This is a genomic window from Capnocytophaga sp. oral taxon 380 str. F0488 (genome assembly GCF_000318255.2).
GTDB lineage: Bacteria > Bacteroidota > Bacteroidia > Flavobacteriales > Flavobacteriaceae > Capnocytophaga > Capnocytophaga ochracea.
In genome coordinates, this window is record NZ_KB291241.1 from 49,803 (window position 1) to 91,581 (window position 41,779).

Genomic DNA, 41,779 nt, shown 5'->3' on the forward strand with positions numbered 1-41,779 from the left:
ACAAGGCTAAAAATGGTAAAAAGAGGGTTTCGAGACGAAAGAAAAAGAATCCTCTCCCCAATAACATACTCTCCTATTCGGAGACTTCTCCCAAGGAGAGGGGGAGTAGGGACGAGGGGCGAGTGACGAAAAAGGGAAGTAATGACGAGGGACGAATGACGAATGAAGAGGGACGTGACAGACAAATGACAAAGGAACAATAGAAGGAAAATGAGGGTTTTATTTTCGTGAAAGGCAGGTCTACAAAAAATAAGAGTTTATAATAATATACAGTAGATTTGGTTTTAGAAAAGTAACATTCTGTATATTATTTTTATTATTTTTTATATCTTTGCATTTTAAAAGTGATTTTATACGATGAAAAAACGCTTCTTACTACTCCTTCTATTCGGTTTAATGCTCTGTTTTACAAAAGTATGGGGGCAGACACACGTGTCGGGTAAAGTGATTGATGAAAACGGCAACCCCGTGGCTTATGCCAATGTGATTTTTGCAAAAACTACCATTGGAGCTTATACCGACGACCAAGGGCGGTTTTCTCTGTATTCGGAGAAAAGACAAAAGGAATTAGAAGTCTCACTTATAGGATACAACGCTAGGAAAATACATTTAGACAAAGATAACACCAAGGATTTGGTAGTGGTATTGGTGGAAGGGGAATTGCTTGAAGAGGTAACAGTTGTAGCGAAACCTACTAAGGCACTTTCTAAAAAAGAGAACCCTGCCTATACCGTATTACAAGGTATTTGGAAGAATAAAAAGAAGCGTGGACTACAAAACGCCACGGCTTATCAGTTTAAAAAACACAGTACAACGGAATTGGGGGTGAACAACCTCGATACCATCTTCTTAAAAAAGGCTTTAGGAAAGGAATATGACACTATCAGGCGTATTCTTTCTGAGAAGAAATACAAAGAGACCTTCTCTCTGCCAATGTATCTCACTGAAAAGATAGAAACGGTTTACGGCGACAATCAGTTGGGGAAAAAGCGAGTGGACATAGAAGCTGAACGTGCTCAAGGGATTGTACAACAAGGATTTGGATTGGAACGTGTAAGTCAGTCGTTTGACGATTTTGATATTTACGACAATACTTATATGATACTGAACAAGCCCTTTGTGAGTCCGCTAGCGGAGTTTGGTTATGGCGTATATCTGTACGTGCTGAGCGATACAATTCAGAGAGACGACCGCTCGTTCTATCGTATCAACTTCTTTCCTCGTGATGACCAAGATTTAGCATTAGAGGGTAAGTTTGAAGTAGACACTAAGACTTATATAGTGAGTTCGATACAGATGCGCACTACGGCTAAAACGAATATCAACTTAGTACGTGGACTTTCTTTTGAAAAATACTTTACCATTGCTAACGACAGCATTTACCTTCCTGAACGCGAGATACAAGAAGGGGACTTTACGCTCCTGACGAAGAAAGACGAAGAAAAGGGATTGTATGTGAAGAACTACATCACTTTTTCGGATATTGTTCTCAACAAGCCTAAACCTGCTAATTTTTATGACGAACAGGTAGTAAAGGTTGCAAAAAATCAGTTTTACAAAGACGATAGTTATTGGGACGCAAATACCTTAGGAGGGGCAGACCTCACTAAAACGAAAGTTCTGATTCGGGAAGTGGGGAGCAATAAACGCATCAAGATGATAGGTGATGTAACCGATATTGTGACGTCGGGCTATATTCCTATTGGCAATTATATGCAGTTTGGCAGGTTTTGGCAAACTTTCTCGAGCAACAACGTAGAGGGTTTACGGCTAAGAGCTGGCTTTCGTTCGTTCTTCTCTACCGATGACCGCTTCCGCACCTATGTATACGGAGCTTATGGGGTGAGAGACAAAGAGTTTAAATACGGTATCAGTGGTAAATACCTTATCTCTCACAGTCCGCGTATTACCTTTGGAGCAGGCTATCAGAACGACAATTTGCAATTGGGTACCTTTGTGATGCACGACGATACCAAATTAGATTTTGAAAATACTACCAACTTTATCATTGCACGTGGTGAGAACTATTATCTTACCCGCAACAGAAAAGTACAAGGTGTTATTAACTATGATATTGTGCCTAACTTGCAGTTTTCGGTATTTGGTACTTACCAAAAACTCACTTCAGCAAGCGAAGAGAACTTCCTTATTGCCTACCGAAACCCCAAGACAGGCGAGGAAATTCACGAATACGACAACTTTTATACAGGGGCACAATTTACCTTTACCCCCAACAGAAAGGTATTTGGCTATGGGGTGGAACAGCGTTATGGCAAAAAGCTCTTCCCGATGTATACCCTTAAATACTCCAAAGGCGTAGACGGTGTATTAAACAGTAAGTTTGATTACAACAAAGTACAAACGATACTCTATAAACCAATTCCGCTTTTCGGGTACGGTATTTTCCACGCTACGGTGGAAGCAGGGAAGGTATTCGGTACAGCACCTCTGATAGCACTAACCCCTACTCCTGCAAACCAATCGTATTCATCAGCTCCTAACACTTTTGCGCTTTTAGATTACTACGATTTCATTACCGACACCTATATCAATGGATATTTTGAGCATCATTTTGATGGTTTCTTGTTCAACCGCATTCCTTTCTTGCAAAAAACGCGCTTTAAGAGTTTAATATTTGGGCGATTTGCTTACGGAACACTCTCTGACAAGAACAAACAAGCTAATATTACCAATATTATATTCAATTCACCTGAAAAACTGTATTGGGAATACGGATTTGGGATTGAGAACATAGGGTTAGGAAACTTTCGCTTTATACGAGTAGATTTCGTATGGCGCAACGATTTCAATGATGTGAATGGGGTGCGTAATCCCAAGTTTGGTGTACGGATTGGGATAGTACCATCGTTTTAGGTAAAAGGTAAAAGATAAAAGGTAAAAGATAAAGCCAGCGAGGGCTCACAGTTAGGTATGTGAGTAAAAGGTAAAGGGTAAAGGGTAAAAGATAAAAGGTAAAATAGATACTTTGTAATGAAGCAACAAAATATAAACAACTTAGTTCGGTTAGGGGAACTGCTTTCTAAAACCGAACAATTCAACGATATATTTGAGGAAGCGGAACAGCAGAACAGTTGGTTTACGCGTGCTAATGTAATATTTGCCTTTAAATCGTGGAGTGAAGCCCTCAGCGAAAACAATGTACAACAATGGCTGTCGCAATATCAATTACCACAAACTACTTCGCCTAAAAAAATATTGATTATAATGGCTGGTAATCTGCCTTTGGTAGGCTTCCACGATTTGTTGTGCGTATTGGTAGCAGGGCATAAGGCAATAGTGAAGCTCTCCAGTGACGATGGCATACTACTTCCCTACCTTATAAAACAGATAAGGGCTTTTGCTACTGAATGGGCAGAAGCGGTAGCTTTTACAGATGATAAAGTAACTGAATACGATGCCGTAATAGCTACGGGTAGCGATAATACCGCACGCTATTTTGAGTATTACTTTGGCAAGAAACCCCATATTATAAGGAAAAACCGCCATTCAGTAGCCGTACTTACAGGTGAAGAAACACCTGAGGAATTGCAGGATTTAGGTAAAGACATCTTTCTGTATTACGGCTTGGGTTGCCGAAGTGTTTCTAAACTATTCGTACCCCAGGGTTATGATTTCAACCTATTATTTCAGGCTATCTACCCCTATAAAGACATTATTGAAGAACAAAAATACGCCAATAACTACGACTACAACAAAGCCGTTTACCTAATGAGCTTGTATAAACTACTCGAGAACGGTTTCTTACTGCTGAAAGAAGACGAACATTACGGTTCACCTATTGCTACTCTTTTCTATGAATATTACACCAATAAAGAAGCCCTAAAAAAGAAATTAGCAACCGACAGAGAAAAGATACAATGTGTAGTAGGTCATAATTTTATAGATGGTGAAATACCCTTCGGGCAAACGCAGACTCCTAAACTATGGGATTACGCCGATGGTGTAAACACACTTACGTTTTTACTAAATTTGTAACAGCTAAATAAAAAGAATTGTTCACATAGAAAAAACACAGATTAACAACCTACTAACTATAAGACACTTAAGAAATAATTTTAGTGTTTTAGTAAAAAAAATGTTCAAAAATATTGCAGGTATAAAAAAAAGTAGTACTTTTGCCACCGCATTAGAGGAGAAGTAGTACTTTAATAGCAGAAAGGTCCGTTCGTCTAGGGGTTAGGACGCAAGGTTTTCATCCTTGTAACAGGGGTTCGATTCCCCTACGGACTACAAGCATATATTAAGTTTTTTGGATTAAACAATAATTTTCAAGGTCCGTTCGTCTAGGGGTTAGGACGCAAGGTTTTCATCCTTGTAACAGGGGTTCGATTCCCCTACGGACTACTAAATGCAACTATTAGAAGTATCTTCAAAAGAAAAGGTACGGCGATAAAAATAAAACTAATAAAGGAAAATGGCAAACCATAAATCAGCATTAAAAAGAATCAGAAGAAACGAAGCAGCTCGTTTACGCAATCGTTATCAACACAAGACGGCTCGTAACGCCGTAAGAAAACTACGCGCTTTGGAAAATGTAGAAGAAGCCAAAGCTCTTTTCCCTAAAGTAGTTTCGATGATTGATAAACTTGCTAAGAGAAATATTATTCACGCTAATAAAGCGGCGAATTTAAAGAGCAGTTTAGCTAAACATATTAACAAGTTAGCTAAATAGTCATTTAGGTTTTAGATTTATCACTAATAGCCAGATTTATGTAAGTAAGTCTGGCTTTGGTGTTTTCAGTAATACAAGAGGTTATGAAGTACAGATTTTATATATTATTCAGTCTATTAACGTGTTTCATTTCGTGTAATGACGACAAAGAGACTAACAAAACAAGGCAAGCGCACAAAGTTAAATCAATTGACTTTGAGGAGTTCAAATTGATAGACCTTACTCCTAAAGCTCAAGAGGATATGAAGCATTGGAAGAGTTTTCAATCGCTGATGCAGGTGATTGTTTCGATGGCTCCTGCCAAGATTAAAAACACAGATGATTTAATGCTCTCAAACCCCGATAGCCTCTTGGTGTATAGTAGACTGTACCCTATCAACTCTAAAACTGAAAACATCAATAGCTTAGTAGAACGTGATTGGCGAGCTCCCGCAGAGGCTTCGAAAGATACTGTTTTTAGGTTTGAAAAGAAAAAGAACAATGAGGTAGCCTCTTTACAATGGAGTAGATTTTTGGTAGCAAACATTCCTTATACTTTTTCTGTAGTTTTAAAAAAAGTAAACTATCCAAAAGTAAACCTAAATTTCTCAGAGTCCAACAGCGATGAACTATCGGCAACCTTTGCATTAGATACACTTAACTCCTCGACAAGCAACGTAAAAAAGACTGCTCTAGAAGACGATTGGAACAGATATCAGATTACTTTTTCACCTAAAAAATCAGCTCCTTACACTATAAAACTTTCCTTAGATGAGAATGCTAAAGAGAATGACAATGTAATTCTGTATCGTTCTGTTTTAGAACTTCCTGCTAAATACTTTCACAAAGTAGGACAGTATTCAGACAAGATTGTGGGGGAACATTCGGAAGTAGAGAGCTCTTATTATTCAGTATTCTTTTGGTTGGTGCAGATAGAAGATGCTTTACGAGAATTACTCAGCGATGACGCTACCTTCCCTGAAAAGATAAATGTTCCTACTGTAAAGGCACGTCTTAGACTTTTCCAAACACAGATAAAAGCTTTAGCTGACAATGTAAAGAACAATCCAGATTTTAAAGAAGAAGAGCTTAAAAGCAATATTTCGCTATTAGGACAAACGTTTAACAGTGTGATTGCGCGTATCAATAACATCTATGGAAACGACTTAGAAGAACGAATGAAGTTTATTGGTACACAAGACACCGATAGCATACTAAAGAAAGACGTGAAGAAATTTGAGTAATAGTTAAATATTAAAAATAGGAAAAATACTGTAATCCGAGATTTAGCGTTGCTGACCTTAGTAACAAAAATACTTATAAAATCTTGTAAAGATTATGTGAATTACGTATTTTTGTAAGTCGTGATAATTAGTATTCTAATAACTTAAATAATAGTTTATGATTGTTTTATTATTTTTAAATGCTTTTGCATCATTAATAAGCATAATCTCTTCTATATTAGTTCTTTTCTATCCTCAATGGATGAGTAAATCGCAAGAGGTTAGTATAGGGGAAAGATTTTTCACTCAGATGTATGCTGCGCGAGCTGTCCCTTTTGGTTTGATTGTTGCTATAGTACCATTCATAACTAATATTGATAATACAGTAGTTAAAATAATTTTATCAACTGCAATGACAATACAAATAATAGATGCTATCATAGGTTTTAAGAGAAAAGAATTACCAATGATTATAGGACCTTCAATTGCTGCAACAATACACGGATTAACTGCTTGGTACATTTAAACAATATAAAAAATGAAATTTATAATCACTATGAGTACACTGATATTATGTAGTGTAACTGCGCAAGCACAGACTTTAGCTGAGCGTATCAACGCTAGCAACGTAACCCTTGTGGATGTACGTACTCCAAAAGAATATGCCGCGGGGACTGCTGAAGGAGCCATTAATATTCCTTTGGAAGAGATGGGTGCCCGATGGCAAGAACTAAAAGGAAAAGAAAATATCGTTCTCTTTTGCCGTCGCGGTATACGCGCTGGCAAAGCACAGGACATTCTTAAAATGCACAACATTACAGCTGTGAATGGCAAAACAGTAGAACACGTAAAATCGTTACAGAAAGTAAACTTAGCCGATAAGCTCACTTTCCGGAATGATAAACAAACTACCTATTTTGTAAAAGACGGCAAGAATGTGAGACAAGTAGCCATAGCTTTAGGTGAAGGAGGAGTGCTGAAAAAACACACTACCAGTATCCCTGCAACCCTTATTATGGTGAAAGGAACTGTACGTTTTCTTATCAATGGAGAAGAAATTGTGCTCAAAGACCTCGATACCTATCAAATACCCGTAGATGTAGAGCACGAAGTGATAGGAGTAGAGAAAGAAAATGTATTTATAGTTACGAAGGGAAATTAATCAATTAGCTATTTACAAGATATATAACTTTGCCAAAGCTCGTAGCACCAAAGACAATTAGAGTTTTGGCAAAGTTTTTTATTACTTTTTACCTAAAAAGCAAGGTTATCAATCAATCTTACTCCCTCGGCGTGTACTACTATAAAAGCACGGTAGTCTTTACCTGCTTCTTTTTTGGTAATAGGTTGCAAAGTATGCGCATCGGTAATGGTAAAATATTCTAAGGTGAAGTCGGGCTGTTGAGCAAAGACTTCTTTTACCCACGCTTCTACTTCAGCAGGGCTATGAGTAGCAAAACGTTCTTTGGCAGCGAGTAGAGTGCTGTAAATAATGGTAGCACACTGTTTCATTGGCTCGCTGAGGAGAGCATTGCGGGAGCTGAGAGCCAAACCATCGGCATTGCGCACGATTGGGCAAGGAACAATGGTTACTGGCAAGCCCTTTTGTCGCACCATTTGCTGAATAATAAGCAGTTGTTGGTAATCTTTTTCACCAAAATAAGCTCTATCGGGCATTACAATCTCGAAAAGTTTTTTAACAATCGTGCCTACACCATCGAAATGACCAGGGCGAGAAGTGCCTTCCATCACTTTGTCTAATCCTGCAAAGTCAAAAGGTTCAGCGACTACTTCTTCACCATAAATATCGGCTACGGTAGGGGCATAAATGAGTATCTCTTTACTGAACTGAGCAATCTTTTGGGCATCGGCTTCTAAGGTGCGCGGGTATTTCTGCAAATCGGTAGGATTGTTGAACTGCGTAGGGTTCACAAAAATGCTCACTACCGCTATATCATTCTCTTGTTTAGCTTTTTTTACGAGCGATAAATGTCCGTCGTGTAAAGCACCCATAGTGGGTACTAAACCAATCGTTTTTCCTTGATTTTTAAGGGTTTCCAACAGGTTATGGAGTTCCTTTTGGTGTGTGTAAATCATCGGTATCAAATCTTTTTTGGGTGCAAACTTATATAAAATTATGGATATGTGCATAATTTTTTGTACTTTTGTGCCTTCTAAGAGCTAATTAAAATAACTAATTACTTTTTATGAAAGATAAAAAAGTACTCTACGTATCGTCGGAAGTGTTGCCTTATTCGCCTTATAGCGAGTTGGCAAAGATGTCATTTGAAGCCCCGAGAATGGTGAATAACAATGGAGGGCAGATACGTATTTTTATGCCCAAGTTTGGTAATATCAATGAGCGACGCCATCAGTTGCACGAGGTGATACGCCTTTCGGGGATGAATATTATTATCAATGATATTGATGTACCTCTGATTATTAAAGTAGCTTCTATTCCTAAGGAGCGCATACAGGTTTATTTTATTGACAACGATGAATATTTCAGGCGCACTGGCACACTCTTTGATGGGGAAAACAATATGTACCCAGACAACGATGAGCGTTGTATTTTCTTTGCTAAAGGTATTGTAGAAACTGTTAAAAAGCTCAATTGGTTACCCGATATTATTCATATACACGGTTGGGCATCGGCTTTGTTGCCTCTTTACTTGCGCACCTATTACAAAGATGAACCTATCTTTTCAGAAAGTAAGATTGTTACCTCAGTATTCGATAGTGATTATGAGGGGGCTTTGGACAGTACGCTTATCAATAAAGTGGCTTTTGATGGTATTAGCAAAAAGACAGTAGACCCGCTAAAAAATCCTACTTATTACAATTTGATGCGTGTCGCTATCAAGTATTCAGATGGAGTTGTAGTGGTGAGTGAAGATATGCCTGAGGATTTCCAAACCTACTTAAAAAATCTAAGAAAGCCTGTACTTTACAACAGCGATAAAGAAACTTTCCAAGATTCTTACCGCGAATTTTACACTAAAATATTAAAGAAATAACAAACGAATGAATAACATACAGAAGATTTTATTTTTTGCTACTATAGTAACACTTTTCAGTGCTTGCTCAAGTAATGATTTCAACGAGATAGATGGTGGACTGCTAAAAAATCCTAACTTTGACACTAATGTATTTACAGCTACTATTCAGGTAAGCCAAGTAAAAGAAAGTGCAGTACAAACTAACAGTTTAGGAGGATACCTATTAGGACAGTATAGCCAAGTTCCCTTTGGTACCAAATCGGCTACCATAGTGGCACAAGTAACATTACCAGCTGTTAATCCGACTTTTGGAACTAAAACACAAGCCTCTGAAAATAGTGAGAACAAATCGGAAAACGAAACCGTTACAGAAGCGTATCTATACATTCCTTTCTTCAATCCGAATAGTTCTAATAGCAACGCTTCTTACTCTCAAAATGTAGAATATACGTTAGATTCTATCTATGGGAATAGAGATGCGAGCTTTCAAGTAAATGTGAGAGAACTGAACTATTTTTTAAGTGATATTGATACGGATCTCAATGCTAAAATATATTATTCAAACGACACTAATATTACAAGTAATTTAGGTGCTTCTATTGTGTCTAACACTACTAGTACTTACACTATCAGTAATAAAGCTATTACTCGCTATCAGTTTGACAACCCACAAACAAGTGAAGATGAGAGTAAAAAAGTACAAGATGTATTAGCACCAGGGTTGCGTATTCCACTAAGCACAAATTTCTTCCAAACAAAAATTATCAACAAGGAAGGCAGTAGCGAACTTGCTAACGCTAATGAATTTAAAAAATATTTTAAGGGGATAAGCGTCAGTGCTTCTAACTTTTCAAAGGATTTAATGATGCTCCTAAATATGGCAAATGCAAAAATAGAGATTGTATATAGCTATGAAACTTCAGGAACTAATTCTACAACTACAGAAACACGTAAAAATCGTTATGAACTTTCACTGAACGGTATTACAGTAAATCTATTTAACAATTCAGGAGAGAGTTTAACTGATAGCAGTAAAATATATCTCAGTGGAGCTTTAGGACAAACAGCTTCTATTACTATCTCAAATACAGATATTGCCAATATTAAGTCGCAAAAACTAATGGTAACCGATGCGAGTTTATTGTTATATGTGGATAATTCAGTAAGCTATACAAAAGAGCCTGAACGCCTCTTTATCTATAACACCCAAACAGGAGCTGTACTTGTAGATTATCAGTACGACCCAACATCAAATGCTGATTCGTCTACTTATTCATATCTCTATCATCTAGGAAAATTGCAAAAAGAAAACGGAAAAGGAGCTTTTTACCAATTGAGGATTACCAATCATATTTTAAATCTGGTTAATGAAATAGGGACAAATGTGCCTTTAGGAATAGTAGTAGCTTCTAATGTAAAAAACACTAATTCAGGAGCATATTTGAGAGACACTAATACAAAAGGCAAAATACTATCTTCAGCAGTGGTTACTCCTTTGGGTACTGTTATAAAAGATGTAAAATTGCGTATCAGCTACACTCAACCTAAATAGTGATGGATTTAAGAGATCAGTTAAAATCACTTTTCCCTGACCATATAGAAGAGGAGATACCTCAAGAAGCTCCTTCTAATATTTGGTTGCAGGATGAACCTTTACTATGCAAATACGAAAAACGCAAAGGAAAACCCGTAACCGTAATAGAGGGCTATAATGGCGCAGAAGCCGATTTTAAGATTTTGGCTAAAGAACTCAAAACGTACCTTGGCGTAGGGGGAACTGTGAAAAACGATACTATCCTCATACAAGGTGATTACCGTGACACTATTATGCAACTTCTCAAAGAAAAAGGTTTTAAGGTGAAGCGCATAGGCGGTTGAAAACAATTGACAATTCATAATTAACAATTAGTAATATGAAATTATTAGAAGGGAAAACAGCTATTATCACTGGTGCTAGTAGAGGCATTGGGCGTGGTATAGCCAAAGTATTTGCATCCCACGGGGCAAACATTGCTTTTTCATACAGTTCGTCAGTGGATGCTGCAATGGCATTAGAGAAAGAATTAGCTACAAAAGGTGTGAAAGTAAAAGGCTACCAAAGCGATGCTTCTAACTTCGCACAGTCGCAAGAGTTTGTAGATGCCGTAGTAGCCGAATTTGGCACAGTTGATATTCTAGTAAACAACGCAGGTATCACCAAAGACAACCTACTGATGCGCATTAGTGAAGAAGATTTTGATAAGGTAATAGAAGTAAATCTCAAATCAGTGTTTAATATGACCAAAGCGGTACAGCGCATTATGCTTAAACAACGTAAAGGTTCTATTATCAATATGAGTAGTGTAGTGGGCTTGAAAGGCAATGCTGGACAGTCAAACTATGCAGCTTCTAAAGCGGGAATTATCGGCTTTACCAAATCGATTGCCTTAGAGTTAGGTTCTCGAAATATTCGTTGCAATGCTATCGCTCCAGGCTTTATAGAAACCGAAATGACGGCTGTACTTGACGAAAAAGTAGTACAAGGCTGGCGTGATGCTATCCCTCTAAAACGTGGCGGACAACCCGAAGACGTAGCGAACGCTTGTGTGTTTTTAGCCTCTGAAATGTCGGCTTACATCACAGGGCAAGTGCTCAATGTTGATGGAGGAATGCTCACATAATTTTGTTATATCAGAAAAACTTTTTACTTTTGCCGAATGTTAATAAAAAAATATATCATCATCGGTCTTCTGACTGTGCTCTTTACTTCGTGTGGAGAGTATCAAAAGGCCTTGAAATCAAAAGAAGGAAGCGTAAAATACACTGAGGCTGAGAAGCTTTATAAGGCTAAAAAATATAAAAAAGCGACACGCCTTTTTGAACAAATAGCTTCAGAATATGCGGGTAAGCCACAAGGAGAACGTATTTATTATATGTTTGGAGATTCTTACTATCAGCTAAAACAATACAGTTTGGCGTCTTATCAGTTTGAACGACTTCAGAAATTATATCCTCGTAGCGAAAAAGCTACAGAGTCGGCTTTCCTAGAAGCAAAATCGCTTTACTTGGAAACTCCTAAATATAGTGTAGACCAAACTTATACTTATCAGGCTCTTGAGAAATTACAGTACTTTTTGGATAGATACTCTGATAGTGAATATGCTAAAGAAGCTAACGAGTTAGCCTTAGACTTAGTAACTCGCTTAGAGAAAAAAGAGTTTGAAATAGCTAAACAATACGACCAAATACGCGACTATCAAGCAGCAATGAAGTCGTTAGACAACTTTTTGACCAATAACCCAGGTAGTGTCTTTAGAGAAGATGCGTTATACACGCGTTTGCATTCAGCTTACGAGTGGGCTATCAACAGTATAGAAACTAAGAAAGAAGAGCGCCTCAATACTGCTAAAGAAGCTTACGACAACTTATTGCGTGCCTACCCTGAAACTAAATACAAGAAGGAAGCAGAGAATATGCTTACAAAAATAAACACATCATTAAAAAGTTTTATATCACAAAAATAATATCATTACATTATGGATTTTAAGAAAATAGATGCTCCTACCACTACTGTTACTTATAACAAATCGGCTATAGAAGCACCTACGGGTAATATTTATGAAGCTATCTCTATTATTGCTAAAAGAGCTAACCAAATAAATGCCGAAATTAAAAAGGAATTAGTAGAAAAATTAGAGGCTTTCGCTACTAATAATGATAGCTTGGAGGAAATCTTTGAGAATAAAGAGCAAATAGAGGTATCTCGCTTTTATGAGCGCTTACCTAAACCACAAGCTATTGCTGTAAAAGAATGGCTTGAAGGTAAGATTTATTACCGTGAAGCCGAATAGAATTGGGTATTTATAGATTATTTGTTAGGCTTTAAGCAGTAAGCGTTTGCTTGCCGTTTAGAGCCTTTTTCTAATTATATTTCTGAATTATGAATATCGTACTTGGTATTACTGCGGGTATAGCGGCTTATAAGACACCTCAATTAGTACGCTTACTCACCAAAAAGGAGCACAATGTAAAGGTAATTCTCACTGAGAATGCAAAAGAGTTTGTAACACCTCTTACCCTCAGTACAGTATCTAAAAACCCTGTGCTAACAAATTTTTCCTCTCCTGAGGGCAATTGGCATAGCCACGTAGAGTTAGCTCTATGGGCAGATGCAATGCTCATCGCTCCTGCTACGGCTAATACCATTGCTAAAATGGCTCACGGTGTATGTGATAACTTACTGTTGGCTACCTATTTCTCTGCTAAAGCACCGGTATTCATCGCTCCTGCAATGGATTTGGATATGTATGCCCACCCTACGGTTACCGAGAATTTAATTAAATTAAAGTCTTTTGGTAATCATATCATTCCCGCAACTTATGGCGAACTCGCTAGCGGACTTGTAGGACAAGGACGTATGGCTGAACCCGAAGATATAGTGCTGTTTTTAGAGAATGCACTTACCGAAAATCTTCCTTTTAAAGGTAAAAAAATTCTCATTACTGCAGGTCCTACTTACGAGGCAATCGACCCCGTACGTTTTATAGGAAACTTTTCTTCTGGCAAAATGGGGATTGCCCTTGCTAATGAAGCCGTACGACAAGGAGCTGAGGTACATTTAATATTAGGTTCCTCTACTGAAAAGAATATTCACTCACAAATTCACTTGCATCGGGTGGTAAGCGCTCAGCAAATGTACGAAGCTGCTGTAACCGAATTCCCTACTTGTGATATCGCTATCCTTGCCGCTGCTGTGGCTGACTATACGCCTGAAACTGTAGCCTCCGAAAAAATTAAAAAGAAAGGCGGTAATCTCAGTCTAACCTTAGTGCCTACCGTCGATATATTGGCATCTTTAGGAAAAATCAAAACTACTCAGACGCTTATAGGTTTTGCCTTAGAGACTGAAAATGAAGTTGCCAATGCCCAAACCAAATTGGAGAAAAAGAATTTAGATGCTATTGTACTCAACTCCTTGCGCGATGCAGGCGCAGGCTTTGGTACTGATACCAATAAAGTTACTTTTATTACTAAAAAAACACAAATCAGTTTTCCTTTAAAAACTAAAGAAGAAGTCGCTAAAGATATTTTGACGCAAATATTTGGCATTCTTATAGAAAAGTAATATCTTTGTACTTTCAATCTTATAAAAATAAAAATAAATGAAAGCATACATCTTCCCAGGTCAAGGAGCCCAATTTGTAGGTATGGGGCTTGATTTATACGAAAAATCTGCTGAAGCCAAAGCTCTTTTTGAAGTAGCTAATGGCATTCTCGGCTTCTCCATTACTGATATAATGTTCAGCGGTACTGATGAAGACCTCAAACAAACCAAAGTTACCCAGCCTGCTATCTTCTTGCACTCAGTAATCCTTAGCAAAGTACTCGGTAAAAATTTTGCTCCTCAAATGGTTGCAGGACATTCATTAGGTGAATTTTCTGCTTTAGTAGCCAATGAAGCCCTCTCATTTGAAGATGGTTTGCAATTAGTAGCCAAACGTGCTACCGCTATGCAAAAGGCTTGCGAATTACAACCTGGTACAATGGCTGCCGTATTAGGCTTAGACGATAGTAAGGTTGAAGAACTTTGTGCAACAGTTGACGGAATTGTAACCCCTGCCAACTATAATTGCCCAGGTCAGTTGGTGATTTCAGGTGAACTCAAAGCTGTAGAAGCAGCTTGCGAAAAGATGAAAGAAGCAGGAGCTAAGCGTGCTCTTGTATTGCCTGTAGGCGGAGCTTTTCACTCAGTACTGATGAAACCTGCCGAAGAAGAATTGGCAGCAGCGATTGAGCAAACGACTTTCCATAAACCGCTTTGTCCAGTATACCAAAATGTAACTACTACGGCTGTAAGCAATGAAGCTAACATTAAAAAGAACCTCATCAAGCAACTTACTGCTCCTGTGAAATGGACACAAAGTGTACAACAGATGATTGCTGATGGTGCTACCGAATTTATTGAAGTAGGACCTGGCAAAGTGCTACAAGGCTTGGTGAAGAAAATAAACAAAGAGGCAGTGGTAGCTTCAGCAGAAATATGATACAAGTAGAAAATTTACATAAATCTTTTAACGGAACTGAAGTGCTCAAAGGTATTTCTACTACTTTTGAAAAAGGTAAAACGAATCTGATTATCGGGCAAAGTGGTTCAGGTAAAACTGTGTTTCTCAAATCACTTTTAGGTCTTTTTACCCCTGATTCAGGCGACATTATTTACGATGGAGTGAAGTATGCTGATATGAAACGCAAAGAACGAGTAGCCTTGCGTCAAAAAATGGGAATGGTATTCCAAGGGAGCGCTTTATTCGACTCTATGACAGTGCTCGAGAATGTGATGTTCCCTTTGAAGATGTTTTCTCAGAAAACACCTGAAGAAATACGTGAGCGTGCTAATATAGTATTGAGCCGTGTAAACTTAGTAAATGCTGATGATAAATTACCATCAGAAATTTCTGGAGGTATGCAGAAAAGGGTTGCTATTGCTCGTGCGATTGTAAACCAACCCAACTATCTGTTTTGTGATGAACCTAACTCAGGACTAGACCCTAAGACCTCTATCGTAATAGACAACCTTATTCAGGAAATTACTGAAGAGTTTAACATCACCACCGTAATCAATACTCACGATATGAACTCAGTAATGGAAATAGGGGCTAAGATTGTATTCCTAAAAAATGGTTATAAAGAATGGGAAGGCTCTAAAGAAACTATTTTCCGCACCGATAACGAAGCTGTTACTGACTTTGTGTATTCATCGGAGCTGTTTAAGAAGGTAAGAAAAGCTTATTTAGAAGAACACGAGGATTAGATTAATAATTAAAATTCTAAAAAGCTACCTATAAAGTTTATAAGTAGCTTTTTATTATTAGAGAATTAAGGGAAATTATATTCTATCTCACTTAAAAAGAAAAGCTCTCCTTGGAGAAAGGAAAGCTTTCATTGGTTTACTATAAACCCGTGTAAAAATATTTACACAAAACAACACAACTAAATCTTATGAAGCGGTCTGGACGGGACTCGAACCCGCGACCCCATGCGTGACAGGCATGTATTCTAACCAGCTGAACTACCAGACCTTCAGTAAATTTGTGCAATTCATTTCTTCATTGCGGTTGCAAAGGTACTACTTTTTTTATTACTTGCAAATTTTTAGAGCGTTTTTTTTAACTTTTTTTAATCTTTCTTTATAATATATCTGATAATAAACATATTAAAGTATTAGATATTAAAGGTTGTATTGGCTGTTTTTAGATGTAATTCCACTGCATTACTATCGGTAAGGCTTGTAATATAACAAGTAATGCCCATCACCTTGTCATATAACGAGCCATTTTTGCGATACTTTTCAGGTAACTTTTTAAGCAAAAGTTTATCAAATGATGTCTCACGTCCGTTTTCTTGATTGATAATAGCCGTAAAAAAGATATCTAATAAATGTTGTAAAACCACATAACCCGATACTTCTTTTTCTACTACCTCATCGGATTGATATATACGTTCCACACTACAATCTATTACATCAGTGATTTGGTGGCGATATTTACTATCATATAAAAGCGACTGGTGAAATTCTCCTGCCAAGATTGCATCTTCATTTTGCAAGAAGATGTCGGTAGCATCTTGTATCAAAGCGCCTATAGCAACTGCACGTAAATAAGCAATACGTTCTTCTTTAGTTTGTAGTTTGCTATATTTATGAGTATTTATCTTATCTGAGATGATACCACCTAAATACTCTAAGGCTACATCTTCGCTTATAAGCCCTAAGTTGATACCGTCTTCAAAGTCTATAATAGTATAACAGATATCGTCGGCTGCCTCTACCAAGAAAGCTAAGGGATGACGTGCATAACGCAATTCACCATTTACACTATTAGATTTTAGTCCTAAAGTTTCAGCCACCTCTTTGAAGAATTTTTTATCGCCTTGAAAAAAACCATATTTCTTATCAGCTATACGGTCAGTAGGACGTACAGGTAGTGATTCTTTAGGATACTTAGTAAAAGCTCCTAAGGTAGCATAAGTAAGCCGTAAGCCTCCCTCTGCCCCCAAACGTGTTTCATTAAGAATTCTAAAGCCATTAGCATTCCCTTCAAAACTACACAAATCAGCATACTCGGCTTCTGTGAGTAAATGTTTGATAGCAGTTCCTTTTTTGAATTGAAAAAACTCTCCTATAGCCTTTTCACCACTGTGTCCAAAAGGTGGATTACCAATATCGTGTGCTACCGCAGCTGCTGCAATAATGGCTCCAAAATCGTTTGTTTGGTAACCCAATTCGCACAAGTGAGGATATTTGGTGAGCACGTGTTTACCCACAGCACGCCCCAAACTACGCCCCACTACCGACACCTCAATACTATGTGTAAGACGTGTGTGTACAAAACTTGTTTTTGAAAGTGGAATTACTTGTGTTTTGTCTTGCAAGCTACGAAAAGCACTTGAAAAGACCACACGGTCATAATCCATATCAAAACTGAGCCGTGTTTCATCTTCATTTTTTCGCAAACGAAGACTGGTATCACCATATTTATTAAGAGAAAGTAAGTTTTCCCAAAGCATTTTTATTGTTTATTTAAGGTACGGGGTCATAGCCACTGCCTCCCCAAGGGTGGCAACTGCATATACGCTTAATAGCCAACCAGCCTCCTTTAAAAAAACCGTACTTTTGCAAGGCTTCTAAAGTGTATTGCGAGCAGGTAGGGGTATACCTGCACGTAGGAGGCTTGAGTGGCGAAATGGCTACTTGATAAAAGCGCACTAAATAAATGAAAAGATACTTCATTTCATTAGTTATTAGTCAGTAGTTATTAGCCGTTAGTTTTCTAACTACTAACAACCAAATTTCTAACTACTACTTAGTAAATCGCTCAATTACTTCGTTGCTTACACCAGTATTAGAGAAGCCTCCATCGTGGAAAAGGTTTTGCATCGTTACTTTGCGAGTAAGATCGGAGAAGAGAGATACCGTATAATTAGCACAATCTTGAGCGGTGGCATTGCCCAGTGGTGACATAGCATCGGCGTAGGCAATAAAACCGTCAAAACCTTTTACGCCTTGTCCTGCAGTAGTAGCGGTAGGTGATTGTGAAATGGTATTCACTCGCACTTTCTTGTCTTTACCAAAGAAATAGCCAAAACTACGCGCAATAGATTCTAAGTAGGCTTTATTATCAGCCATATCGTTATAATCAGGGAAGGTGCGTTGTGCTGCCATATAAGTAAGGGCAACAATACTACCCCACTCGTTCATTGCATCGTTCTTATAAAGCACTTGACATACTTTGTGAAAAGAAAGCGCTGAAACGTCCCAACCTTTTTCGGTGTTCACATAGTTAGACTCGGTATAAGGAATGTTTTTGCGCACATTTACCGACATACCGATAGAGTGCAACACAAAATCCAACTTACCTCCTAAAATCTCCATAGCTTTAGTTACCAAGTTTTGGAGATCGTCCATATTGGTAGCATCGGCAGGAATAATTTCAGAGCCTGTTTTTTCGGCTAAGTTTTTTATTTGTCCCATACGCATTGCTACGGGAGCATTGGTAAGTACAAACTTACCACCTTCTTCGTGTACACGTTCTGCTGTTTTCCAAGCGATAGAATTTTCGTCTAAGGCACCAAAGATGATACCTCTTTTTCCTTTTAATAAATTATACATAATTTTTTCTTTTATAAAATGAAATTTGTTCCTATGGGGCAAATGTACAAAATATTTCTGTATAAATAAAAAGCTACCTGATATTTTAGGTAGCTTTCTATCTGTATGCAATATAGCGTATTACTTTTCAAACGCTTTTAAAGCATTGATAATAATAGCAATACACTCTCTTAATTCCGTTTCATTCATTACCAATGGCGGAGCAAATCTAATGATATTGCCGTGAGTAGGTTTAGCGAGCAACCCATTATCGCGCATCTTTAGGCAGATATTCCAAGCAGTGTCACTCTCTTCTGTATCGTTGATAACCACCGCATTTAGGAGTCCTTTACCACGTACTAAGGTGGCTATTTTTGAGGTTTTGATATAGTCGCCGATTTCTTTGCGAAAAATCTCACCCAAACGAGCGGCATTTTCAGCCAAATGCTCATCTTTTACTACCTGTAAGGCTTCAATCGCTACGGCTGCTGCCAAAGGATTGCCTCCAAAAGTACTACCGTGTTGCCCAGCTTTAATCACGTGCATAATACGGTCATCGGCAAGGACAGCACTCACGGGATACACCCCACCACTAAGAGCTTTCCCCAGTACCAATATATCAGGTTTTACATTCTCGTGATCTACTGCCAAACGTTTTCCGGTACGCGCTACTCCTGTTTGTACCTCATCGGCGATAAAGAGTGCATTATACTTTTCGCATAAGGCTTTTGCTCCGCTTAGATACCCCTCAGAAGGAACGTATACACCAGCTTCACCTTGTATAGGTTCTACTAAAAAGCCTGCTACTGTTGCTTTATTATCAGCAAGAACTTGTTCCAATGCGACTAAATCGTTGTAAGGAATGGAAACAAAACCAGGTGTATAAGGTCCAAAGTTCTTACGCGCATTTTTATCAGATGAAAAAGATACAACTGTAGTGGTACGCCCGTGGAAGTTCTGGTCGCATACGATGATGATGGCAGCACTTTCAGGCACCCCTTTCTGTTCGTACGCCCATTTGCGACATATTTTAATAGCTGTTTCTACCGCTTCAGCCCCTGTGTTCATCGGGAGGACTTTCTCGAAGCCAAAATACTCGGTTACGTACTTTTCATACACTCCGAGCTTATCGTTGTAGAAAGCGCGAGAAGTGAGTGTAAGAGTTTGTGCTTGGTCAGTAAGCGCTTTGATGATACGTGGGTGGCAGTGACCTTGGTTTACGGCAGAGTAAGACGAAAGGAAATCGTAGTAGCGTTTGCCTTCGATGTCCCACACATATACCCCTTGTCCTTTGCAGAGTACGACGGGTAGTGGGTGATAGTTATGGGCACCGTACTGATTTTCGAGTGCCATTGCTTGTTCTGAGGTTAATTTATGTGTTATCATATATTTGTGTTATATACTTTAAAGATAAAATAATATTCATTCTATTACAAAGCTTTATTTTCATATTTACTTTGTGTTTAATAGTAATTTTTATCGTAAAAAACTTGGACAAAGATACAACAATAAATTAAATAATCCTATATATTCATATAAAAAAAGAAGTTTGACGCCTAAATTTCTTTATATGAAATAGTTTATATCGTTTTATACTTGTAGTATTTTTCATTTTACAGAAATAATTCTGCAGTATTTCATACTTTTGAACAATAACTTTATTACAGTGTTAACTATTGATTTTCTTTGTATTAACATTAGATTTTATATTTATTCAAAAAAATAGAAAAAAGATTTTTATAAAAAATTTCTTTTTATTAAAAAATAATACATATCTTTGCCCTCATTAAATTATCATAAATTATGACAGATACAGTATTACAGCCAAAAAGTACAGATGCAAAAACAGAAGTAAATACACAACTAACTGGTGCACAGCTACAGCAAATGCTTGATGCTCACTGTCAAGAAATGAAAGCAGAAATGCCAGGATTCCTCTTCTATGGAATTTTGAGCAGTTCTGATGGTTCTATCTTAAGCAAAGCTTCTGCCAATGAAGAAGCTTCAAAAATAGTTGAACAAGGTTCTGCCTTTCATCTTACTATTATTGATCAAGTAAAGAAAGTAGTAGATAGCAATGACGCTTTAGGAAAGTCGGAGTTAGATTATATCCTTATTGAAACAGACAAAATCACGTTTATGTTGATGATTTCAGCTTTAGGAAAGTTCTTTTCTATTACTGCTTTAGATAGAGCTAAATCAAACGTTGGTATCTCGAGAGCTTTACTTTACAAGTGCAAAAGAGAGTTTGGGACACTATTAGACGACTTTTTTTAGTGTTTTTTTTAACAGAAAAAATTATAAAGAGCACAAAGCAGACAATCTGTTTTGTGCTCTTTTTTATACTAATCAAATATAAAACTTTTAATAAGATTTCATTATAAGCTCATCATTATAGTTCTACGATATTGCTGTTTTCATCAATGAGAATATAATGCCTCTTGGAAGCATCGCATACTAAAAAAGAAGCTTATTTGAGCTTGTTGTTTCACTTTAGATAGAATGTACCAGATATTGTAAAAACAAAAAAGCACAAATTCGGAGTGCCCAAATTTGTGCTCTGAAGATATTATTTAATATCTATTTTTTAGAGGTGTTCGTCTAATACCCCTGCAAGGGATCTGCTTCTTTCAACTAAAGTTCTAGCTATTGCTATATTAGCTTTGGCTCTATCTAAGGCTAAGAGAATAAAATACTTCCCTGAATTTGAAATCCCAATCACATTAGTAACTTTATCAGTTTCGATAAGAATACTATGTGTTTCTTTAACTCCCAATGATTCACTTGAAGTAACCACTTTTTTCACTTGCTCTACAATAGTTGAGAAAAAGGGAGAGACTTCGTTTGCAATTTTTGAAATTTCTGGATTAGCTGCAGAACTTCCTATGATAGTTCCATCAGCGCAATTAAGAATTCCACAAAAGATGAAGCCTGGCAAATTAGCTTTCATATCTAAGCAGAGCTTGTTAACTGATTCTTGTAATTCTTTACCTGTCATAAACTTGATTTTTTTTATATGTTATTTTGATGCAAATATATGTATAATATATGCAAGTATCTCTTTTTTAACATTATTTAATGTTATTTATATATACTTTAAGTTTTTTCACTTGGATTATTGTGAAATAAAACAGAAAAATAAACGCATTAATATATCATCACAGCTCCTACGGTAGCGTTGCTGGTCTCATCGATGAGGATAGCACTACCCATTGGAGGATTGCTTTGGAAAGCATCGTATACTAATGGGGAAGCCGTTTTGAGTCGGATTTTTGCGATTTCATTGAGTTTTACACTTTCTACGCCTTCAGTTTGGTTGAGGGTATTGACATCTATTTTATACTCTATTTCCTTCACAATTGCTTTTACAAGTTTACTACGCTGTTGCAACAAGTATTTATTACCTTCGCGCAATTCGCGTTTATCCATCCAGCATACAATAGCCTCGATATCTTGCCCTTGCTGAGGCTCTGCTCCTTGTTTGGCAAAGTAGTCGCCACGAGAAATATCGATATCGTCTTCGATATGTAGTACTACTGGGTCACCTGCCTTTGCTTCTGCAACTTCTTCGCCGTTATACTCTATCTTACTGAGTTTTGTAGTAATACCTTCTGGTTCTACTATTATCGCATCACCTTTGCGATAAGTGCCCGAAATGACTTCTCCTGCATAACCGCGGTAATCGTGTAAAGCTTCGGTTTGTGGACGTATTACATACTGCACTTGAAAACGAGGTTGGTCATAGTTGTCTTTGCTAATTTCTACAGTTTCCAAAAAGTCTAAAAGCGAATTGCCTTTGTACCAAGGCATTGCCTCAGTGGTATTCACGATATTATCGCCTACAAAAGCCGAAATAGGGAAATAGTGCACGCTCTTCAATCCTAAACGTTTGGCAATCTCTTCGTACTCTTGCTTGATATTGTTAAACACCTCTTCGCTATAACCTACCAAGTCCATTTTGTTTACGGCTACCACTACCTCTGGGATATTGAGCAGGGAGGCGATGATTGAGTGGCGACGAGTTTGTTCGGTTACGCCATTGCGAGCATCTACCAAAATGATTATGAGCTCGGAATTAGAAGCCCCCGTAATCATATTGCGGGTGTATTGGGTATGACCAGGAGCATCGGCGATGATAAATTTGCGTTTGGGAGTAGCAAAGTAGCGGTAGGCTACATCGATAGTAATCCCTTGTTCGCGTTCAGCACGGAGCCCGTCGGTGATGATAGCGAGGTCGATACCATCGTCGTTCTTATTTTTTGATTGTTGTTCCAATGCTTCGAGCTGGTCGGCTAAAATACTTTTGCTATCGTATAACAATCGACCTATAAGGGTACTTTTACCGTCGTCTACGCTACCTGCGGTGATAAATCGTAATATATTCATTTGCTTTATTTCTGTTGAGTAAATATAATTTGGTGCAAAAGTACAAACTAATTGGCAAATTAGCAAATTTGGAACTTAGTAAATGGGGCGCTTGTATTAAAAAACCTAACCCCCGTTCCCCCTTCCCGAAAGGAAGGGGAGCAATCCGCAAAAGCGACTTTCTAAAGAGAAAACATCTAATATTCTCTACTATTTTTTTGTGGTTTATTAATAAAGTATAAGCCTATTATTTTAAAAACGAATGCCGTGCTGAGTAAATGAGGCACGAACTACAAGAAATGCAGTAGCAGAGGCGGACTTGTAGGACAGAGGTCGGACAGGTGGGAGGTGCGAGTCACACGGGCGATAGAGGGTTAGAGCTATCGGAAGAAAACAGAGAAGTTCGAAAGTGAGTTAAGAGTGATTTTGGTGAGAAATGGTCGTTAGGAGGGTATGGTTAGCTTATAGGGAGCTTATAGGAAGCTTATACGAATCTTGGACGATTGGTATAGAAAGAGTATATAAAAAGTTGATTAACACTATGATACAACAATGATAAAAATGTTAAAAACGGGGTTTCGAGGCGAAAGAAAGAGGGAAATAGGTATAGGCCTTAGGGCCATAGGCACTAGGAAGGAAGTATGACGGAAAATCGGGAATTAGTGACGGGAAAGGCGAATGAAAAATAGAATTTTGTTATATTCAATTGATGTTATTTAACTCTAAGAGGCAAAAGAACAATCAATAATAACTCGTATTAAAAGTTTTACTACAAAAAACTTTACTATTAGTACCAAATTTTATATTTTTGCACAAAATAAATCAGAGCTAAAAACGTGCTCATCGCTTAACTGAAATAAGAAAATGAGCCTCTGAGACAATTAAAAGATTATAAGGTAAAAGGTAAAAAAGATGACAAGTGATAAAATGAGAATTGTATTTATGGGGACACCTGACTTTGCGTTGGCATCGCTAAAAGCATTAGTAGAGAACCATTACAACGTAGTAGGTGTAGTAACGGTAGCCGATAAACCTTCGGGACGCGGACAGAAGCTACACCAGTCGCCCGTAAAACTCTATGCCAAAAGCAAAGGAATACCGGTGTTACAACCCATAAAACTAAAAGATGAAACTTTTGTAAATGCACTGAAAGCCTTACAACCCGATTTGCAAATAGTAGTAGCCTTCCGTATGTTGCCCGAAGTGGTATGGCGATTGCCTAAATACGGCACATTCAATCTGCACGCCTCTCTTTTGCCTAACTATCGAGGAGCAGCTCCCATCAACTGGGCAATTATCAACGGGGAAAAGGAAACAGGGGTAACGACTTTCTTTATAGACGAGAAGATTGATACGGGAGCTATTATCGCACAAGAGGTTACACCTATTGAGTCTCACGAAACAGCAGGCACCTTACACGACAAACTAATGGTGCAAGGTGCTGAATTGGTACTAAAAACCGTAGATAGCATTGCAGAAGGGACTTGCACTACCCAACCACAAAACAAAGAAGTAACCTTTGCCGAAGCTCCTAAGATATACAGAGAGACCTGCAAGATAGATTGGCAAGCGGAAGGAGTGACAATAGAGCGTTTAGTGAGGGGAATGAGCCCCTACCCTACTGCGTGGACAGCGTTTGTACAAAAAGGAGAAGTGCTAAATGTAAAAGTATATGATGCTCTTTTCGAACCTGTCTCTCATCAATATCCTATTGGGGAACTCTTAGTAGATAAAAAAGGGCTACGTGTAGCTGTGAAAGATGGTTATATACAGCTATTAGAATTGCAATTACCTGCTAAAAAACGTATGAAGACCACAGACTTGCTAAATGGGTTCAGCTTTGATAATACCACAATACTATAATGACGAGTCGTAGCACGACAGGCAATTAAAAAACTTTGGTAAAGTTCGCTTTCTTAATCAGATAATTGAAAAATCGGCTAATTGGCTCATTAATTTTTCGATTTCTTGTTCGGTATTAAAACTGTGCAAGCATATTCTCAACCGTTCTTGTCCCGCAGGCACGGTGGGCGCTAAAATGGGTAATACACCTATGCCTTGGGCTTGTAGTACTTTGGCAAGTGCTTTCACTCGTTCATTGCCTGCTACTACTATGGCTTGAATAGCCGAATCAGAAGGAATAAAACCCTGTATATTGTATTTAGCAATTTGCGATTTAAAATACTGTATATTATGATGCAGTTGTTCTATTGACTTAGTTGTCTGTAAGGTCTCATATCCTGCCCTAATAGTTGCCACACTATCTGGACTCATAGCGGTAGTGTATATGAAAGAGCGTGAAAAGTTCACTAAATACTGTATCACCTCATTTGAAGCTAAGACAGCAGCTCCGTGTGCTCCCAGGCCTTTCCCGAAGGTAACGATGCGGGCAAAGATTTCTTCTTCTAACCCCAATGCTTGCACCAACCCAGAGCCGTGTTTGCCAAATACTCCTATGGCGTGTGCTTCGTCTACCGCTATATAAGCGCCATACTGCTTTGCTAATGTTACCAAACGCACCAAATCAGGACTATCACCGTCCATTGAAAAAACTGTTTCAGTAACGATGAGCACCGTTTTATCAGGGGTAGCAAACTTTTTTAAGAGCTTTTCTAAATCGTCTAAATCGTTATGTTTAAACTTATAGGAATTGGCTAAACTCAGTGAAATACCGTCGCGTATAGAAGCGTGGCTGTAACTATCGTATAAGATAATATCACCTCGCCCTACGATACAGGAGAAGAATCCCACATTGGCATCATAGCCCGAATTGTACAAAAGAGCTGTTTCAGCGTTATGAAAATGAGCTATATAGCTTTCGGTTTCGGAAAAGATAGGCAAGTTACCCGAAAGCAATCGCGATCCTGTAGCCCCGTGAGGTGCCGTTTGCTGAGGGAGTAATTGAGAGATGCGTTTAGTAATCTCAGAATTTGTACTGAATCCTATATAATCATTGGAGTAGAAATCAATAGCAAAATGGCGTTGTTTGAGACTGCGTAAGGCATTGTGAGCTTCACGTTCAGCTAATTTTTCTTTGATGTGTTTCATTTGAACATTCTTTTATTCTTTCTCCTTTACAGGAAAGAAAAAGGCTCTAGGATGTGCTTTAAAGGCTCTCCATACGCAACGACCTAAATATTTTAGTTCAGAAGCAGGTACTTCACGAGAACGCAAGGCTATCCATAGCGACAGACCAAAACTCACAATAAAGTTACCTAAACCGATGATGCCTATCCCTAAAATACACCAAAGGATATTCTCCAAGCTAATGATAAAATTCATACCATACAAGCCATAAGCTAAATTACCACTGGCAAAGGTAATGTGGCGTATATCGATGGGCAAACCGAAGAAATGACCTATTGCCCACGCACTTCCCATAAAGACTCCAAACCAAATATTTGAGACGACACTCGGCCACTTTTGTTGCATCCAGTTAGCAACGCGTTGCATACGTACTTTACCAAAGAAGCCTTTAAGAAAGGGGTGTTCGGAAAGACGATAATAGAAGTTGTTAAAGTTGTTTACACTAGCTACGTTGCCTGCTATAATACCCGATAAGAACAGAAATATCCCTGCAATACAAGCGTGCAAGAATACGGGAGTGTGCCATATATTCAGGTCTTCCAAGAGATGTAAACTCTTTTTGGTAGCGATATTATAACCACTGAGATAACTCATTCCTATCGCCAAAAGCATAGACACAGGGAAAGCACCAAACACGTTGCCCACAAAGGCAATGAACTGCGAACGGAACAAACGCGTGAAGAGTGCTGAGAATTCGGTGTAGTGTTTCTGTTTTTCTTTATTGTTATCGTTGTCGCTGAGGCTCTCTAAAGTCTTAGCAATCGTAGAAGCCGTCATCGCAGGTTGCTTGGTAGCCAAAGTAGACCCTGTAAGGTAGATGAGCACAAAACCAATAGCGTAGTTAAAACTGTAGTTTAGGGCACGAAAAAAATCACTTTGGTCAGGTTGCATCGACATATAGAGTTTTACCAAACACATAAATCCCACGATAACGCCACCCCACAAAGCTGTTTTAAGCATCTTGAAGTACTCACCGGTAGTAGAAGTAATATAGTGTTCACCGGTCTTGCCGGTATAGTTCGTAATCTCGTAGGTGATGTTATAAACACTATCATCTATCAGCTTTCGAATATTGTTCTTCTTAGAATTAGTTTTCACCATATCTAAGTAGAAGGCAATTGTTTTTTCACATTTATCAGCTTCTTTTTCTATAAACAGGTAGTTATAAAGTCGCTTGATGCGTTTTATTTGCTGACGAATGAGCAAAAGAGTTTGGTTCACACTGAACGTCACCCCATATTTAGAAGTATTGGCATCAGCTTTGTTTACGAAATCCTCGCACTGACCAGCTAGGATATTCAGCTGTTTATAATCGAGTTCGTGGTCTTGTATATATAGATAAGGTTTATCTTCCTTGGAAAGAGTACGTGCAAGATTGTTCAGCTCATCGTCGAGAGCAATAAAGGGACTATTGAGGTGAGCATATTCAGGCACCATACGGCGCACATCAGTTTGCAAGGCGAGTCCTCCCATACGTTGGGAGAGAATCATTATTGCCAAAAGAATTTGCTTGGAAGTAGTTTTGCTCTCACTATCCTCATAGAAAGTAGATACAGCAAGAATTTCAAAGAGTTCTTTCCAGTTATCTAAAGGAATTTGATGTACCCATTTCACATCGGAAGGACGGTAGAAGAGTTGGTTGAGTACGTATTGTATATTCTCTTCCGAAGGCTGGTCGGGCAAAAGCTGACGACTGATACGACAACGCAATTCTTTGAAGAAAGAAACACTATTCAGCAGACCAGCATCAGTAAAAAGAATTACTTTTTGTTTATTAGCAAATACGTTATGAAGTTTTTCCTTGAAGAAAGCGATGCTATCGGGTTTGTGTTTGATTTCAGTGATGAGTTCATCGATATTGAGAGGAGACTTTTTATTTTTACTTTTACGACGAAAGTAGTTCACTACATCAAACACGAAGTCAATATCTTCATAGTCTGATGAGTGCATATAAGTCTCAAAGATTTCATAAATAGATTTATATTCTTTTGCAAATCGTAACATATCTTACAATGAATAATTAAGAATTGATAATTTAGAATGGCGCAAAGGTACGAAAAAATTGTCAATCTGCTAATTTGTTAATTAAAAAAGGCTACCCTACTCGGGTAGCCTTTTGAGTTCTTATATTTTATTTTTCAACTTATTAGAAGTTGTAGCGTACGCCGAAGCTAAAGGTACGACCTTCACCAAAGTACACTTGGTTTCTCACATCGATACCTTGGTAAGTTTTACTACTATCAGTGGTGTGAATACTTGTATATGATTCAGCGATGTAATAAGTATCTAATAGGTTATAGGCGTGAGCTGAGAAAGTGAGACGTTGCTTATCAGTAAGTTGCCATCTATAAAAAGCAGAAAGGTCAAACAAATGATAAGCAGGTAATTTTATAGCTCCTTTTTCGGCTACTGTTTTTTCAGAAAAAGTACCAATATTCAAATTAGCATATAGGTTATCTATATAGCGCCAATCGATATCAAAATTCAAATTCTTCACGGGTAGCACAGTTAATCCCAAAGAAGCTGTTGTTTGAGCTGTTTGTCCTACCTTTGCTTTATCTAAGTATAGTTTGAGCTCTGCAGCCCTACCAACAGGCACCTCATTTCCTTGTAAGTCTATAGCATTACCATTCTCATTCAAAAGAGTTCCTGAAGCATCGCCTTTGTAATACCAGTCACCAAATGAGAACATACCATTTAGTTTTAAGTAATCAGTAATAGTAGCTTTGAAATCTACTTCCACCCCATTGTGTATTTCTTGAACACCCAAAATATTTGCATAGCCTGTATTACTGCCACGTCCTCCTGAAGAACTTCCGAAAGTGTAAGTTTGACGAAGGAATCTATCTTTCCAAGTAGTGTGATAAAGGTTTAAATTACCACTGAAGAACTTAGATTTAAAACCATATCCAGCTTCTACTCCAAATATCTTTTCATTGGTAAGCGAAGGGTTTAAATAGTTTAGATTGTTAGGATATACAGCGTTGAAGAAAGGTTGTTTAGAATAATATCCTATGTTAGCATACACATTATGCTGTTCGTTGATATTATAATTCACTCCTCCTTTGATATTATAACCTATCAAGTTTTTAAAACCTGTTTTAGTATACATTACCGAATTAGGATTTGTACTTATGGCGCGTGAAACTCCATCTTTCAAAAAGTTATCAATACGTTGGTATGACTGCATAGAGGTAGAACCTTGTAAGAAAGCTGAAAAATGATCGTCGGAGTATTCTAACTGTGAGAAAAGTCCCATCCATTTCACTTCCCCTTCACTACTATAGCCTATACGATTTTCAAGAGGTTCTACTTTCTGGAAAGGATTCCAAGAGGGCTTAGTAGATACCGCAGAACGAATTACGGTAGGGGTTGCCAAATTCTTGTTGTTATTTTGTGTATTATCAGTATAACTATCGTTACCCAACAAATCAGTTACTACTTGGTAGTGATAACCATAGTAATAACGACCATCAAGCCCCATATTAATAGTGAAGTGATTATTAATCTGGTGTTGCAGGTTGGTAAGGATACCATACCAGTCGTGTGAGTTTACTGAGCCATTTAAGGTAAAACCTTCACCATAACCTGTAAAAGCTCGACCTCCACCTGGATTAGCAATTGTTACGTTCTTTCCTGCTTCTCTTGGGTGTTGCATAGGGAGTAAATCATCTACTGTCTCTCCGTTGTTATAACGCACCACTTTATCGAAATCTATCTGTCCATCATCTTTACGGAAAGAATTTAAATAGTTTTTCTGAAGTGAATAAGTGGTTGTACCACTAGCAGTAGTTTTCGAAGAGATTGAATGTGCCACCCCCGATGAACTTGTTCCCATACCACGTCCTAATGATGCATATACTACAGTACTAAGGGAAGTACTTTCATTGATATTCCAATCCCAATTGAGCATTGCTACTGGTTTGTGATAAACATTTTTCTTAATAGTGTGTTCTTCACCATTTAAGTATCCCCAATCTGAATTATAGCGACGGTTGGGTTTGTCTTCTGAACCATATTTCTGATAATCAGAAATTAGCGGACTTATATTACGTTGGTTATGCCATTGTGGAGCCCCTGTGAAGGTAAATTGGAAACTATGTTTTTTAGAAGGTTCATAACCTAACGCAAAATAGTAGCTATAGCCATCAAACTGAGTACCATCTACATATTTACGTCCTGCATTTTTGCTGAACAACACAGAAGCCGACCAACCAGTAAGACTCTTTCCTGTATTGTAAGAAACCGTACCTTTATATTCTTGATTAGTACCATAGTTGAAAGATATATTCCCTCCTTCTTGCATATCCGAAGCACGCAAAATGAAATTCATAGTACCACCCACCGATGCAATCGCCAATTTAGATGCACCGAGCCCACGTTGTACCTGCATTGCGGAAGTTACATCTGAAAGCCCTGTCCAGTTACTGAAGTATACGGTACCACCTTCCATATCATTTACAGGCATACCATTAACCATTACAGCCACATTCCTACTGTCAAAGCCTCGAATATTGATTTTAGAATCACCAAAGCCTCCTCCCCCTTTGGTGGCGTAGACAGAAGGCGTTCTATTGAGTACTTCAGGAAGCTCTCGTGTACCTAATTTTTCTATAATTTCGGTAGCTTGAATAGTAGATACCGCCACAGGTGTTTTACGCTCTTGTGCAATGTCTAACAAGGTGCTTTTACCTGTTACAATTACCTCTCCTAGGGTTTGTTGGTCGCTTGTAAGGGTAATTCGCACGTGCGCTTTACCATTCACAAGTTTATACGAAACTGTCTTGGTAACATATCCAAGATAAGAGAACTCTAAGGTTCCAGTAGGTGAGTCTACATTCAAGGAATACTTACCGTCCATATCAGTAGAAGCCCCTTTGGTAGTCCCTTTAACCAAAACATTTGCTCCCATTAACGGAGCGTTGTAATCACCATCAATTACTTCACCTGTAATAACTCCTTGCTGAGAGTAAAGCATTGATGTGAGAAAAAGTACGGCTACATTTAAAAACCAGCTTTTCATTATATTAGTTAAATTAGTTACGAATGGTTATGGTCAGTAGTGAGCTAAGTAGTACTATTTATTCGGAGCAAAGTTACTAACTTTTTTGATATCCCCCAACAGATTTGTCAAAATATTTTCTAACATATTTATTAACAAGGAGTCTACTTACACTTAAAACACTAATTACAAGTATGTTGTACGCTTAAAGTTATGTATACAGCAAAAATAAAGTGTTAAATTTTAACTATTTTTTAATCTTTTGTAGTAGATTTGCGCTCTAAACCGAGCTTATACAGCAATGAATAGACAAAAGAAACATACCCAAGCCTTTGTTCTGGTAGCACTTTTATTCTTACTTTTTGGAGGTTTAACAGTGCTCATACAGCTTTTATTACCTCATCTTCGTGATGTGTTTCAGTTGCATTATTCCGATGCAGCCTATATTCTTCTATCTTTCTTCTTGTCTTACTTATTTTTTTCTATCCCTGCAGGTTTTATTCTCACTAAAATAGGCTATCAGCGGGGCATTATCTTAGGTCTTTTGCTTATCTCTTTGGGTGCTTTGCTCTTCTATCCTGCTGCCGGGGAACGCTTATATTGGGTATTTTTAACTGCTATCTTCGTATTAGGCTGTGGCGTTACTTTCCTACAAGTAGCTATGAACTCTTATATAGTGATTTTAGGCGACGAAGCCACTACACCTCGCCGGCTCACTTTCTCTCAAGCTTTCAACGCCATAGGCACTACTATTGCTCCTATATTTGGAGCCACTTACTTACTGAGCAACGAAATAAAAAAAGAAGCTGAAATAGAAGCCTTAGACACTACAGATAAGCTTATTTATTTCCGTGAAGAAGCTTTTTCTATACAATTACCTTTTTTGTACATAGCCTTATGGGCACTTGCTTTAGCATTTGTTTTTGCAGTAGTTAAATTGCCTTATGCTTATAGAATAAAAGAAGAAGTAAATAAAGACAGTTATTGGAATCTTCTCAAGAAAACTCCCTTACTGTTGGGGGCTATAGGTATCTTCTTGTATGTAGGTGCTGAAGTAGTGATAGGAAGTTATGCAGTAAACTACTTCATCAATATGAACATCACTAAGGATATTTTAGAGAGCCCTTTTATGTGCTTTATTGTAGAAACGCTTGGCTCATTGGCGGGGAAACCTTATCTAACCTCAGCCGACCCCAAGGCTGTTATAGCTGTTTTTCTCACTTTCTACTGGGGAGGTGCTATGTTAGGACGCTTTATCAGTGTTTATCTCATCAAGTGGATTGCTCCCGCCAAAGTTCTCATTGCTTTTGCTATAGTTGCCATCTCTCTTATTTTGTTTTCTATCAATACCGGTGGTTTGCTCTCAATGTGGACTTTATTAAGTATCGGCCTCTTCAACTCTATGATGTTTCCCACTATCTTTGCGCTTGCTTGTGAAGGGATAGACGAACTCAAAACTCAAGCTTCAGGTATCCTTTGTACGATGATTGTCGGTGGCGGACTCTTGCCTATTCTGTACGGTTTCCTTACCGACTATATAGGTTTCCGCTTAGCATTCCTCACCTTAGTAGTTTGCTACGGTTATATCGCCTTCTTTGGCTTTTACAAGAACAATAAATAATTTATTAAAGGTTAATGGTCAATAAAAAACTTTGTCAGAGTCCAAGGACTCTGACAAAGTCCATAATTTACTAATTTTCAAATTTGTTAATTTGCTAATTCCACGAACAGTTCTTCTCCTTCTTTTACTACTTTCGCTACTTTCTTACTGGTAAGACCTTTAATAGCTTTATCCCATTTCTTGTTAGAAAATGCTGTTTGTGTTTTGAGAGCATCTAAAAGCAGTCTCTCTGAGGTTTTCAAAAGTTCAAACACTACTTTCTCGTCTTCCGAAAGCTCTACTTCTTTCTTCTCGGGGCGCATTTGTGGGAAGAACAATACCTCTTGTATACTCTCATTGTTGGTAAGGAACATTACGAGTCTGTCCATACCGATACCCAAACCTGAGGTAGGTGGCATACCGTATTCAAGAGCACGCAAGAAATCTTGGTCAATGAACATCGCTTCGTCGTCGCCTTTTTCTGAGAGTCGCAATTGTTCTTCAAAGCGCTCACGTTGGTCTATAGGGTCGTTCAATTCCGAATAAGCATTGGCAATCTCCTTACCGCATACCATTAACTCAAAACGTTCAGTAAGGTCGGGGTTGTCGCGGTGTTCTTTGGTCAGTGGCGACATTTCTTTGGGGTAATCAGTGATGAAAGTAGGCTGAATGAAGTTGCCTTCGCATTTCTCACCAAATATTTCATCTATCAGTTTGCCCTTGCCCATCGCCTCGTCTACCGCAATACCGATAGACTGTGCAAAGGCTCTCAATTCGTCTTCTGTCTTTCCAGTAATGTCAAAGCCTGTGAACTGTTTAATAGCATCAGTCATCGTAAGGCGTGGATAAGGAGCTTTGAAATCTACTGTATGTTTACCAAAGGTCACCTTAGTAGTACCATTCACGGCTATAGCACAATGCTCGATCAAGCGTTCAGTGAAGTCCATCATCCAGTGATAATCTTTGTAAGCCACATAAATTTCCATAGCCGTAAACTCAGGGTTGTGAGTTCTATCCATACCCTCGTTGCGGAAGTTCTTAGAAAATTCATACACCCCGTCAAAACCTCCTACAATAAGACGTTTTAAGTAAAGTTCATTGGCAATACGCATATACAGCGGAATGTCCAACGCATTGTGATGGGTGATAAACGGTCGTGCACTAGCTCCCCCTGGGATAGCTTGTAGTATAGGCGTCTCTACTTCCAAATAACCTGCATCGTTAAAAAACTGACGCATAGCATTGAAGAGTTTAGTGCGCTTGATAAACACTTCTTTCACTTGTGGATTTACTACCAAATCTACATAGCGCATACGGTAGCGTTGTTCAGGATCGGTGAAGGCATCGTGTACTTTACCATCGGCATCTACCTTAGGCATAGGTAGCGGACGCAATACTTTTGAAAGTAGCGTAAAGTTCTTAACCAACACGGTTTTCTCACCCATTTTAGTGATGAAAAGCGTTCCTTCAGCACCTATAAAGTCACCTAAATCCAATAACTTTTTGAACACCTCGTTGTAAAGCGTTTTATCATCGGTAGGGCACATCTCATCGCGGTTGAAGTACAATTGCATCGTGCCTTCACTATCTTGCAAAGTAGCAAACGAGGCTTTTCCTTGTACACGCAACGACATCAATCTACCGGCTACAACCACTTGTTTACCTTCTTCATAATGGTTGGCTACATCCTTAGAGGTAGTATCAACCGGATATAATGGAGCAGGATAAGGATTTATCCCCAATTCTTTCAATTTAGAGAGTTTTTCTCTACGAATGATTTCTTGTTCTGATAACATCTTTTTTAATGATTAATGATAAATGGTTAGTGGCTAGTGATTAATTGAAATACTTTTAGGGTGCAAAAGTACGGCGTTTTTTTGACTTACACAATAGTATTCGCAAATAAACACGATGTTCATATTTAAAGTTTTGAGAGCCTTCTCTCTTACAATCCTATTCTGTAAAACAATTTTTCACAGTGTGCTTTTGCTAGCAAAGATACTAAGTTATTTTTAAATATGAATACTGTGCATTGACGTACTTTTATATTCTCTATACACCTCCCATAATACACAAAGAAAGACTAAGAAGTAACTATGCTGATGCTCACCTATAAAAAAAGACTGCCTAAATATAATTCTTTAGGCAGTCTTTCGTATATAATGTATCGTTTTATGCTATCCAAAAAAGTGTAAAGCTTCAAAACTTACCAAAGTAAGATAGCCTAACACAAAACCTAAAAGGGCTATCCATAAGATGTTTTTCACATACCAAAAGAAATTAATCTTTTCCATACCCATAGCTACTACCCCCGCAGCCGAACCGATGATAAGCAAGCTACCTCCTGTACCAGCCGCATAGGCAATGTAGTGCCAAAGACCACTATCCATAGGTTCTTGGAACATACCCATACTAGCCGCTACTAATGGTACGTTGTCTATTACAGCAGAGGCAAAACCTAAGAGCAAAATCACTACGTTTGTACTTGGGATAGTCTCATTCAATGTTTGTGCAAAATTGAAAAGCGTACCAATAGTTTGCAATGAAGCCACTGCCAAGAGAATTCCTAAGAAGAATAGTATGCTCGAAAATTCGATACGTCCTAATGCACGGTGAATACTGAATTTATCCTTATCGGTCGATGAAAGTTCTCTGATAGGTTTTAATTTTTCAGAAATAAACCACATAGTAGCCAGAGCAAAGAGCATACCTATATAAGGAGGTAAGTGTGTAATCGATTTAAAAATAGGCACAAAGATAATAGAGATAAAGCCTATTACCAACACAGGCATACTGCTCTTGTAAGTAATACTCTCTTCGCTGTTTGAAGTGTCTATCTTTCCTTTGAATACAGGTAAAAACGAAGCGACAAACAAAGGTACTATCAAGCATATAGTAGCAGGAATAAATACGTATTCTACTAATTTAGCAGCACTTACTTTATTTTTTACCCAAAGCATAGTAGTCGTTACGTCACCGATAGGAGACCAAGCCCCTCCTGCATTGGCAGCGATCACAATGAGAGAAGCATACCAAATGCGCTCTTTTTGGTCAGGTATGAGCTTACGTACAATGGTTATGAGAATAATGGTAGTAGTAAGGTTGTCGATAATAGCAGAGAGAAAAAAAGCAATAACACCTATAATCCAAAGCAATTTTACTTTGCTTCTGGTGCGAATCATCCGCTTGATGATTTCAAACCCACGGTGCATATCAATGATTTCTACAATGGTCATTGCACCGATTAAGAAGAAGAGTATTTCGGAAGTTTCAGCTAAGTGATGTCGTAGTGCTTCATCAATAGCATTATTGTTGTTAGCTATATCTACGGGTACTAACACTCCGTTGAGCACTTCTAGTACATCAAGGTTAAATACTTTAAGTATCGTCCAACAGATGACAGCCATAGCTAAGGCTGAAATAGTTTTGTCTACCTTTATTTGGTGTTCGGTAGTAATACAAAGATAGCCAATGAAAAAAATGGCAATAATCCACGCTTCCATATAATAAATTCTATTTTAAAAATTAACGTGGCGCAAATGTACTAAAACTTCTCGTTATATACCAAATCTTTTTAAAAGTTTTTATTCGCAGATAGAGCTTGGTACACCACTCCTTGTATCTTTTGGCGCACCAATCGGTTTACCAAAAGTTTATTGTCAGAAGAGGGATAAGTGCGGTTCGAGAGGATAACTATTACTATTTCATTAGTGGGGTCAGCCCACGCAAAAGTGCCTGTAAAACCGGTATGTCCAAAGCTATTCATTGGCACACAACCGCAGGTAGGACCTGATTTGCCTAACTGTGGTTTATCGAATCCTAAGCCTCGACGGTTGCCTTCTGGACAGTAATTACAAGTGTTGAAGATTTTTATAGCCTGAGGTTGCAAGAACCACGTACCGCCGTAATACCCTTGTTGGAGGTACATTTGCATCACTTTGGCTACATCGTCGGCAGTTCCAAAAAGTCCTGCGTGTCCACCAACCCCTCCTAAAAGGGCTGCTCCTTGGTCGTGTACGTACCCTCGAAGCTCCTGAGAACGAAAGGTCTTTTCATCTTCGGCAGGTGCAATATTTACAGGAGAGAAGCGTTGCAAAGGAAGAAAAGTAAGCTGGTAGGCTCCTAAACCTCTATAAAAGTGCTTCTGAACGATTTCTTGTAGGGGCTTCTTGTTTTTTTTTTCTATGTACTTCTTGAAATAATAATAAGGAAGGTCGCTATATAAGTACTTTTTATCTTTGATAAGCTCACTCTCGTCAATTGTTTTATAAATACTGTCAGTATACCCTTCTCTAAGATATAAGTCTTTGGCTACCTCAGTAGGGAAAGAATCACTTTTGGTAGTGCTGTAATACTCAGGCGAAGGCTTTTTATCAATGTCTAAGGTTTTTCGGTAAAAAGGAATCCACGATTGGAACTGAGCATAGTGCGAGAGCACATCTTTCATTACCAAATCTCCCTTGTTTGTATGTTTGAGCTTGGGTAGCAAATCCTCAAAAGTATCTACGGGTTTGAAATCTCCACGCACATAAAGACGCATCAATTCGGGAAGAGTAGCCAATATCTTCGTAAGCGAAGCGAGGTCGTAAATAGTGTTGTCGGTCACTTTATTAGCTGGATTGTAATCCAAAGTACCAAAATTCTTGCGGTAAACTACTTTCCCTCTTTTGGCAACCAATACCTGCATCCCTGGCGTCATCTTTTGTGCTACAGCATCAAGAGCTATACTGTCTATCTCTTTTAGTTTAAGAGAATTGAGTCCCACGCTTTCGGGTAAGCCGTAAGCTAAGCGTCCTATTCTGGGAGTAGCAATTGAAGTGCCTACGGGTAAGTTAGGGTGTGCTGTTACAGGCAAAACTCCTTTGCCCTCAATAGCACCAAAAATGAGCTGAGCGGCTTTCTCTTGGGCTACTTTGTTATTTTGGTAAGCAAATACAATAGCTTTAATAGGAGCTATATTTTTCACGTCGAGCATCGCATAGGGGCGAGTAAACACTGCGAGGATTACCTTTTTTTTCTTAGCAATATGCTCTAACCATTTCAGTTCGTTCTCTGTAAACTTGTATGCGTCCCAAGGGGTCTTATCTGGTTTGTGCAACCCGATGATAATCGTGTCAAAAGGTTCAACTGCTTCATATAGTTGTGCCTCATTCTTAGGCTCAATAAGCACGGTCTCTGCGTATTTGCGTAAGGTGGAATAAAACGCCCAACCACTGTCGTTACCAAACTTCACATAGGCTATTTTTCGCTTGTCCAAGTCTTTTATAGGCAGTATATTTTCCTTGTTTTGCCCTACCGTAATCGCATTTTCAAACAGTTCCTCAGTGAGCAAATCGTCTTCTATTGTGTGCAAGGTAGAGGTTACAGTGCTTTCGTCTAACTGTTTAAAAGATGTGAGCCCCACTTTGTATTTAGCCATTAGTATTTTCTTTACTGAATGTGCTAAGCGTTCCTCACTGATGCGTTTGTTCTGGTAGGCTTTCTTCATCGCCTCAAAACCCTTAGCTACATTAGCTGGCATCAGCAAAATATCGTTACCCGCCAAGAAAGCTTCTACTTCCACTTCGCCTACGGGCAAGTATTCCGATACCCCTTTCATACCAAGTGCATCGGTAAAGATAAGCCCTTGATAACCTAATTTCTTTTTGAGTAAATCGGTGATAATAGCACTTGATAACGAAGAAGGTAGCCCTGTTTTAGGTTCTAAGGAAGGAATATTAAGGTGCCCTACCATTATGCTCGCTACTCCTTCTCTGATGAGGGCTTTAAAAGGGTAAAGTTCTACCTCGTCAATACGGTTAGTGGCGAAAGATATAAGCGGTAAAGTTTTATGAGAATCTTTAGATGTATCACCGTGACCAGGAAAGTGTTTGGCACTGCCCAACACCCCTACCGACTGCATCCCGCGAGTAAAAGCAAGCCCTTTTTGGGTTACATTCTCTTTATCTTCGCCAAACGAACGATTTCCTATAATAGGGTTATTCGGATTTGTGTTAATATCAATATCAGGAGCAAAGTTAAACTGCATACCCAATTGTTTGCAGTGTAACCCTATACGTCTACCGGTACGTTCTACAAGATAGTTATCTTTGATAGCCCCAAGGGTCATATTCCACGGGTAAGCATAAGTAGAGTCCAAGCGCATCGCCAATCCCCACTCGGCATCCATTGCCATAAAAAGCGGAATTTTAGAAAGTGCTTGGTATTCATTAGTGAGCTTTGCCTGACGCTTCGGTCCTCCTTTGGAGAAGATAATCCCTCCAATGTAGTATTTCTTTATGAAGTCTTTTACCTCTTCGGCTTTTTTTGTGCCTATATGGCTTGAAAATACCGATACCATAAACAGTTGCCCAATCTTTTCATCAAGGCTCATTTTGTTATAAGTGTCGTTCACCCACTGCTGTTGTGCTTGGGCATCGGTAGTTGTTAAAGGAGATTTATTTTGGGCAAGTGTAGTAAATAGTGATAAGTAAAAAAAAGTAATTAGTAAATAAGTCTTTCTCATTTTTTAAGATAAAAAGTAAAAGGTAAGAAATAACAGATAAGAGGCGTTTTACTTGCCTTTTACCTTGTTACCTCTTACCCTTTACCTATTAAAATTCGTCTATATTATAGGCTTTAAGTTTGTTGTAAAGTGTTTTACGTGTAAAGCCTAACAGCTTAGCTGCTTCTGTTTTATTATTATGGGTCTCGTGTAGCGCACTAATAATGAGTTCTCGCTCGTTTTCTTTGGTTGAAAAAGAAAAACGCTCGGTAGGGAAATGGCGTGTTTCAGTAATTACAGGCTCTGGCAACTCATTTTCGGTAATATAATCACCTTGTGTGAGTAGGGCAGCGCGTTTCACCGTGTTCGATAGTTCGCGCAAGTTACCTCCCCAAGTGTATAAAAGCATCTTTTGTACCGCCTTTTCAGTAAACCCTTGTACGTTCTTATGTAGCTTTTCATTTGCTTTTTCCAAGAAGTATGAAGCAAATATCATCAAGTCGTCTTTGCGCTCACTTAGCGAAGGTACTTTTATCGAAAACTCGTTCAATCGGTGATAAAGGTCTTCGCGAAACTCTCCTTTTCCTACTGCAGCCAATAAATCTTCGTTGGTAGCTGCCAATACACGAATATCAACTTCTATTTCCTTAGAACTACCAATAGGTTTAATACGGCGCTCTTGTAGGGCACGTAGCAACTGTATTTGGTTGTCATAGCTTAGGTTTCCTACCTCATCAAGGAAAATAGTACCACCATTTGCTTCTTCAAAGTGTCCTTTTTTATCGGTAATTGCTCCCGTAAACGAACCCTTTACGTGACCGAAGAACTCACTCGATGCAATTTCTTTAGGAATGGCACCGCAGTCCACCGCAATAAAAGGCTTGTTACGACGCTCACTTTTCAAGTGAATAGATTTGGCTATCACCTCCTTACCCGTACCACTTTCACCAGTAATGAGTACCGACATATCCGTAGGGGCTACCAAACTGATAAACTTATTCAGCTTTTTAGAAGCGGCACTTACGCCTTCTATATATGAATTTTCGTTCGTAACAACAGGCTGAGCAGCTTTGCCAGGGCTGTTGTCCGCCTTCACATTTTCCTTCTTAGGTAACGAAGCCGTACGCGTACTGCTTTGCGCATTCTTAATAACATTCAGTACGTCCTCTTGTTGGAACGGTTTCGATATATAATCAAAAGCACCCAATTTCATTGCCTCTACCGCAGTCGATACTTCCGCATAGCTGGTCATTACCACTACAGGCAAATCTGGATATACTTCTTTCACCTTTTTCAAGAAATTGATACCGTCACCATCGGGCAAACGTAAATCAGTGAATACTAAACTTAGCGATGCATTTAGGCTTTTCTCCGCTTCTTCTAAATTATAACATCTTACTACTTCATATCCATTGCGCTCCAAAAATTTACCTAACATTTTGGAAAAAACTACATCATCTTCTACTAAAAGAATTGGATTCTTCATACTTTATATATGTCTTTTTAAATTAAAAAATATACTGTTTTTAGCCGTCCTCTCACTTATCATTATATGATAAAAATATGAACATCAGCTTTGTGCGTTTAAAAAGCGCTCTTTAAAACAGGACAAAAATTTTGCAAATATACAAAACTTTTCTAATAAACATACTATATTAATAAAAAAAGACTTTCTTCTTTCAAGAAAGTCTTTCTTCAATGCATATAATATAAATACTACTACTAACTCCCAATATTTGTTAGTACTTTAAGCTAGCTTGGCTAAACTTAAAGGAATGTCTTAAAATAGTTTAATAAATGATTGTGTTTAAACAATTAAAATTTTAGCAATGTTCTTAATATAAAAGTTGTTTCCCAACAACACAATGAAATGAAATTTAATTTTTAACAACAGTTTTGTTTAATGATTCTTATCTAACAATGTTTCTTTTAGCAATTTTTTCAGTAATTTAATTTTTAACCATTTTCTGTTTGTGACAAATCATTTATTTTATTACTATGCACAATAAGTTTTATCAACTTACGCCTACTATATAGAAAATTCTGTGCCAAAATACCGCAAATCTGTTCATAACTACATTAAAACACTTATTATCAATATAATAAGTTATTAACAACCTGTTGATAACTTGTTAGTATCCCGTGCGTAACCTGTGTACAAAGTGTGTAATTATACACAAAATGTGTAAATATGTAACTTTTTACACACTATCATTACTCAGTCCAACCCCTTCTATACAATATCACCTCCTCCCCTTCTCTTCATCTTATTTTATCTTAACCTCAATTCAACCATCAGATTCATCTCACAAGTGCTACTTACTCCACAAATCTGAGTGTACAAAAGAACTATTTTCTCCACTACCCTTCTGCCAATTCACTATTAATTGCCCGTGTAGCTCGTATTTGCCCGTCGTGCTACACCCTCACATTACCTTCACCATTCGCCCCTCGCTATTCGTCTTTTCTTCACTTTTCTGTCACTACCTTCCCCCTCTCCAAAGTAGCCAGCAATAGCTGGATATGTGCACTGCGAGAGCGGAGTATGTGTAAAGGCGGAGGTTTGTCTCCTTTTCCAGCTTGTCCCCCTTCGGGGGGTTCGGGGGCTTACCAAATAAGTAACTCGCCACATTCCCCCCTTTCAAGATAGCCAGCAATAGCTGGATATGTGAGAAGGGAGATATTTTCACCACATTACCTTCGTCATTCGTCATTCGTCCCT

At 38.3% G+C, this 41,779-nt stretch carries 33 protein-coding genes, 3 tRNA genes and 1 pseudogene; 21 read left to right on the top strand and 16 right to left on the bottom strand.

The genetic code is table 11. The features are described from left to right. The 9 genes from HMPREF9078_RS12245 to HMPREF9078_RS10725 all read left to right on the top strand — a co-directional run. Positions 1-203 (top strand): hypothetical protein (locus tag HMPREF9078_RS12245; RefSeq protein WP_009420684.1); only part of this gene is annotated, 203 nt, incomplete at its 5' end. Positions 204-357: 154 nt separating this feature from the next. Next, positions 358-2,874, top strand: coding sequence for a DUF5686 and carboxypeptidase-like regulatory domain-containing protein (locus HMPREF9078_RS10690; RefSeq protein WP_009420685.1), 2,517 nt, complete (start codon positions 358-360; stop codon positions 2,872-2,874). 117 nt (positions 2,875-2,991) lie between these two features. After that, positions 2,992-3,996, top strand: a complete 1,005-nt coding sequence (locus tag HMPREF9078_RS10695; protein ID WP_009420686.1) for an acyl-CoA reductase — start codon at positions 2,992-2,994, stop codon at positions 3,994-3,996. 183 nt (positions 3,997-4,179) lie between these two features. Continuing rightward, a tRNA-Glu gene (locus tag HMPREF9078_RS10700) sits at positions 4,180-4,251 on the top strand. A 42-nt stretch (positions 4,252-4,293) separates the two neighbouring features. Beyond that, positions 4,294-4,365 (top strand) — tRNA-Glu (locus HMPREF9078_RS10705). A 70-nt stretch (positions 4,366-4,435) separates the two neighbouring features. Next, positions 4,436-4,693 carry a 30S ribosomal protein S20 gene (gene rpsT, locus HMPREF9078_RS10710; protein WP_002670974.1) on the top strand — a complete coding sequence of 86 codons (258 nt, stop codon included), beginning with the start codon at positions 4,436-4,438 and terminating at the stop codon, positions 4,691-4,693. Positions 4,694-4,776: 83 nt separating this feature from the next. Continuing rightward, positions 4,777-5,916 carry a hypothetical protein gene (locus tag HMPREF9078_RS10715; protein ID WP_034543575.1) on the top strand — a complete coding sequence of 380 codons (1,140 nt, stop codon included), beginning with the start codon at positions 4,777-4,779 and terminating at the stop codon, positions 5,914-5,916. 157 nt (positions 5,917-6,073) lie between these two features. Beyond that, entirely contained in the window at positions 6,074-6,421 is a 348-nt protein-coding gene (locus HMPREF9078_RS10720) for a hypothetical protein (protein WP_009411693.1), read from the top strand. A 12-nt stretch (positions 6,422-6,433) separates the two neighbouring features. Then, positions 6,434-7,057, top strand: coding sequence for a rhodanese-like domain-containing protein (locus HMPREF9078_RS10725; RefSeq protein ID WP_009420688.1), 624 nt, complete (start codon positions 6,434-6,436; stop codon positions 7,055-7,057). 92 nt (positions 7,058-7,149) lie between these two features. Here HMPREF9078_RS10725 and panC read toward each other — a convergent pair whose 3' ends face one another. Beyond that, complete coding sequence (panC, locus tag HMPREF9078_RS10730) at positions 7,150-8,046, bottom strand: pantoate--beta-alanine ligase (RefSeq protein ID WP_009420689.1); 897 nt, start codon at positions 8,044-8,046, stop codon at positions 7,150-7,152. Between the two features lie 56 nt (positions 8,047-8,102). On the opposite strand from panC, the gene HMPREF9078_RS10735 reads away from it, so the two are divergent. The 9 genes from HMPREF9078_RS10735 to HMPREF9078_RS10775 all read left to right on the top strand — a co-directional run bounded on the left by HMPREF9078_RS10735 (position 8,103) and on the right by HMPREF9078_RS10775 (position 15,684). Next, complete coding sequence (locus tag HMPREF9078_RS10735; protein ID WP_009411690.1) at positions 8,103-8,912, top strand: glycogen/starch synthase; 810 nt, start codon at positions 8,103-8,105, stop codon at positions 8,910-8,912. Between the two features lie 7 nt (positions 8,913-8,919). Beyond that, complete coding sequence (locus tag HMPREF9078_RS10740; RefSeq protein WP_009420690.1) at positions 8,920-10,446, top strand: DUF4270 domain-containing protein; 1,527 nt, start codon at positions 8,920-8,922, stop codon at positions 10,444-10,446. A 2-nt stretch (positions 10,447-10,448) separates the two neighbouring features. Beyond that, positions 10,449-10,772 (top strand): translation initiation factor, encoded by a 324-nt coding sequence (locus HMPREF9078_RS10745; protein ID WP_009420691.1) that lies wholly within the window; start codon positions 10,449-10,451, stop codon positions 10,770-10,772. 35 nt (positions 10,773-10,807) lie between these two features. Beyond that, on the top strand, positions 10,808-11,554 hold the full coding sequence (gene fabG, locus HMPREF9078_RS10750; RefSeq protein ID WP_009420692.1) for a 3-oxoacyl-[acyl-carrier-protein] reductase: 747 nt from the start codon (positions 10,808-10,810) through the stop codon (positions 11,552-11,554). Between the two features lie 36 nt (positions 11,555-11,590). Further along, positions 11,591-12,397 carry an outer membrane protein assembly factor BamD gene (locus tag HMPREF9078_RS10755; RefSeq protein ID WP_009420693.1) on the top strand — a complete coding sequence of 269 codons (807 nt, stop codon included), beginning with the start codon at positions 11,591-11,593 and terminating at the stop codon, positions 12,395-12,397. Between the two features lie 12 nt (positions 12,398-12,409). Beyond that, the gene (locus HMPREF9078_RS10760; protein ID WP_002670957.1) at positions 12,410-12,724 is read left to right on the top strand and encodes a DNA-directed RNA polymerase subunit omega; all 315 of its coding nucleotides are present in this window, start codon (positions 12,410-12,412) and stop codon (positions 12,722-12,724) included. An 89-nt stretch (positions 12,725-12,813) separates the two neighbouring features. Further along, positions 12,814-13,998, top strand: coding sequence for a bifunctional phosphopantothenoylcysteine decarboxylase/phosphopantothenate--cysteine ligase CoaBC (coaBC, locus tag HMPREF9078_RS10765; protein ID WP_009420694.1), 1,185 nt, complete (start codon positions 12,814-12,816; stop codon positions 13,996-13,998). Between the two features lie 37 nt (positions 13,999-14,035). Next, entirely contained in the window at positions 14,036-14,917 is an 882-nt protein-coding gene (gene fabD, locus HMPREF9078_RS10770) for an ACP S-malonyltransferase (protein ID WP_009420695.1), read from the top strand. After that, a complete protein-coding gene (locus tag HMPREF9078_RS10775) occupies positions 14,914-15,684 on the top strand; it encodes an ABC transporter ATP-binding protein (RefSeq protein ID WP_009420696.1) in 771 nt (256 codons plus the stop codon). Before fabD ends, HMPREF9078_RS10775 begins: the two co-directional genes overlap by 4 nt. 194 nt (positions 15,685-15,878) lie before the next feature. On the opposite strand, the gene HMPREF9078_RS10780 is transcribed toward HMPREF9078_RS10775, so the two are convergent. From HMPREF9078_RS10780 to rocD, 5 genes are all read right to left on the bottom strand, one after another. Then, positions 15,879-15,952: transfer RNA gene (locus tag HMPREF9078_RS10780), tRNA-Asp, on the bottom strand. 142 nt (positions 15,953-16,094) lie between these two features. Further along, on the bottom strand, positions 16,095-17,438 hold the full coding sequence (dgt, locus tag HMPREF9078_RS10785) for a dGTP triphosphohydrolase (RefSeq protein ID WP_009420697.1): 1,344 nt from the start codon (positions 17,436-17,438) through the stop codon (positions 16,095-16,097). Positions 17,439-17,451: 13 nt separating this feature from the next. Further along, complete coding sequence (gene yidD / locus HMPREF9078_RS10790) at positions 17,452-17,661, bottom strand: membrane protein insertion efficiency factor YidD (protein ID WP_002680684.1); 210 nt, start codon at positions 17,659-17,661, stop codon at positions 17,452-17,454. 69 nt (positions 17,662-17,730) lie between these two features. Continuing rightward, positions 17,731-18,540 (bottom strand): enoyl-ACP reductase, encoded by an 810-nt coding sequence (locus HMPREF9078_RS10795; protein WP_009751608.1) that lies wholly within the window; start codon positions 18,538-18,540, stop codon positions 17,731-17,733. Between the two features lie 120 nt (positions 18,541-18,660). Further along, on the bottom strand, positions 18,661-19,905 hold the full coding sequence (gene rocD / locus HMPREF9078_RS10800) for an ornithine--oxo-acid transaminase (protein WP_009420699.1): 1,245 nt from the start codon (positions 19,903-19,905) through the stop codon (positions 18,661-18,663). 417 nt (positions 19,906-20,322) lie between these two features. Between rocD and HMPREF9078_RS10805 the strand changes: the two genes are divergently transcribed. Further along, on the top strand, positions 20,323-20,796 hold the full coding sequence (locus tag HMPREF9078_RS10805; RefSeq protein WP_009420700.1) for a hypothetical protein: 474 nt from the start codon (positions 20,323-20,325) through the stop codon (positions 20,794-20,796). A gap of 310 nt (positions 20,797-21,106) precedes the next feature. Here HMPREF9078_RS10805 and HMPREF9078_RS10810 read toward each other — a convergent pair whose 3' ends face one another. Continuing rightward, entirely contained in the window at positions 21,107-21,517 is a 411-nt protein-coding gene (locus HMPREF9078_RS10810) for a hypothetical protein (protein ID WP_009420701.1), read from the bottom strand. A 149-nt stretch (positions 21,518-21,666) separates the two neighbouring features. Beyond that, positions 21,667-22,905, bottom strand: a complete 1,239-nt coding sequence (locus HMPREF9078_RS10815) for a sulfate adenylyltransferase subunit 1 (protein ID WP_009420702.1) — start codon at positions 22,903-22,905, stop codon at positions 21,667-21,669. An 891-nt stretch (positions 22,906-23,796) separates the two neighbouring features. On the opposite strand from HMPREF9078_RS10815, the gene fmt reads away from it, so the two are divergent. Beyond that, positions 23,797-24,747: a methionyl-tRNA formyltransferase gene (fmt, locus tag HMPREF9078_RS10825; RefSeq protein ID WP_009420705.1), complete on the top strand. Its 951-nt coding sequence runs from the start codon at positions 23,797-23,799 to the stop codon at positions 24,745-24,747. A gap of 57 nt (positions 24,748-24,804) precedes the next feature. On the opposite strand, the gene HMPREF9078_RS10830 is transcribed toward fmt, so the two are convergent. From HMPREF9078_RS10830 to HMPREF9078_RS10840, 3 genes are all read right to left on the bottom strand, one after another. Further along, positions 24,805-25,932 carry an 8-amino-7-oxononanoate synthase gene (locus HMPREF9078_RS10830; RefSeq protein WP_009420706.1) on the bottom strand — a complete coding sequence of 376 codons (1,128 nt, stop codon included), beginning with the start codon at positions 25,930-25,932 and terminating at the stop codon, positions 24,805-24,807. 12 nt (positions 25,933-25,944) lie between these two features. Next, positions 25,945-27,975 (bottom strand): hypothetical protein, encoded by a 2,031-nt coding sequence (locus tag HMPREF9078_RS10835; protein WP_009420707.1) that lies wholly within the window; start codon positions 27,973-27,975, stop codon positions 25,945-25,947. A 142-nt stretch (positions 27,976-28,117) separates the two neighbouring features. Continuing rightward, positions 28,118-30,994, bottom strand: coding sequence for a TonB-dependent receptor domain-containing protein (locus tag HMPREF9078_RS10840; RefSeq protein WP_009420708.1), 2,877 nt, complete (start codon positions 30,992-30,994; stop codon positions 28,118-28,120). Positions 30,995-31,274: 280 nt separating this feature from the next. Between HMPREF9078_RS10840 and HMPREF9078_RS10845 the strand changes: the two genes are divergently transcribed. Then, entirely contained in the window at positions 31,275-32,594 is a 1,320-nt protein-coding gene (locus tag HMPREF9078_RS10845) for a sugar MFS transporter (RefSeq protein WP_009420709.1), read from the top strand. Between the two features lie 86 nt (positions 32,595-32,680). Here HMPREF9078_RS10845 and lysS read toward each other — a convergent pair whose 3' ends face one another. The 5 genes and pseudogenes from lysS to HMPREF9078_RS12250 form a co-directional block, all read right to left on the bottom strand. Next, positions 32,681-34,369 (bottom strand): lysine--tRNA ligase, encoded by a 1,689-nt coding sequence (gene lysS, locus HMPREF9078_RS10850; protein ID WP_009420710.1) that lies wholly within the window; start codon positions 34,367-34,369, stop codon positions 32,681-32,683. Between the two features lie 381 nt (positions 34,370-34,750). Continuing rightward, the gene (gene nhaD / locus HMPREF9078_RS10855) at positions 34,751-36,076 is read right to left on the bottom strand and encodes a sodium:proton antiporter NhaD (protein WP_009420711.1); all 1,326 of its coding nucleotides are present in this window, start codon (positions 36,074-36,076) and stop codon (positions 34,751-34,753) included. 71 nt (positions 36,077-36,147) lie between these two features. After that, a complete protein-coding gene (locus tag HMPREF9078_RS10860; RefSeq protein WP_009420712.1) occupies positions 36,148-39,078 on the bottom strand; it encodes a glycoside hydrolase family 3 N-terminal domain-containing protein in 2,931 nt (976 codons plus the stop codon). 88 nt (positions 39,079-39,166) lie between these two features. Next, on the bottom strand, positions 39,167-40,543 hold the full coding sequence (locus tag HMPREF9078_RS10865; RefSeq protein WP_002670899.1) for a sigma-54 dependent transcriptional regulator: 1,377 nt from the start codon (positions 40,541-40,543) through the stop codon (positions 39,167-39,169). A gap of 983 nt (positions 40,544-41,526) precedes the next feature. Next, positions 41,527-41,689 (bottom strand): annotated as a pseudogene (locus HMPREF9078_RS12250) (phosphinothricin acetyltransferase). Positions 41,690-41,779: the final 90 nt, after the last annotated feature.

Coding starts and splice junctions, on each gene's coding strand:
- HMPREF9078_RS10690 (WP_009420685.1), top strand. CDS start 358: ATGAAAAAACGCTTCTTACTACTCCTTCTATTCGGTTTAATGCTCTGT.
- HMPREF9078_RS10695 (WP_009420686.1), top strand. CDS start 2,992: ATGAAGCAACAAAATATAAACAACTTAGTTCGGTTAGGGGAACTGCTT.
- rpsT (WP_002670974.1), top strand. CDS start 4,436: ATGGCAAACCATAAATCAGCATTAAAAAGAATCAGAAGAAACGAAGCA.
- HMPREF9078_RS10715 (WP_034543575.1), top strand. CDS start 4,777: ATGAAGTACAGATTTTATATATTATTCAGTCTATTAACGTGTTTCATT.
- HMPREF9078_RS10720 (WP_009411693.1), top strand. CDS start 6,074: ATGATTGTTTTATTATTTTTAAATGCTTTTGCATCATTAATAAGCATA.
- HMPREF9078_RS10725 (WP_009420688.1), top strand. CDS start 6,434: ATGAAATTTATAATCACTATGAGTACACTGATATTATGTAGTGTAACT.
- panC (WP_009420689.1), bottom strand. CDS start 8,046: ATGCACATATCCATAATTTTATATAAGTTTGCACCCAAAAAAGATTTG.
- HMPREF9078_RS10735 (WP_009411690.1), top strand. CDS start 8,103: ATGAAAGATAAAAAAGTACTCTACGTATCGTCGGAAGTGTTGCCTTAT.
- HMPREF9078_RS10740 (WP_009420690.1), top strand. CDS start 8,920: ATGAATAACATACAGAAGATTTTATTTTTTGCTACTATAGTAACACTT.
- HMPREF9078_RS10745 (WP_009420691.1), top strand. CDS start 10,449: ATGGATTTAAGAGATCAGTTAAAATCACTTTTCCCTGACCATATAGAA.
- fabG (WP_009420692.1), top strand. CDS start 10,808: ATGAAATTATTAGAAGGGAAAACAGCTATTATCACTGGTGCTAGTAGA.
- HMPREF9078_RS10755 (WP_009420693.1), top strand. CDS start 11,591: ATGTTAATAAAAAAATATATCATCATCGGTCTTCTGACTGTGCTCTTT.
- HMPREF9078_RS10760 (WP_002670957.1), top strand. CDS start 12,410: ATGGATTTTAAGAAAATAGATGCTCCTACCACTACTGTTACTTATAAC.
- coaBC (WP_009420694.1), top strand. CDS start 12,814: ATGAATATCGTACTTGGTATTACTGCGGGTATAGCGGCTTATAAGACA.
- fabD (WP_009420695.1), top strand. CDS start 14,036: ATGAAAGCATACATCTTCCCAGGTCAAGGAGCCCAATTTGTAGGTATG.
- HMPREF9078_RS10775 (WP_009420696.1), top strand. CDS start 14,914: ATGATACAAGTAGAAAATTTACATAAATCTTTTAACGGAACTGAAGTG.
- dgt (WP_009420697.1), bottom strand. CDS start 17,438: ATGCTTTGGGAAAACTTACTTTCTCTTAATAAATATGGTGATACCAGT.
- yidD (WP_002680684.1), bottom strand. CDS start 17,661: ATGAAGTATCTTTTCATTTATTTAGTGCGCTTTTATCAAGTAGCCATT.
- HMPREF9078_RS10795 (WP_009751608.1), bottom strand. CDS start 18,540: ATGTATAATTTATTAAAAGGAAAAAGAGGTATCATCTTTGGTGCCTTA.
- rocD (WP_009420699.1), bottom strand. CDS start 19,905: ATGATAACACATAAATTAACCTCAGAACAAGCAATGGCACTCGAAAAT.
- HMPREF9078_RS10805 (WP_009420700.1), top strand. CDS start 20,323: ATGACAGATACAGTATTACAGCCAAAAAGTACAGATGCAAAAACAGAA.
- HMPREF9078_RS10810 (WP_009420701.1), bottom strand. CDS start 21,517: ATGACAGGTAAAGAATTACAAGAATCAGTTAACAAGCTCTGCTTAGAT.
- HMPREF9078_RS10815 (WP_009420702.1), bottom strand. CDS start 22,905: ATGAATATATTACGATTTATCACCGCAGGTAGCGTAGACGACGGTAAA.
- fmt (WP_009420705.1), top strand. CDS start 23,797: ATGACAAGTGATAAAATGAGAATTGTATTTATGGGGACACCTGACTTT.
- HMPREF9078_RS10830 (WP_009420706.1), bottom strand. CDS start 25,932: ATGAAACACATCAAAGAAAAATTAGCTGAACGTGAAGCTCACAATGCC.
- HMPREF9078_RS10835 (WP_009420707.1), bottom strand. CDS start 27,975: ATGTTACGATTTGCAAAAGAATATAAATCTATTTATGAAATCTTTGAG.
- HMPREF9078_RS10840 (WP_009420708.1), bottom strand. CDS start 30,994: ATGAAAAGCTGGTTTTTAAATGTAGCCGTACTTTTTCTCACATCAATG.
- HMPREF9078_RS10845 (WP_009420709.1), top strand. CDS start 31,275: ATGAATAGACAAAAGAAACATACCCAAGCCTTTGTTCTGGTAGCACTT.
- lysS (WP_009420710.1), bottom strand. CDS start 34,369: ATGTTATCAGAACAAGAAATCATTCGTAGAGAAAAACTCTCTAAATTG.
- nhaD (WP_009420711.1), bottom strand. CDS start 36,076: ATGGAAGCGTGGATTATTGCCATTTTTTTCATTGGCTATCTTTGTATT.
- HMPREF9078_RS10860 (WP_009420712.1), bottom strand. CDS start 39,078: ATGAGAAAGACTTATTTACTAATTACTTTTTTTTACTTATCACTATTT.
- HMPREF9078_RS10865 (WP_002670899.1), bottom strand. CDS start 40,543: ATGAAGAATCCAATTCTTTTAGTAGAAGATGATGTAGTTTTTTCCAAA.